This is a genomic window from Caballeronia zhejiangensis, from assembly GCF_022879815.1.
GTDB lineage: Bacteria > Pseudomonadota > Gammaproteobacteria > Burkholderiales > Burkholderiaceae > Caballeronia > Caballeronia zhejiangensis.
Genome location: NZ_CP084283.1, coordinates 1 through 57,082, shown reverse-complemented (window position 1 = coordinate 57,082; position 57,082 = coordinate 1). Strand labels below are relative to the sequence as shown.

The following is a 57,082-nucleotide window of genomic DNA, read 5'->3' as shown; positions in this document are numbered from 1 at the left end:
CTCGCCTGCTCGTGCAGCGCGGAAAGAATCGACTCGACGTTCGCCGGCTTCGCGAGATAGTTGTCCGCGCCGTCCTTCACCGCCTGCACGGCCGTCGCGATGCTCGCATAGCCGGTCAGCACGAGAATGCGCGCGTCCGGTTGCAGGTCGCGCAGCGGCGCGACGAGGCGCAGGCCGGAATCGTTGCCCAAGTGAAGATCGACGGTGATCATGCCGAATTTGTGCTGGTTGGCGAGCTTCAGCGCTTCGTCCGCATTGTGTGCCTGATGCGGCGTGAAACCGCGCCGTGTCAGGCCGCGGGCGAGAATGCCGGCAAAGACTTCATCGTCGTCGATGATCAGGAAGTTGGTATCGCTCATGTGTTTCTTCTCCAAAATGCCGCTCGCGTGCGCCTGAGTTCGAGTTCAGGCCGCGCCGCTTCGTTCAGTTCTTGCCGTCTGCGCGGGCGCCGCCACCGCGCCGCGATTCGGCAGGCGCAACACGGCGCACGTGCCGCGCGGCTTGCCGTCGATCAGTTCGATCGAACCTGCGAGCCGCGCCGCCGCCGCGAACGCCAGATATAACCCGACGCCGTGTCCGCCCTGCGTGCTGTCCACCGGTCCGGCGCCCAGCGTGCCGCGCAGCGCGGCAGGAATGCCCGGACCGCGGTCGCACACGTCGAAGCGCACGTAATCCAGTTCGTCGACGGTTTCCGCCGACGCCTGCAGCGTCACCGATTCGCTGCTCGCGCGCGCGGCGTTGTCGAGCAGGATCGTCAAAATCTGTCCGACGGCGACGGCATCGTCGATCGATGCATCCGCGGGCGTCCGGTCGATTTGCGCGAATTTCACCTGCGGATGCCGCAGACGCCATTGCTCGATGAAACTCGACAGCCACTCGTCGAGCGCCTGGCGGCTCGACGGCCCGGTCGCGCGGCTGCGCAGGCGCGCGAGCGCGGACGTGCACAAAGCCATCTGCTGTTCGAGCAATTCGAAATCGGCCGCGTAGGGCGCGAGGTTCTTGTCGTGTGCGGCGGAATCGCGCAATTCCTCCGACAGCATCGCGATGGTCGAAAGCGGCGTGCCCATTTCGTGCGCGACGGTCGCCGCCTGCACGCCGAGCGCGACGGCCCGTTCATCGCGAAGATGACGCTGCTGCGCGTCGGCGAGCGCGGCGTCGCGCACGCGCAGCGCCCGCGACATGCGCGCGACGAACCAGCCGATCAGCACAACGCTCACCATGAAGTTGACCCACAGGCCCGTGCGGAAATAATCAAACAGATTGGCCGGATTCTCGATGTTGAGCGGCACATAGTTGTAACTAAGCAGCGCGTAACAGGTGACGGCGAAGAGCGCGAGGCAGGTCATCATCGTCCACGGCAGGACGGCGGCGGCGATCGCGAGCGACGGCAGATAAAGCGTGACGAACGGATTGGTCGCGCCGCCGGACAGGAATAGCAGCGCCGACAGCGCGCCGAGGTCGACGAGCATCTGCCCGAACAGTTCGAGATTGGTTTCCGGACGCGCCCGCGCGACGCGCATCCAAGTGAGGCCGTTGAAGACCATTTCGAGCGCGATGACGAGCAGCATCGCGGGCAGCGGAAGCTTCGCGCCGAAGAATATCTGGACGACGGCGATGGTCGTCAGCTGGCCGATGATCGCGAGCGAGCGAAGCCAGAAAAGATGACCGAGATTGACCCGTCCGGTGTTGGTTATGCGATGCATCTGATTGAGTGCGTGTTAGCGCGTGCGCGCTCCGTGCGACATTATCCCGTTTGCATCCCGCCTGCTGCGACATCTGGCGCGATTTGTCGCACCTCGGCACGCGCTCTGCTAACTGGAAGTCGTGCCGCGCCCGGCTTCCGTTGTGAGACACGCGGGACACAGACAACGAATGCCGGGCCGCAATCGATCCAGCGGCAACGCGGGCAGCGACGCGCACCAGCACGACGCATCGCCCGCGAGCGCGCCGCAGCGAAACGTCGCGCCGCAGCGTTCGCAAACCTGCGCGCCCGGCGCTTCGCGTTCGTTCGTTTCCGTGGATGGGTTCATCATCTTGTCATCAATGCCGAAACGATGATCGCACGCCGGAACGCCCGCCGGAAAACGTGGCGCGACCGCGGCAATTCGTCCTGCCGCGGAGCGTCGGTCCTGTACAATTCGGCGTGTTTAAACGCTCCTCGCCTCATTTGCCGCCATGTCCGAGCTACCCGACCTCACGCAAATCGCGCCGACCCTGAAGGCTGAAATCCTGGCCGAGGCGCTGCCCTACATCCGTCAGTATCACGGCAAGACGGTCGTGATCAAATACGGCGGCAATGCCATGACCGAAGAGCGCCTTAAGCAGGGCTTCGCGCGCGACGTCATTCTGCTGAAGCTCGTCGGCATCAATCCGGTGATCGTGCATGGCGGCGGCCCTCAGATCGATCAGGCGCTGAAGAAGATCGGCAAGCAGGGCACGTTCATTCAAGGCATGCGCGTCACCGACGAAGAGACAATGGAAGTCGTCGAGTGGGTGCTCGGCGGCGAAGTGCAGCAGGATATCGTCACGCTGATCAATCACTTCGGCGGCCACGCGGTCGGTCTGACCGGCAAGGACGGCGGCCTGATCCACGCGCGCAAGCTGATGATGCCGGACCGCGACAATCCGGGCCAGTTCATCGACATCGGTCAGGTCGGCGAGGTCGAGGCGATCAATCCGGCGGTCGTCAAGGCGCTGCAGGACGACGCGTTCATCCCGGTCATTTCACCGATCGGCTTCGGCGAAGACGGCCTCTCGTACAACATCAACGCGGACCTCGTCGCGGGCAAGCTCGCCGTCGTGCTGAACGCGGAGAAGCTCGTCATGATGACGAACATCCCCGGCGTGATGGACAAGGAAGGCAATCTGCTCACCGATCTCTCCGCGCGCGAGATCGACGCCCTCTTCGCCGACGGCACCATCTCCGGCGGCATGCTGCCGAAGATTTCGTCCGCGCTGGATGCCGCGAAGAGCGGCGTGCGCTCGGTGCACATCATCGATGGCCGCATCGAACATTCGGTGCTGCTCGAAATCCTGACCGAGCAGCCGTTCGGCACGATGATCCGCTCGCATTGAGCTTGTTCCCTTGCTAAAGACGCCCGCCTTCGCGCGGGCGTTCTTACGATAACGGCGCACGATGACCGCGCAACGCATTTCCCGCCGACGCCGCGTCAAGACGCGCGGCCCCGTCTGGCTCTTCGATCTCGACAACACGCTGCATCACGCGTCGCACGCGGTGTTTCCGGCGATCAATCGCGGCATGACGCAGTACATCATGGATCGCCTGAACGTCGACGTCGACGAGGCGAACCGGCTGCGCGTCGGCTATACCGTGCGTTACGGCGCGACGCTGCTCGGGCTCGTGCGGCATCACGGCGTCGATGCCGCCGACTTCCTGCACGAGGTGCACACGTTTCCCGATCTTGCGTCGATGCTGCGCGCCGAACGCGGCCTCACGCGCATGCTGCGCGCGCTGCCCGGACGCAAGATCGTGCTCACCAACGCGCCGACGCTCTACGCGCGCACGGTGCTCGCGGAACTGGGCATCGCGAAGCTGTTCGAGCGCGTGATTGCCATCGAAGACATGCGCAGCGGCCACCATTGGCGCGCCAAGCCGGATGCGCCGATGCTCCGCCACGCGATGCGCCGCGCGCACGTGCGTCTCGAGGACGCGATTCTCGTCGAGGACACGCGCGGGCATCTGAAGTCGTATCGGCGGCTCGGGATTCGCACCGTGTGGATCGTCGGACATCTGCCGGTCGCGAAAACGTCGAACGGCGGGCTGTCGATTCGCAAGCCCGGTTCCGGGCGGCCGCACTATGTGGATCGCACGGTGCGCTCGCTGCGCGCGCTGACGCAATCGCGCCGATTGCCGCTACATCCGAAATAAGCGGCGCGCGAGTATGTCTTCGAGGTCCGAGCGTGCATCGACGACGAGATGCACGTAAATCGTGTCGCCATCGACCTTGTAGATGATGCGGTTCGTGCCGCTCGGCACTTCGTAATAGCCCGACATGCGAAAGTCGACGAGCTCGGGCGGCGTCGAGCCGTTGCGCGGCGCGGCTTCGATCTCGGCAATGGTTTCCGCGAACTTGTTGCGCGTAGCGGCCCACGCCGTGCCGCCGAACTTGTTGATGACATAGCGCCGGAAATCCTGCAGATCCCGACGCACCGGATCCAGGAAAACGGTCTTCATTTGAAGCCTTCCTCGCGGTCCATGCGCTCGATCTCGGCGAAGACATCGCCGGCGCTCACGCAGTGGCCGGCTTCGATGGTCTTCTGTCCCATCGCGAGAATCTTCAGCAAGGCAAGCGTCTGATGCAGGTCTTCCTAGGACTGCACATCCTGCACGACAACCCTGCCTTCACCGTTCTGCGTGATGAGCATCGGCTCGCGGCTCTCGACGATATTGCGGATCATCTCGGCCGCGCGGCTCTTCAGGTGACTGAGCGGTCTGACCCGGCTCGGTTTCATGTCCTTTCCTCGGGACGACGAGGCGATTAGACAATATAGACGCTAAAGCGGGCCGCATCCAAGGCGCGGCAGATGGCGGCATTATTGACGGCGTTATGACGTTTTCCGCTATACTTCCCCGCTAACGAGATTTTCTCGAACATGAACAGTGCGCCGATTTGCTGACTCGATTGCGGGCGCGCGAACCTCAGTGATCTTTCGCGGGGTTCACTATAAATGCGGCTAAAGAGGTCGTCAGCCGCGCTCGATTTCTCAGGCAGCGCATCGCCGACACCGTTTAGCCGCCAGGTCAAAGGCGGAATGAATGGAATCGATCGGCATCGTCACTCCCCAAACAATGCGCTTCACCGAGCCGCTGCGGATGCAGAACGGCTCGTCGCTCGGCGACTACGAACTCGTCGTCGAAACCTATGGCGAACTGAACGCCGCGCGCTCGAACGCCGTGCTCGTGTGCCATGCGCTGAACGCGTCGCATCACGTCGCCGGCATTCACGCCGATAACCCGAAGAACGTCGGCTGGTGGGACAACATGGTCGGCCCCGGCAAGCCGCTCGACACGAACCGCTTCTTCGTCATCGGCGTGAACAATCTCGGCTCGTGTTTCGGCTCGACCGGACCGATGAGCATCGACGGCGCGACCGGAAAACCGTATGGCGCGAGCTTTCCCGTCGTCACCGTCGAGGACTGGGTGAACGCGCAGGCGCGTCTCGCGGACCGCTTCGGTATCGAGCGCTTCGCGGCCGTGATGGGCGGCAGCTTGGGCGGCATGCAGGCGCTCGCGTGGAGCATGATGTATCCGGAGCGGCTCGCGCATTGCATCGTGGTGGCGTCGACGCCGAAGCTGTCCGCACAGAACATCGCGTTCAACGAGACGGCGCGCTCCGCGATCCTCTCGGACCCCGACTTCCACGGCGGCGATTACTACGCGCACGGCGTGAAGCCGCGCCGCGGCTTGCGCGTCGCGCGGATGATCGGCCACATCACGTATCTGTCGGACGACGACATGGCCGTGAAATTCGGCCGCGCGCTGCGCCGTGCCGAAGGCGCGCTCGACGCGTACAACTTCAATTTCGATGTCGAATTCGAAGTGGAGTCGTATCTGCGCTATCAGGCCGACAAGTTCGCCGAATACTTCGATGCGAACACGTATCTGCTCATCACGCGCGCGCTCGATTATTTCGATCCCGCGAAAGCCTTCGACGGCGATCTAACGAAAGCGCTTGCCAATACATCGGCGAAATATCTCATCACCAGCTTTACGACCGACTGGCGTTTCGCGCCGGCGCGCTCGCGCGAGATCGTGAAGGCGCTGCTCGACAACAAGCGCACGGTGAGCTACGCGGAAATCGACGCGCCGCACGGCCACGACGCCTTCCTGCTCGACGACGCGCGCTATCACAATCTGATGCGCGCCTACTACGAACGCATTGCCACGGAGATCGGCGCATGAACCAGCACACTCTCGATTCCCTCGCGCTGCGCTCGGACTTTCGCGCGATCGCCCGCTGGGTCGAACCGCGCTCGACGGTGCTCGATCTCGGCTGCGGCGACGGTTCGCTGCTGTCGCTGCTCGGTGAAGAACTGGAAGTGAAGGGCTACGGCATCGAAATCAACGATGCCGGCGTGCTCGCGTGCGCGCAAAAAGGCGTGAACGTGATCCAGCAGAATCTCGAAGACGGCTTGCGTCTCTTCGAAGACGACAGCTTCGACTTCGCGATCCTCTCGCAGACGCTGCAGACGATCCATCAGACCGCCGCGATCCTGCGCGAAACGGTGCGCGTCGGACGCGAATGCATTGTGTCGTTTCCGAATTTCGGTTACTGGCAGCATCGGCTTTCGGTGATTCAGGGACGCATGCCGGTGTCGAAATCGCTGCCTTATCAATGGCACAACACGCCGAACGTGCGCGTGCTCACGATCAAGGACTTCGAGGCGCTCGCGCCGGAAGTGGGCATCGAGATTCTGGATCGCGTGGTGCTGCACGGCGGGCAGTCGGTCCGTTGGGGCGCGAACTGGCGTGGTAGTCTTGCGGTCTATCGCGTGAAGCGCCGGTAACATCGACCGGCGGGTTCCCGCATCGACAACCGCCCGTTATCTGACATGCCCGATACGCCACACGAGGCGCCCGCTCTAACTGCTCACGAAGATCATCCCGGATGGCGCGCGTTCCTCAACAAGCGCATCCTCATTTGCGTCTTTCTCGGCTTTACGTCCGGATTGCCGCTCTTCACGCTTTATAGCCTGTTGCAGGCGTGGCTCACGACCGCGCACATCAACGTCAAGGAGATCGGTCTCTTCGCGCTGATCGGACTTCCGTACACGTGGAAATTCGTCTGGTCGCCGCTGATGGACCGTTTCATTCCGCGCTTTCCCGGCTGGAGTCCGGGCAGGCGGCGCGGCTGGATGTTCGTCACGCAAGTGCTCGTGATGATCGCGATCGGCTCGTTCGGCTTCTTCTCGCCCGAGCAGAATCTCTGGGCCGTCGCCGCGATCGCCGCGCTCGTCGCGTTCTTCAGCGCGAGTCAGGATATCGTCATCGATGCCTATCGCCGCGAGCTCCTCGCCGACACCGAACAAGGGCTCGGCAACGCGGTGCACGTCAACGCATATAAGGTCGCGGGACTCGTGCCCGGTTCGCTGTCGCTGATTCTCGCGACCGTCCTGCCGTGGAAAAGCGTCTTTCTGATCACCGCCGCGTTCATGCTGCCGGGGCTCATCATGACGCTCGTCGTGAAGGAGCCGCAGATTCATGGCGCGCCGCCGAAAAATCTGCGCGAGGCGATCGTCGAGCCGTTTCACGAGTTCGTCACGCGTGACGGCTGGCGCGCGGCGCTGCTCGTGCTCAGTTTCATCTTCCTGTACAAGCTCGGCGATACGATGGCCACCGCGCTCGCGACGAAGTTCTTCATCGACGTCGGATTCTCGCTCGCGCAGATCGGCGTGATCGCGAAAGCGGTCGCGTTCTGGGCGAGCATCGCGGGCGGCTTGCTCGGCGGCATCGCGCTCGTGAAGATCGGCATTGCGCGCGGATTGTGGATCTTCGGCATTCTGCAGATCGTCGCGACGCTCGGCTTCGCATGGCTCGCGAAGATCGGGCCGTCGCCGTTCGCGCTCGGCGTGCTGTACGGCTTCGAAACCTTCGCGACGGGTCTCACGCTCGCGACGTTCACGGCGTATATCGCGAGCACGACCGACCCGCGCTACACCGCGACCCAATTCGCGCTCTTCACGAGCCTCGCGGCCGTGCCGCGCACCTTCGCGGCGGCGGGCAGCGGCTACATCGTGAATGAAACCGGCTGGTTTCCGTACTTCATGATCTGCGTCGCGCTGTCCATTCCGGGCATGTTACTGTTGCCCAAGATCGCGCCCTGGAGAATTCGACGATGACGGTTTCTTTCAAGCTTCGCGCCTTGGTTTGCGCATGGACATGGGCGTCGCTCGCCCCTTCGTCCGCGTATGCCCAGGACGAACAAAAGACGCCGCCGCCGTACTCCGCACCGAACAACCAGATCCGTTTCGGCAATACGGCGCTGTTTCGCAACCTGATTGCGCCCGCGACGCTCGAAGCGCAGGCCGCCGACGAATACGCGCAGGTCATCCACGATGCCGAGCGCAACAAGACGCTGCTCCCCGATACCAACCCGCTCGTCAAACGCGTGCGCGATATCGCGAATCACGAGATTCCGTTCGCGCTCAAGTGGAACGATCGCGCGAAGAGCTGGAAGTGGGAGATCAACGTCATCAAGTCGGCCGACGAGCGCATGGTCTGCCTGCCGGGCGGGAAGATCGTCGTGTACAGCGGGCTGATCGACAAGCTGCATCTGAACGACAACGAGATCGGCATGATGATCGGCCATGAAATCGCGCACGCGTTGCGCGAGCATGCGCGCGAGCGGCTCGGGCGGCAGCAGGCGGCGCAGCTCTCGTCGAACGGCATGCCGCAGCTTTTCGGCTTTTCGAATTACGCGTCGCAGCAGCCCGATATCGGCGATGAACTGCTGACGATGCGCTATTCCCCCGCCGACGAAACCGAAGCCGACGTGATCGGCAGCGAGATCGCGTCGCGCGCGGGCTACGATCCGCGCGCGGCCGTCACGTTGTGGAACAAGATCGATTCGGGCACGCGCCGCGCGGACGATGGCTTCATCTGGCTGCATCCGTACGGGCCAGATCGCCGGCAGGATCTGCTCAAACGCATGCCGGACATGATGCCGCTCTATGCGAAGGCGGTCGGCAAGACCATCGATCAGTTGCCGAATTACGCCGGGATGGGGCGGTTCAAGAAGAGCGGGCGCTAGCTCACTTCTTCTTCGCGATCTTCCAGTCGTAATCGATCGTCAGCGGCGCGTGGTCGCTGAACTTGATATCCCGGAAAATCGACGTCTTCTTCGCGGTCGCGGCGACTTCCTTCGTCGCGATCTGATAATCGATACGCCACCCGACGTTCTTCGCATACGCCTGGCCGCGATTGCTCCACCACGTATATTGCTCGGGACGCTGATCGAGCGTGCGGAATACATCGACATAACCGACGTCGTCGAAAAGCTTCGTGAGCCACGCGCGTTCTTCGGGCAAACAACCGGAATTCTTCTGGTTGCTCTTCCAGTTCTTGATGTCGATTTCCTTGTGCACGATATTTACATCGCCGCACAGGATGACTTCGCGCTCCTTCGAAAGCGCGTCCAGATGCGGCATGAACTCGTCCATGAAGCGATACTTCGCCTGCTGACGCTCGTCGCCGCTCGAACCCGACGGCACATACACCGACACGACCGACAACTTGCCGAAACGCGCTTCGACATAGCGCCCTTCCGGATCGAACTCTTCCGAACCGAAGCCGATGATCACGTCATCCGGTTCGTGGCGCGTGTACAGACCGGCGCCGCTGTAGCCCTTCTTCACCGCGTGCTGGAAATAGCCCTGGAAACCGTGCGGCGCGAGAAATTCCGGCGTCAGATCGTCCTGCGAGCATTTGATTTCCTGAACGCACACGACGTCGGATTTCTGCTCTCCGAACCAGTCGAAGAAACCTTTCTTGGCGGCCGAACGGATGCCGTTGAGATTGGCGGTTATCACGCGAAACATGTTCTTCCTTTTTGATCTTGATTATTCGACCTTCACGCCCTTCAGCGATTCTTTCGCCGGCGGGAATTCGAGCTTCATGTCCTGCATCGTGCGCAACAGCAGCTCTGCGACCATCACGTTGCGATGCGTCTTCGAATTGCCCGGAATGATGTACCAAGGCGCGTAATCCGTCGATGTCGCCGCGAGCGCGTCGGCGTATGCGCCCTGATAGTCGTCCCATTGCTTGCGCGCTTCGAGGTCGGAGACGTCGAACTTCCAGTGTTTCGTCGGATCGTCGATGCGCGCCTGCAGTCGCTCGCGCTGCTCGTCCTTCGAAATGTGCAGGAAGCATTTGACGATGGTCGTGCCGCTGTCAGCGAGCAGCGCCTCGAATTCGCGAATATGCCGATAACGCCGTTCGCATTCGTCGGCATCGATCGACCTCAACACGCGCGGCACGAGCACGTCTTCGTAGTGACTGCGGTTGAAGATCGCGAATTCGCCGGCCATCGGCGCCTGCGCGTGCACGCGCCACAGAAAATCGTGCGCGGCCTCGCGCTCGGACGGCGCGCGAAACGGCACGATGCGCAAGCCGAGCGGATCGACATCGTGAAACACCGCGCGCACCGTGCCGTCCTTGCCGCTCGTGTCCATGCCCTGCAGCACGAGCAGCACGCGCCGGCGGCGCTGCGCGTGCAGTTTCTCCTGAAGATCGTCGAGCTGCACGCCGATCGCCGTGAGACGCTCGCGGTCGATGTCCTTCGTGCCGCTGGAAAACGGCTTCGCGGACGGATCGATCGCGCTCAGGTCGAATGGCTTGCGCTTCTTGCCGGCGTCGAAGAAAGGCACACGGAAGTCGTCGAGTTCGGGTTTTTTTGCCATATTTTTGTGATCACCAAAAAGAAAGGCCGTCGCCTAGCTTAACCGGCAACGGCCCTGTCTTTCACGCACCGAAACAATCAGCCGAGTTTCTTCTTCAAAAGCTCGTTCACCTGCTGCGGATTCGCCTTGCCCTTGGTCGCCTTCATCGCCTGACCGATCAGCGCGTTGAACGCCTTCTCCTTGCCCGCGCGGAATTCCTCGACCGACTTCTGGTTTGCAGCAAGCACCTCGTCGATGATCGCTTCGAGCGCGCCGGTGTCGGAAATCTGCTTCAAACCCTTCGCGTCGATGATGCGATCCGCGGCGGCATCGTCGGTCGCCTTCTCTTCCCAGATCGTCTGGAAAATGTCCTTCGCGATCTTGTTGGAGATGGTGCCATCGGCGATGCGCTGAATGATGAGCGCGAGCTGCGCAGCCGATACCGGCGATTCGCTGATATCGAGCGATTCGCGATTCAGTTGCGCGGAGACGTCGCCCATCATCCAGTTCGCGGCGATCTTCGCCTGGGCCGCGCCCGCCTTCTGCACGAGCGCTTCGAAGTAGGACGCCATCGCCTTCGACGAAGTCAGCACGCCCGCGTCATACGGCGTCAAACCGTACGTGTCGACGAAACGCTTCTGCATGTCCGCCGGCAGCTCGGGCATCTCGCCCTTCACGCGATCGATCCACGATGCATCGATCACGAGCGGCATCAGATCGGGATCGGGAAAATAGCGGTAATCGTGCGCGTCTTCCTTGCTGCGCATCGAACGCGTTTCGCGCTTGTCCGGGTCATAAAGACGCGTTTCCTGAACCACCGTGCCGCCGTCTTCGATCAGCTCGATCTGACGGCGCACTTCGTACTGGATCGCTTCTTCGAGAAAGCGGAACGAGTTCAAGTTCTTGATCTCGGCGCGCGTGCCGAATTCCTTCTGGCCGACCGGGCGCACCGAGACGTTCGCGTCGCAACGGAACGAGCCTTCCTGCATGTTGCCGTCGCAGATGCCGAGCCACACGACGAGACCGTGCAGTGCCTTCGCATACGCGACCGCTTCCGCGGCGCTGCGCATTTCCGGCTCAGTGACGATTTCGAGCAGCGGCGTGCCCGCGCGGTTCAGGTCGATGCCCGTCATGCCCGCGAAGTCTTCGTGCAGCGACTTGCCTGCGTCCTCTTCGAGGTGCGCGCGCGTCAGGTTGATGGTCTTCTCGTACGCTTCCTTGCCCGCCTTCTCGTTGGCCGGCACCTGAATCGTGATCTGCCCGCCCTGCACGACCGGAATCTCGTACTGGCTGATCTGATAGCCCTTCGGAAGATCCGGATAGAAGTAGTTCTTGCGCGCGAAGATGCTGCGCGGCGCGATGTGCGAACCGATCGCGAGACCGAAGCGGATCGCGCGCTCGACGGCGCCGCGGTTCATCACAGGCAACACGCCGGGCAACGCGAGATCGACGGGACTCGCCTGCGAATTCGGGCTCGCGCCGAACTGCGTGGGCGCGCCGGAAAAAATCTTGGAGACGGTGGAAAGCTGCGCGTGCGTTTCCAGACCGATGACGACTTCCCACTGCATGTTCACACTCCCGATGCCAATGTCGATGCAGGTGCCTTGCGGTGCCAGTCGGTCGCGCGCTGATAAGCGTCGGCGACCTGGAGCATCCGGGCTTCGTTGAAATAGTTGCCGATGATCTGCAGACCGACCGGCCGATTCGCATTCGCGCCCGCGCCGAAACCGCACGGCACGCTCATGCCGGGCAGGCCCGCGAGGCTCACGGAAAGCGTGTAGATATCGGCGAGATACATCTGCACGGGATCGTCGGCCTTCTCGCCGAGATTCCACGCGACCGACGGCGCGACCGGTCCCATGATGACGTCGCACTGCTTGAACGCTTCCTGGAAATCGCGCGCGATGATGCGGCGAATCTTCTGCGCCTGCAGGTAGTACGCGTCGTAATAACCGTGCGACAACACGTACGTGCCGACGAGAATCCGCCGCTTCACTTCCGGCCCGAAGCCTTCCGCGCGCGACTTCTTGTACATGTCGAGCAGATCGCGGTACTCGGCCGCGCGATGCCCGTAGCGCACGCCATCGAAGCGCGACAGATTCGACGATGCCTCCGCCGGCGCGATGATGTAGTACACGGGAATCGAAAGCTCGGTCTTCGGCAGCGACACTTCGACGAGCGTCGCGCCGAGCGCTTCGTATTGCTTCAATGCGGCGTCGATGGACGCGCGCACGTCGTCGGCGAGACCCGTGCCGAAATACTCCTTCGGCATGCCGATGCGCAGGCCCTTCAGCGGCTTGCCGGCATCATCGCTGCCGTTCCACGTCTTGCCGAGATAGCGCGTGTAGTCTTCGTTCTCGCGTTGAAGGCTCGTGGAATCGCGCTCGTCGAAGCCGCCCATCGCGTTCAGCAGCAGCGCGCAGTCGTGCGCCGTTTGCGCCATCGGGCCGCCCTGATCCAGCGACGACGCGAACGCGATCATTCCATAACGCGAAACGCGGCCATACGTCGGTTTGATGCCGGTGATGCCGGTGAACGAAGCGGGCTGGCGGATGGAGCCGCCGGTGTCCGTGCCGGTCGCGGCGGGCGCGAGACGCGCGGCCACGGCAGCAGCCGAACCGCCCGACGAACCGCCCGGCACGGCCTTCATATCCCACGGATTCTTCACCGCGCCGAAGTACGAATTCTCGTTGGACGAGCCCATCGCGAACTCGTCCATGTTGGTCTTGCCGAGCGTGACCATACCGGCTTTCGCGAGGCGATCGACGACGGTCGCATCGAACGGACTCGAATAGTTTTCGAGCATGTGCGAGCCGGCGGTCGATGTCCAGCCGCGCGTGACGAAGACGTCCTTGTGCGCGATCGGCAAGCCGGTGAGCGCGCCCGCGCGGCCTTCGCCGATGAGCGCGTCGGCGGCTTTCGCCTGTTCGAGCGTGAGCGCGGCGTCGACGCCGATGAACGCGTTCAGTTCCTTCGCGCCCTCGATGCGCCGCAGATACGACTGCGCCAGTTCGACCGCGGATACTTCCTTCGAGTCAAGCGCGGCGCGCAGTTCGGTCAAGCTTTTCTGATGCATTGCAGTTTCCTGATGAGCGCGGTGTGAATCACGCGCTGACGCTGAATGTTTGATGCTTATTCGATGACTTTGGGCACGAGATAGAGCCCGTCTTGCACGGCGGGCGCGCAACGCTGGAACTCTTCGCGTTCGACACGCTCTGAGACAGCGTCGTCACGCAGACGCAGCGCGACTTCCTCGATCTGCTCGATCGGGTGCGCGAGCGGTTCGATGCCGGTCGTGTCGACGGCCTGCATCTGCTCGACGAGACCGAAAAAATCGTTGAGCCGCGTGAGCGTGGGCTCGGCTTCGTGGTCGGGCAATTCGAGCCGCGCGAGGTGCGCGATGCGTTTTACGTCGGTCAGGGTCAAAGACATGGATTCACCGGAGAAAGCGTGGACAGCCTCAATCTCGAAAACTTTCGCTGCAGCAGCCAGTTGCGATCTTGAAAGGAGCCCTCGGAAACAGGTCTGGCGATGGCAAAAACTGCCATCCTTTTCCTATAGATACCCACAAATTATAAGGTATCATTACACGTTCGACTCACCTCTGGAACGGCTTGTCGGCGGCTTTCTCCCGCATTTGATGGATTCCGAGAAACGTTTGCGTCCAGCGTTCCGTTCTGCAGTAGATTTCTTCCCGGATTTGCCCTTCCCGGCGAGCGTTCGCCGCCCCGGCAAACCGTTATTTTTTCCGCTGCCGTCCCCGGCGCTCCTCGCGACGAACGGCCACCCAGCGAGACAGGATTTTTGAATGTTCGGTTTTTTGCGCAGCTATTTCTCCAACGACCTGGCGATTGACCTCGGCACCGCCAACACGCTGATCTACATGCGCGGCAAGGGCATCGTCCTCGACGAACCCTCGGTCGTTTCGATTCGCCAGGAAGGCGGCCCCAACGGCAAGAAGACCATTCAGGCGGTCGGCAAGGAAGCCAAGCAGATGCTCGGTAAAGTGCCGGGCAACATCGAGGCCATTCGCCCGATGAAGGACGGCGTGATCGCCGACTTCACCGTCACCGAGCAGATGATCAAGCAGTTCATCAAGACCGCTCACGAATCCCGCATGTTCTCGCCGTCGCCGCGCATCATCATCTGCGTGCCGTGCGGCTCCACTCAAGTCGAGCGCCGCGCGATCAAGGAAGCGGCACACGGCGCGGGCGCCTCGCAGGTCTATCTGATCGAAGAGCCGATGGCCGCGGCAATCGGCGCGGGCCTGCCGGTTTCGGAAGCAACGGGCTCGATGGTCGTCGACATCGGCGGCGGCACGACGGAAGTCGGCGTCATCTCGCTGGGCGGCATCGTGTACAAGGGCTCGGTGCGCGTCGGCGGCGACAAGTTCGACGAGGCCATCGTCAACTACATCCGCCGCAACTACGGCATGCTGATCGGCGAGCAAACAGCCGAAGCCATCAAGAAGGAAATCGGCTCGGCGTTCCCCGGCTCCGAAGTGAAGGAAATGGAAGTCAAGGGCCGCAATCTGTCGGAAGGCATTCCGCGCAGCTTCACCATTTCGAGCAATGAAATTCTCGAAGCGCTGACCGACCCGCTGAACCAGATCGTGTCGTCGGTGAAGATCGCGCTCGAACAGACGCCGCCGGAACTCGGCGCGGACATCGCGGAGCGCGGCATGATGCTGACGGGCGGCGGCGCGCTCCTGCGCGACCTCGACCGCCTGCTCGCGGAAGAAACCGGCCTGCCGGTGCTCGTCGCCGAAGATCCGCTGACTTGCGTGGTGCGTGGCTCGGGCATGGCGCTCGAGCGCATGGACAAGCTCGGCAGCATCTTCTCGTACGAGTGATCTGCTGCTTCGGGCGTCCGGATATCGACGCAACGCCGAAGCACGCTTGCAAGCACCCGCGTAACGCGACGCGCGCATGGCCCGGCCTCTGTCCGGGCCGTTGTCGGAACAGCGTAGGGCAGGTTTCGCCGCCGGCGAAGTGACCTGCAGCATCGATCCATCCGTTCACGCCCTCGGCGCCGACCATGGAATACAGTCCGCCGCCCCTTTTCAAGCAAGGCCCTTCCGCGCTCGCGCGCCTGATTTTCTTCGTGGTGCTCGCCATCGCGCTGCTCATCTCGGACGCTCGCTTCAGCACGCTGGAAATCGTTCGCGGGATGCTCGGCGCCGGGCTGTATCCGTTGCAGCGCGCGGCGCTGGTGCCGCGCGACATCTTCATGGGCGCCGCCGATCTCGCCGTGACCAGCGCGACGCTGCGCAGCGAAAACCGCAAGCTCAGCGACAAGAATCTGGAGCTTTCCGTCAAGGCGGGCGACGCGGCCCAGCTCGCCATCGAGAACGCGCATCTGCGCGCGCTGCTGAATCTGCAATCGCGCGCAACGACCGAAGAAACGCCCGCCGAAATTCAATACGACACACGCGATCCGTTCACGCAGAAAGTCGTGATCGGCAAGGGTTCGCAGCAGAATATCCAGGACGGCGCGCCCGTCGTCACCGAAGACGGCGTGATCGGTCAGGTGACGCGCGTGTTTCCGCTGCAATCCGAAGTCACGCTGCTCACCGATAAAGACCAGGCCGTGCCCGTCCAGATCTCGCGCACCGGCTTGCGCAGCGTGATTTACGGCACGCCGAAGGGCGACACGCTCGATCTTCGCTTCGTGCCGATCAGCGCCGACGTCCAAGCCGGCGACGAACTCGTGACGAGCGGCCTCGACGGCATCTATCCGCCGGGACTGCCGGTCGCGAAGGTGCTGCGCGTCGACAAGCAGGCAGATACGGCGTTCGCGCGCGTCGTCTGCGTGCCGATCGCGGCCGTGCGCGGCGCGCGCCAGTTGCTCGTGCTGCACTACAACTTGAATCAGCCGCCGAATCCGGTCGAAGTCGAAGCAGCCGCGGCCGCCAAGGAAGCGAAGGAAAACAAGGGCAAGAAGAAGCCCGCGCCGAAGGCTGCCGCCGCAGCGGGCGCGAGCGGCGCTTCCGCTCCGGTGCCGGGTTCTGCGCCAGCGGCTGCAACACCGGCAGCGCCCGCGCCCGCGAAGCCGTCGGAGAAGGCGGCCGACCCGAAAGCTGCATCGGGCGCGGCGGCGAAACCGTCGAAGAAGGCGCATGCGCCGAAACCCGCATCATCGGGAGCCGCGCGATGAACCGTCCGCAATACATCCTGCAGCCGGTCAATCCGTACTTCATCACGTTCAGCCTGGCCGCCGCGTTCCTGCTGAACCTCATGCCGTGGGGACGGCTCATCGGCGTGCCGGATTTCGTCGCGCTCGTGCTGCTGTTCTGGAACGTGCATCAACCGCGCAAGGTCGGCATGGGCATCGCGTTCATGCTCGGCATCCTGATGGACGTGCACAACGCGAATCTCCTTGGCGAACACGCGCTGGCCTACACGCTGCTTTCGTACGGCGCGATCACGATTCATCGCCGCGTGCTGTGGATGACACTGCCCGTGCAGATGTTCGTCGTCGCGCCGCTGCTGGTGGGCGCGCATCTCGTGCCTTTCATCATCCGCCTCATGACGGGCGCCGCGTTCCCCGGCTGGAGCTATCTCATCAACGGATTCGTCGAAGCGCTGCTCTGGCCGATCGCGAGCTTCCTCCTGCTGATGCCGCAACGCCGCGCCGCCGACCCGGACGATACGCGTCCAATCTGAGTCTTGCCGCGCGGCGCCGGGTCGGCGAAAAAACCGCCGCGCGCGAACTACACTTGAATCGCGAGCACACCGCGAAAGCTGCATGACCGAAATCAAGAACACCGAGCAACAGTTGTCGAAGTTCCGCCTGCGCGTCGCGGCGGCGGGACTGTTCGTGTTCATCTGCTTCGGGCTGATCGGGCTGCGCTTCCTCTATCTGCAGGTCTGGCATTTCAGCAAATACTCGTTGCAGGCAAACGAGAACCGCATTTCGGTCGCGCCGATCGTGCCGAATCGCGGCATCATCACCGACCGCAACGGGGTCGTGCTGGCGAAGAACTATTCGGCGTACACGCTCGAAATCACGCGCTCCAAGATCAACGGCACGCTCGACGAAACCATCGACGAGCTGTCGCAAGTCATTCCGATCGACGCGCGCGACCGCCGCCGTTTTAAGAAGCTTCTCGAGGACTCGAAGAATTTCGAAAGCCTGCCGATTCGCACGCGTCTCACCGACGAGGAGGTCGCCAAGTTCACGGCGCAGCGTTTCCGCTTTCCCGGCGTCGAAGTGCGCGCGCGCCTGTTCCGCCAATATCCGCTCGGCACGACCGCAGCGCATGTGATCGGCTATATCGGGCGCATTTCGCAGCGCGATCAGGAGCGCATCGACGACGCGAGCGACGCCAACGACGAAAGCTCGGATCACTACGATCCGCGCCTCGACGCCAACAATTACAAGGGCACGGATTACGTCGGCAAGATCGGCGTCGAGCAGAGCTACGAAACGGAGCTGCACGGCCTGACCGGTTTCGAGGAAGTGGAAGTGACCGCGGGCGGCCGTCCGGTACGCACGATGTCGCGCACGCAGGCGACGCCGGGCAACAATTTGCAGTTGTCGCTGGATATCGGCTTGCAGCAGGTCGCGGAGCAGGCATTCGCGGGCAAGCGCGGCGCGCTCGTCGCGATCGAGCCATCGACCGGCGACGTGCTCGCATTCGTCTCCGCGCCGAGTTTCGATCCGAATTCGTTCGTCGACGGCATCGATCAGCAAACCTGGGACGCGCTCAACAATTCGCCGGATCATCCGCTCTTGAATCGTCCGCTGCACGGCACGTATCCGCCGGGCTCGACTTACAAGCCGTTCATGGCGCTCGCCGCGTTGTCGCTGCACAAGCGCACGCCGGGCTGGGGCTTCCAGGATCCGGGCTACTTCACGTTCGGCGGCCACACGTTCCGCAACGACGTGCGCTCGGGTCAGGGCTGGGTGGACATGAACCGCGCGATCGTCGTGTCGAACGACACGTACTTCTACATGCTCGCGCGCGATCTCGGCGTCAATGCGATGGCCGGCTTCATGAAGCCGTGGGGCTTCGGCCAGATCACCGGCATCGATATCGCGGGCGAGGCGAAGGGCATTCTTCCGTCGACGGAATGGAAGCGCAAGGCGTACCGCAAGCCCGAGCAGCAGAAATGGTACGAAGGCGAGACGATCAGTCTCGGCATCGGGCAGGGCTACAACTCGTTCACGATCCTGCAACTCGCGCACGCGACGGCGACGCTCGCGAATAACGGCGTCGTGATGAAGCCGCACCTCGTGCGCAACATCGAGAATCCGATCAACAAGGACCTGCGCGCGGTCGTGCGCGATCCGAGCAACAAGATTCCGGTGCAGCAGAAGGACATCGACGTCATCAAGCACGCAATGGAAGGCGTCGTGACGAACGGCACGGCAGCGAAGGTTTTCGCGGGTGCGCCCTATCTCGCGGCGGGCAAGACGGGCACGGCACAGGTCTATTCGCTGCAGGGCGCGAACTATCGGGGCCACGGCGGAACGGCCGAGCATCTGCGGGACCATGCGTTGTTCATCGCGTTCGCGCCGGCGGAGCAGCCGAAGATCGCGATCGCGCTGATCGTCGAAAACGGCGGCTGGGGCGCGGAGTCCGCCGGTCCGATCGCGCGCAAGGTGCTCGACTATTACCTCGTCGACCGTCTCAAGCCGGGCGCGGAAGCGGCGGCGGTCGCAGCGGCGGCTTCGGCCACGACCGAAGCGACCGTGCCGGTCATCGGCGGCACGCAACCGCCCGCCGCCGTCGCGCTGCCCGCGTCGGTCGCGAATTCGTCGCCGGCGTTTTCGCCGCAAGCGGCGTCGAATCCGGATGTCGCGAAGGCGGCGTCGGCGCCTGCGGCATCCGCTCCGAAAGTCTCGAAACCGCGCGCTGCGTCGGCGCCGCCCGCTGCGCCTGCGGCTGCGGTGCCTGCATCGACGCCCGGCCGATCGCCCGCGCCGAAGAAGCGCCCGAGCGAGCCGACGCCCACCATGGTGCGCAGCAACGAAAACGACGGGGTGCGCGTTCTCGCGCCGTCCGGCGGCATCGACGAGTAAAGGAAACCGCCATGCAACTGCACGTCCAATTCGACAAGCGCGAGCTGCTGGACCGCGCCAAGCGCATGTTCGCGGGCTTCGACAAGCCGCTCGCGCTGATCGTGTTCCTGCTGCTCGGCGTCGGAATCGTGACGCTCTATAGCGCCAGCCTCGACATGCCGGGCCGCGTCGAAGACCAGTTGCGCAACATCATGCTGACCTTCGGCCTGATGTGGATACTCGCCAACATTCCGCCGCAAACGCTGATGCGCTTCGCCGTGCCGCTCTATACGGTCGGCGTCGCGTTGCTGATCGCGGTCGCCGCGTTCGGCCTGACGCGCAAGGGCGCGAAGCGCTGGCTCAATGTCGGCGTGGTGATCCAGCCATCGGAAATCATGAAGATCGCGATGCCGCTGATGCTCGCGTGGTACTACCAGAAGCGCGAAAGCAACATTCGCTGGTGGGATTACATCGTCGGCTTTCTCATTCTGATGCTGCCCGTCGGCCTGATCGCGAAGCAGCCGGACCTCGGCACCGCCGTGCTCGTGTTCGCGGCGGGCATGTTCGTCATCTATTTCGCGGGGCTGAGTTTCAAGCTGATCCTGCCGGTGCTGATCGCGGGCGTCATCGCGGTGGCGGGCGTCGCGACGTTCCAGGAAAAGATTTGTCAGCCCGAAGTCGTCTGGCCGATGATGCACGACTACCAGAAGCATCGCATCTGCACGCTGCTCGATCCGACTTCCGATCCGCTCGGCAAAGGCTTCCACACGATTCAGGCGGTGATTGCGATCGGCTCCGGCGGCACGCTCGGCAAGGGCTGGCTGAAGGGCACGCAGGCGCACCTCGAGTTCATCCCCGAGAAACACACCGACTTCATTTTCGCCGTGTTCTCCGAAGAGTTCGGGCTCGCGGGCGGGCTCGTGCTGCTCTTTCTTTATATGGCGCTCATCGCGCGCGGACTGTTCATCGCGGCGAACGGAGCGACCTTCTTCGGGCGATTATTGGCGGGATCGCTCACGCTCGCGTTCTTTACTTACGCGTTCGTCAACATCGGCATGGTGAGCGGGATCCTGCCGGTGGTCGGCGTGCCGCTGCCCTTCATGAGTTACGGCGGAACCGCGCTGACGACGCTCGGCGTCGCGGCCGGGCTCATCATGAGCGTCGCGCGGCAAAAGCGGTTGATGCAGAGTTAGCGGGCTATCTTCCGCCACATGAGCCGCGGCTTCGACCGCGGTTTTTTTTATCGACGCGCGCCGTCACTGGGCTTCTGCTGCTCGAGTTCGGTGCTGAGCTGCAGATACTTGAGCTTCGCCGCCGGATCGCCCTGCGCGGCCGCTGCCGCGTAATAAGCCCGCGCGACATTCAGATTGCGTTCGACGCCATCGCCGCCGCGCTCGTAGAACGATCCCGCGACGTATTGCGCCGTCATGTCGCCGCCTTCCGCAGCCTTCTTGTACCAGGTGAACGCCTGCGTGTTGTCGCGCGCGGTGCCGCGTCCGTCGAGGAACTGGTTGGCGAGCGCGAGTTCGGCCTGTACGTGACCCTGATTCGCCGCGCGCAGGAACCAGCGATGCGCCTCCGCCGGATCTTTCTCGACGAACTGGCCGTCGTCGTACATCTTGCCGTACACGTATTGCGCGTGCGTCATGTTGGCGTCGGCGGCGCGGCGCAGCCATTTCTTGCCTTCGGGCACATCCGCCGGGCCGCCCTCGCCGTTGAGCAGCATCATCGCGTAGTTGAATTCGGCGAGGCGGCTGCCTCTTTGCGCCGCACGCCGAAACTCCGAGCGCGCCGCGACGAAATTGCCCGCGTTGTAATCGGCGACGGCGTTTTGCGTCGCGATGTCGGTCGGCTTCGGCGCGTTGTCGGCGCGTGCCGCACCGGCGAGCGCCAGCGCGATGATCGCAGCGGCGGCGGCTTTCATGATCTCGCCTCCTGCAACGCCTGACGCGTCGCCTTCAACAGCCACATTACATCCGCGCCGATCGCGACGAGCTTGATGCCCGCCTGCGCGTACTGCTTCGCGCTCGCGGCATCGAGTGCGAAGATGCCGCTCGCGATGCCCGCGCGATTCGCCGCGTCGACGATCTTCGTGATCGCCGCCTGCACATCCGGATGCTTGCCGTCGCCGAGATGACCGAGGCTCGCGGCCAGATCCGCCGGCCCGATGAACAGGCAATCGACGCCCGGCGTCGCGGCAATTTCATCGACGGCTTCGAGCGCCGCGACCGATTCGATCTGCACGATCGTCGCAATCTGCGCATTCGCGCTCGCCATGTAATCGCGACGCATACCGTATGCCGCCGCGCGCACCGCGCCCGCCACGCCGCGCAGGCCGTGCAGCGCCGCTTCGGTCGGATATTGCGTCAGCCTCACGATGCGCGCCGCCTCTTCCGCCGATTGCACGTTCGGGAACATCAGCGTGCGCGCGCCTGCGTCGAGCGCGCGCTTGACGAGCCAGCCTTCGTTCGCCGGCACGCGCACGATCGGCTCGCTCGGCAGATGCGCGGCGGCGATCGCGCGCAACTGGGCGACGACGTCGGCGCTATCGTTCGGCGAGTGCTCCATGTCGATGCAGAGCCAGTCGAAGCCCGCGTGCGCGAGCGCTTCGGCGGCATCGGCGCTGCCTAGCGACAGCCACAGGCCGAACAACGTGCCCGGTTCGGAGAAGCGCTGCTTGAGGGGATTGGTGAAGGTGCTCATCGCGCGTCTCCTTCGAGCGTTTGAAGGACGGCCACGCGCGGCCACTGGAAAAACGGATGAAGTGACGGCATGCGTGCGCTCCGTGTCTCGCCGCCTCGGAGGATGGGCGACTCATCGGACGATCATACCGTGACAAAAGCACGCGCGCCGGAGGTGCTTCCGGCCGCGCGCACGCCTGAAATCAGCCGCGCGCGACGTCGGCCCAGCAGTTCGGCGTTTCGTACAGACGCACGCGCTTCAGCTTGAGATTGACGCCGTAGTGCGCGTCATAGACTTCCGCGAGAATGTTGAACGCGACGGCCGCGAGGTTCTCGACGGTCGGAATGCGATCGAGCACGACGGTCTTGTGATCCGACAGCGTCTGCAGAAATTCGCGCACCTTGACATCGCCCTCGTAGACGATGAACGCGTGATCCCATTTGTTGACGAGATGCTCCATCGCGAGCGCTTTCACGTCGGCGAAGTCCATCACCATGCCGCGATCGGGCGCGCCTTCCACATCGACGAGATCGCCTTGTAGCGTGATTTCGAGCACGTAGCGATGCCCGTGCAGATTGCGGCACTGGCTGCGGTGATCGGGAATGCGGTGGCCCGCATCGAATTCGAGTTTTCGGGTAATCGTCTGCACGGCGTTCAGGGGATATTCAGGTATTTGTGCGTCTGCATCGACAGGCGCCACTTCGGATGCCGCTTGCACCAGTCGATCGCGAGCTTCGTGTTGATGTCGCGCGATGCGTTGTCCATCGGTTGCACGAGAAAGTATTCGAAGTCGAGCTTTTCGTACTCGGCAAGACGCTGGTTGTCCTGCGGCACCACGACTTTCAGCTCGTTGCCTTTCGTCACGACAAGCGGCGCGTCGGCTTTCGGACTCACGCAAATCCAGTCGATGCTCTCGAGCACCGGCAGCGAACCGTTCGTTTCGATCGCCATTTCGAAGCCGGCTTCGTGCAGCGCATCGACGAACGGCTGGTCGATCTGCAGCATCGGCTCGCCGCCCGTGCACACGACGAATTTGTGCGCCTCGCCTTCCGGCCACAGCGATGCGATCTTCGCGACGAGTTCCGCCGGCGTTTTGTACTTGCCACCGTTTTCGCCATCGGTGCCGACGAAATCGGTGTCGCAAAACTGGCAGACGGCGTCCGCGCGATCTTCCTCGCGCCCCGACCACAGATTGCAGCCCGCGAAACGGCAGAACACGGCCGGACGCCCGGCATTGGCGCCTTCGCCCTGCAACGTGTAGAAAATTTCCTTTACCGCGTACGTCATGACTGCTCTGTGAACCTCTAAAAAAAATCAGACCGGCGCGGTATCGACCTGCTCGCCCGCGCGATACGCCTCATAACCACGTTTGCGCAGTTTGCATGCCGGGCATTGGCCGCAGCCGAAGCCCCAGTCGTGCAATTCCGCGCGCTCGCCGACATAGCAAGTGTGCGTCTCGACGCGCACCAGTTCGACGAGCGCCTCGCCGCCGAGCGTTTCCGCGAGCCGCCAGGTATCGGCCTTGTCGAGCCACATCAGCGGCGTTTCGAGCGCGTAGCGCGTTTCCATGCCGAGATTGAGCGCGACTTGCAGCGCTTTCATCGTGTCGTCGCGGCAATCCGGATAGCCGGAGAAGTCCGTCTCGCACATGCCGCCGACCAGCACCTTCAGCCCGCGCCGATACGCCACTGCTGCAGCAATCGTCATGAACAGCAGATTGCGGCCCGGCACGAACGTGTTGGGCAGGCCGTTCGCGGTCGCCTGAATCTCGATCTCGCGCGTCATCGCGGTATCGCTGATCGCGCCGAGCACGGACAGATCGATCATGTGATCTTCGCCCAGCCGTTCGGCCCATTGCGGAAACTCGCGCACGATCGCGGCGCGAAAGCCTTCGCGGCACTCGAGTTCCACGCGATGGCGCTGTCCGTAATCGAAACCGAGCGTCTCTACCGTCTTGTAACGTTCGAGCGCCCAGGCGAGGCACGTGGCCGAGTCCTGGCCGCCGGAGAACAGCACGAGCGCGCTGTCTTTAGCGTCTATCCGAGTCACCGTGAAAACTCCGTACTCCGTGAATTTGATGGCGTCGCACGCCGCACAGGCAGTCGGAGTGACCGGACTTCGCGACGAGCGGCGCGGGCAAGACGCCCGCGAGTCCAGTATAGGCCGGCGGCCTTCGCCCGGAAGCGCACGCCCTTTATGCCGCCGATAGCGGAATGCGAGACGGATGACCAGCGCCGGACGAATGTTCCGGCGCGTCGCACGAGCAATTCGGAGCGCCGAAAAGAAAAGGACTTGCGGGGTCCGAGGACGAGGCAAGTCCTTAATTCGGCGCGAATTTTAACACGGAGGGCGGTTGTTCGCCGAGCTCGGCGCGCTGGCGCGCGGGGAAGCGGTAATTCGTGCCATCATCGGAAGAAATAAGTCGGCAATTCCGACGAATTCTCTAAACCCGCCAACACGCGCGCCGTTATACATGTAACAAAATGGCGCGGCCTCGTTACAGTTTCAGGTATTTTTTTCGTTTCGTTGCAGGACACTGGCGCGCCATCAAAGCCCCGTCGACTGACGGCCGCCGTTAATTCGCACTTCGAAATTACTCGGCTTGAAACCCTCCCGCAGGGTTAAGCGGGACCGCAGGTCCGTTTCCGATCCGCCCTTTCGGCTCACGGCGCTCCTGAAGACGTACCTACTTCACCGATACACAACATCTCCATCAGTAGTACATACAATGAAAAAATACATTCAGACCAGCTTGCGCGTCATTGACGCATTACGGGCACCCAAGGCGAGCCTTATCACCGCTGCCGTGGCAACCAGCGTGTTGCTGGCAGCGTGCGGAGGCGGCGGCAACGACGCGCTCGACACCGCATCGACCACAGCCGCGGCGAGCCGCAAGGCGGCGGCCGCGACAACCACGAGCACGATCTTCTACGGCGCCAACGGTCACAACAACGAAGGCGGCGCGTACGACATCTCCAGCCCGGCAGTGCAGCTCTCGCAGTTGCAGGATCTCGGCGTGAAGCTGTATCGGAACGAGGTGTACAACCAGTCATCGGCGAACAAGCTGGCAGGCATCGCGAAGACGATGGCAGCGGGCGGCGTGACCGTGTATCCCGTCATGCTGATGAGCATCGACTTCAACACCGAGACCGACGCGTATAACGCCGGCTATCAGTTGGGCGTCTGGACGGCCACCGCCTACAAGTACCCGTACTACGAAGTGTCGAACGAACTCGACGCGATGACGATTTACAACAACGTCGACGGCGTCTATCCGCAGCAGTTCGACAACGCGAAATTCCAGATCGCGCGCGGCGTCATTCGCGGCATGATCGCCGGCGTGAAGTCGGTCGATACGAACGGCAAGATCATCATGGGCGGCGGTACGTGGATGCATTACGCCGTGGATCAGATGCTCGCGGCCGGCACGCAGCCGGACGGCACGACGGGGCACCCGGTCGTGAACTGGGACATCACCGCGTGGCACTGGTATTCGGATATGGGCGACATCACCAACGCGTGCGGCGGCACGGGTTGCCATGACGTACTCGGAACACTGCAGCAGTTCGGCAAGCCGATCTGGCTCAACGAATACGGCGTGCGTCCGTGGTATGGCTCGGATCAGCAGATCGCGTCGTATCTCGTCGGCAACAAGATGATGGCGCAGTTCGTCGCGCTGGCGTCGAAGTACAACATCCAGGCGATTCAGACGTACCAGTTGTATGACGATCCCGCAGGCGGCGAAGGCGCGTACGGCCTGCTGAAGAACGACGGCAAAACGCAGAAGGCGTCTTACACCGCGTTCAAGAATTTCGTCGCGGCCAATCCGAAGTAAGCGCCGGATCGCTGAAAAAAGAACGCGCAGTCGGCTTACACGGACTGCGCGTTCTTCACATGCGGAAAATGAAAAAGCCCGAGAGCGATAACACTCTCGGGCTTCTTGCATTCTGGTGGCCTGGGACGGAATCGAACCATCGACACGCGGATTTTCAATCCGCTGCTCTACCAACTGAGCTACCGGGCCAACGAAGAGGTGAAACTATAGCAGAGACTATCCCGCGCCTCAAGCCCCTTTGCGCATTTTTCTGAAAATGTCCGGGGCCGCGCTCACACCTCGTTCTTGTTCTTCCCAAGATCGACGCCGAGCTGCTTCAACTTGCGATACAGGTGCGTGCGCTCCAGCCCCGTCTTTTCGGCGACGCGCGTCATGCTGCCGTTCTCGCGCGCAAGGTGATATTCGAAGTACGCGCGTTCGAACGCATCGCGGGCGTCGCGCAACGGAATATCGAACGAGATCGACGCCGTCTGCCCGGACTGATTCTGCGCCGCGCCGCTCGCCGCCGCATCGTTCGATGCATTCAGCGCCGATGCCGTCGGCAGCGCAGCCGCGACGGGCACGCCCGATGCGTTCACGCTCGACGGAGGCTTCGCCGCCGTCGCCGCGGGCGCCGCCGCAGTGCCGTGCGCGAGTCCCTGCTCGACGGCCTTCAGCAGTTTCTGCAGCGCGATCGGCTTTTCGAGGAAGTTGAGCGCGCCGATCTTCGTCGCCTCGACGGCCGTGTCGATAGTCGCATGCCCCGACATCATGATGACCGGCATCGTGAGCTTGCCCTGCGCGGCCCATTCCTTGAGGAGCGTTACGCCGTCGGTATCGGGCATCCAGATGTCGAGCAAAACGAGATCGGGCGTTTGCTGTAGACGGTAGTCGCGCGCGTGCTGCGCGTTTTCCGCCACTTCCACAACATGGCCTTCGTCGCTCAGGATCTCGGAGAGCAGTTCCCGGATCCCCATTTCATCGTCTACCACCAGGATGGTTGCCATTTACGCTGCCCTTGTCTGCACTGTTGCTTTTGTCGTTCCATGATTCGCCGGCGCACCGGAGCCAGGCGTCGCGCCGGGCGCCGCGGTATCGTCCGCGAGTTGTAGAAACAGAATCGATATCTGCGCGCCTTCGATCACATCCGCGCTCTTCGAGCGGTTGCGTATGTCGATGCGCGCGCCGTGCTCGTCGACGATCTTCTTCACGGTCGCAAGTCCCAGGCCCGTGCCTTTCGCTTTCGTCGTCACGTAAGGCTCGAAAGCACGCGAAAGAATACGCGCCGGAAAGCCCGAGCCGTTGTCCGACACAGTCAGGCGAACCGCGACGCGCGCATGACCCGATGCATCGGGCTCGCCATATTCTACTGTCCTCGTTTCGAGCAGCACGCGCGGCTCCGCGACTTCGGCCACCGCATCCTGCGCGTTCTGCAACAAGTTGTGGATGACCTGGCGGATCTGCGTCGCATCGCCGCGTATCACCGGCAGCTTCGCGAGATCGACTTTGATCGGCGTCTTGCCGTCCTCGATGCCGTACAACGTCAGCACTTCCGCGACGAGATCGTTCAGTTGCAGATTGCCGAGCACCGCGGGCGGCGTGCGCGCGTATTCGCGGAAGTCGTCGACCATCTGCTTCATCGCCTGCACCTGATTGACGATGGTCGTCGACGCGCGCTTCAGCACGTCCGCATCCGGCGGCGCGAGCTTGTCGGCGAGCTTCATCTGCAGACGTTCGGCTGAAAGCTGAATAGGCGTGAGCGGATTCTTGATCTCGTGCGCGAGACGCCGCGCGACTTCGCCCCACGCGACGGAACGCTGCGCGGAGATGACATCCGATATGTCATCGAACACGACGACGTAGCCCGTGGTTTCCGCGTCGTCGGTGTCGCTCTCGGTCACGCTCAACAACTGCGTGCCGCGCACGAGCAACGTGAGCGGATCGCTCTCGCCCGGCACCGTCACCGCAACCTGCTGCTGCCAGTGACCGCGATCGCCGACAGGATGATCGCTGCCGACCGCCGCCGCGTTGCGCTCGGCGAACGCCTTTTTGACCATCGCGCCGAACTCGGCGAGCACCTCGATCTGATCGAGCGGCTGATTGAGCAACGCGGCGAACGGTTGGCGGAAGATGCGCTCCGCGCCGCGATTCGCGGTGGAGAGACGGAACTGCCGGTCGAACACGAACACGCCCGCGGTGAGGTTCGCGAGAATGCTCTCCAGATACGCCTTCGAATGCTCCAGTGCGATGCGATTGTTCTCGACCGCCGCGCGCGCCTCGGAAAGCTGGCGCGTCATCGCGTTGAAGGACTGCGTGAGAAAGCCGAGTTCGTCGCGTGAATTGATCTCGCGTTTGGGCGTGTAGTCGCCTTCGGCCACTTCCTTCGTGCCCTGCGCCAGCAGGAACAACGGCCGCGCGAGCTGATTGCCGAGCGCGAGCGCGAGCATCATCGCGATGAAGGTCGCGAGAAAAAGCGCGAGCGTCAGCGTGCCGATATACATCTTGCGCAAGCCGGTGCGCCCGAGCCGCTTCTCCTGATATTCGCGATACGCGCGCTGCACGGCGTCGGCGTTGCGCGCGAGCTCCTGGCTCACGGGCTGCTCGATCTGCAGGAAACGGTCGACGTGCTGAAATTCGGTGGTCGTCGTCGGATCGGGAATCTTCGTGAGCACGCGCAATCGCAATGCGCCCTTCGGCCCGTTCGATTTCGGATCGCCGTCGATCTCGCCTTCGATCGCGCCGTACGGATGATCCTGCGCCTCCCGCAGCATCGTGCCGGTCGGCTCATTGGCCGGCAGGAGCGCGTAGTAATTGCCCGATGCCTGCGCGACCGTGCGCAATCCGGGCACGCGTTGCGAACTGTTGTTCGCCGCGAGATCCTCGCGGTTGTACTGATCGCGCGGCCGCTCGAACACGACGGCGTCCTGCACGCCGTACTGATCGCGCAGCCGCAAAAGCGACAGCGTGAGACTCGATGGATCGGCGCTCGCGAGCTGATCGCTCATCTGCCGGCCGCGGTTCTTGAAATCGGCGAGCGATGTCTGGAGCATGCCGCGCCCGAGCGTCAGACCGGAGGTGAGCGCGGTTTCGACATTCACGTCGAACCACGACTCGATGCTGCGCGACACGAACTGATACGAAACCACATAGATGATCGCGCCCGGCACCACGCCGACGAGCGCGAAGATGAACGCGAGCTTGGCGAGCAGGCGCGTGCCGAAGCGCCCTTGCCTCACCCTCGACACGATGATGATGAACAGGCTGATGACGATCAGCATGAAGACCATCGCCACCGCGACATTCGCCGCGTAGAGCCAGCCGTAGTAGCGGTCGAAGAACTCGGTGTTCGCGCTCGCGAGCGCGAGCATCACGAGCAGCAGGACTGCCGTGAGCGCCACCGTGGAGACCAGCAAGCGGACGACGAAACTCTTCATGTCCGTGCGGCCGCGTCGAAATCTATTTCGCACGTTCTGCCGCCGTAAAAGTAAAACGCTTCCAGTCCGAGGAAAGGTTCCAGTCGCGATTGTTCACCGCGTCGATCTGGAACGGCTTGGGCATCAATGCGATGTCGAGCTGCATACGCACCGATGCGGTATAGGTTTCGCCGCCATGCACCTGATTACGGTCGATGACATGCCACGAAGTCACATGCTTGATGACCGCGAGCGCTTCGTTCAACGATGCGAAGCGCAACTGCAGGCCGCCCGTCGACACGCGATATTCGTTCGTGAGCGGTTGAAATGACAGACGGATGCTCTGCGACACGTTGACCGGCTCTTCATCGAACCAGTACCAGCGCGGTCTCGACAGGTTGAAGTCGATCGTGAAATAGAGCGGCACGCTGCGGTTCACGGCATCTTCGAGGCTGTTGTTCAGGTCGAAGTCGAAATGCGCGTCCAAGCTCCAGCCGGCATTGTCCGCTTGCAGCGACGCGCGCTGCACGGCGATCGTCTCGGCGAACGCGGAATCGGCCGCGGCGAACGTCAGCCAGAGCGTCAGCGCAGTCCAGATGACGGCCGCGAGCCGAAGCGGAAAAAAGCGTTTGATCGTCACCGTTTCTGAAAGCGCGCGTAGAAGAATCCGTCGTGGTCCGCGAGAGTCTCCGCGTCCCGATGCGGGCTCGCGAGATTTGTACTGTCCGGTGAACCTTGCGCCGCGACCGCGCTTGCGCGCGCCGCTGTCGGCAACAATTGGCCCGGCGCGTCCAATCGTACCGCATCTTCATGTGCGGTTCCAAACCAGCGGGCCTGCTCTTCGCCCTCCTCGGGAAAGATGGAGCACGTCACGTAGAGCAGCTCGCCGCCCTTCGCGACGAGCGGCCACAGCGCGCTCACGATGCGCCTTTGCTCGGCGACGAGCGCATCGATATCCGATGCGCGCCGCAGCCAGCGGATATCCGGATGACGCCGCACGATGCCCGACGCCGAGCACGGCACGTCCGCGAGAATGCGGTCGAAGGTCGCGCCGTCGAACCATTGCGCGGGATCGCCCGCGTCGCCGATCTTGATTTGCGCGTCGAGTTTCAGACGCTGCAAGTTTTGTCCGATGCGGCCAGAACGCTCGGCGTCGCTTTCGAGCGCGATCAGATCGACGTTCGCGAGTTCGAGAATGTGGCCCGTCTTGCCGCCCGGCGCGGCGCAGGCATCGAGCACGCGCATGCCGTCCTTCACGCCGAGCAGTTGCGCGGCGAGCTGCGCGCCGGCGTCCTGCACCGACACGACGCCTTCGTCGAACCCGGGAATGCGATCGACGGGCATCGGCGTTCTCAGGCGCACCGCGTGCAGGCCGGCGGCGTCGGCTTCGATACGCGCGTCGCGGAGGCGCGCGAGACAGTCGTCGACGCTCGCGTGCCGCGCGTTCACGCGAAGCGTGAGCGGACCTTGCGCGTTGCCCGCTTCGAGGATGCGCTCCCAGGCATCCGGCTGGCCGCGCTTCACCGCGTCGATCCACCATTGCGGATAATTCCAGCGCGCGACTTCGCTTGTGCGCGCTTCGTCGATCAGCATGTCGCGCTCACGCAGAAAATTGCGCAGCACCGCGTTCACCAGGCCCTTCGCAAACGCGAATTCGCGGCGCGCGGCGATCGCGCTCACCGCCTGATCGACCACGGTGAAGGGCGAGTAAGCGGCATGCGCTTCGTCGTCGGTCAGCAGCGCGAACGCGCAGACGAGCACGTTCGCCACATGCGGCGGCGGCGCCTTCTTCACGAGCCTGTGCAGCAGCGCATCGGCGAGCGCGAGACGGCGCATCGTCCGATACGCGATGTCCTGCACCGCCCCGCGCGCGCTCGCGTGCTTCGCCGACGCGACGACCGTCTGCAACGCCGCCGGCAGCGCCGAGCCCGCGCGCACCGCGCCGACGGCCTGCGCCGCGCTGTCGAGCGCGAACGCGAGCGAATCGGGCGCGAGACGCAACGCGCTCAGACGGAAATGCGCGGCGGCGGGCCGGCGGGAAGGCTTGTCGGTCATGGCGAAACGGGGACGGTCAACGGCGACGCGCAGAGTTCGCGCGAACGGGGAATTGTAACGTGCGGGAATTGCGCGCCCGGACGGCGGCGGCCGAACAGGAAAAAGGCCGCTCCGGCGTAACCGGAACGGCCTTGCTTTACGACGTTGCAGGTTTTAGAAGCGGCCGGTGCGCGCCATTTCCATCAGGCGGGCGACGCGCTCTTCGGTCGCCGGGTGCGTCGAGAACAGATTCGCGATGCCGCCGCCCGACAGCGGATTCATGATCATCATCTGCGCAGTCGCCGGATGCTGCTCGGCGGTCGGGAACGGCACGCCGGTCGCGTATGCGTGAATCTTCTCGAGCGCACTCGCGAGCGCTTGCGGATCGCCCGAAATTTCCGCGCCGCCGCGATCGGCTTCGAATTCGCGCGCGCGGGAAATCGCCATCTGGATCAGCGCACCCGCGATCGGGGCGAGAATCGCCACCAGAATGCTCGCGATGGGATTCGCCGGACGACCTTCGTCGTCGCGACCGCCGAAGAACATCGCGAAGTTCGCGAGCGCGGAGATCGCGCCGGCCATCGTCGCGGAGATGGTCGAGATGAGGATGTCGCGGTGCTTCACGTGCGCCAGTTCGTGGGCCATCACGCCGCGCATTTCACGCTCGGACAGCACGCGCAAAATGCCCGTGGTCGCCGCGACCGCCGCGTGCTCGGGATTGCGGCCCGTGGCAAACGCGTTCGGCGCGTCTTCGTTGATCAGATAGACGCGCGGCATCGGCAATTGAGCGCGCGTCGCGAGCTCGCGCACCATGCGATAAAACTGCGGCGCGGTGGTTTCGTCGACTTCCTGCGCGTTGTACATGCGCAGGACCATCTTGTCCGAGAACCAGTACGAAAAGAAATTCATGCCGAGCGCGACGATCAGCGCGAGCATCATGCCCTTCGATCCGCCGATCATTCCGCCGATCACGACAAAGAGGGCCGTGATCGCAGCCATCAGCATCGCGGTTTTGACCCAGTTGAACATGTCCGGAGCTCCTCTCCCTGTATGCAGTGCGCGAAGTGCGCGGTTGCCCCGGCCAACATGACCGGGACGACAATTGTAAGCAAAATGTTAGATAGTGGCAGCCGGCAATAATTCAATCCGAGATTGCGCGATTTATCGATGCGTCGTCGCGAGTTTGATACCGAGTCCGACGAACGCGCTGCCGACCCCGCGATCCAGCCACTTCTTCACGCCCGATTTGCCCGCGAAGCGCTCGGTGACGCTGCCCGCGATCCACGCGACGAAGCTGTTCCAGACCGTGCTCATCGCGATGAACACGACCCCGAGCGCGAGAAACGCGAGCGTCTTGTGCTGGCTGTCGGCGGCGACGAACTGCGGAAAGAACGACACGAAGAACAACACGACCTTCGGATTCAGCACGTTCGTGACGAAGCCTTGCGCGAAAAGCTGGCCGAGCGATTTCGGCGTGGCTTTTTCGTTTTGCGTCTCGCGCGCGGTTTCGGTGTCGTCGTGCTTCGCGAAAATGAGGCGCACGCCGAGATAAATCAGATAAATCGCGCCGGCAATCTTGATGACCGTGAACGCCGTCGCCGATGCAGCGAGAATCGCCGTCAACCCGAAGGCGCACGCGAGCGTATGGACGATGCAGCCAGCGGAAATCCCGAGCGCCGAAACGATGCCCGCGCCGCGTCCTTGAGCGACGCTGCGTCCGACGATGTAAGCCGTATCGGGGCCGGGCGTGACGTTGAGAAGAAAGACGGCGACGAGAAAGAAGGTGAAACCGGTAATGCCGAGCATCGAAAAACTCCAGACAGACAGGCGCGCGTTGACAACGATTTATTTTAGCGCTGCGTCTGTCCTGCCGTCCTTCACTGCAGCGTGAAACGCTGGCCCTTCGCGAGCGGCGCGCCCGCGAGAAATTCCCGCGCGGGCAAGCGCTTGCCGCCCGGTTTCTGAAGTTGCGTGAGTTTCAGCGCGCCGCTGCCGCACATAACGACGATACCGTCCGGGGAAACATCGGCGATGGCGCCCGGTTCGCCCGCACCGTCGACCGGTTGCGCCGCCCAGATCTTGATCGGCGCACTGTCGAGCGTGCCGAACGCGCCGGGAAACGGATCGAACGCGCGAATCTGGCGCGCGAGCTCTTCCGCCGGACGACGCCAGTCGAGCGCGGCTTCGTTCTTCGCGATCTTTTCCGCGTAGGTCGTGCCTTCGTCCGGCTGCGGCGTGGACAGCAATGCGCCATCGCGTTCGAGATCGCGCAGCGCGGCGACGATCAACTCCGCGCCCATCTGCGCGAGCCTGTCGTGCAGCGTGGCGGTCGTGTCGTCGGCGAGAATCGGCGTGCGCGCCTCACGGATCATCGCGCCGGTGTCGAGGCCGGCGTCCATCTGCATCAGCGTGATGCCGGTTTCTGCGTCGCCCGCTTCGATCGCGCGATGGATCGGCGCCGCGCCACGCCAGCGCGGCAACAGCGAAGCGTGAATGTTGATCGCGCCGCGCGGCGGAATATCGAGCACCTCCTGCGGCAGGATGAGCCCGTACGCGGCGACGACCATCACGTCGTGCGGCGTGGCCTTCAGCGAATCGATGGCTTCCGCCGCTTCCTGCGGATACTTGCCCGCGCGACGCAGCGACGTTGGCTGCGCGACCTTCAGACCATGCTCGACGGCGAAGCGCTTGACCGCACTGGCGGTCAGCTTCATGCCGCGTCCGGCGGGCCGGTCGGGCTGCGTCAAAACCAGCGGCACGGAAAAACCGGCTGCGTGAATGGCCGCGAGCGCGGCGGCAGCGAATTCCGGCGTACCGGCGAAAACCACGCGCAGCGATTGAGTCATCGGTTACAGCGCCTTTTCCAGCTTTTTCATCTTGCCGCGAATGCGCGTCTGCTTAAGCGTCGACAGATATTCCACGAAAACGTGGCCAGCCAGATGATCCATCTCGTGCTGGATGCACACCGCGAGCAAGCCGTCGCAATCGAGCTCGAAGGTTTCGCCCTTCTCGTTCAGCGCCTTCACGCGCACCTTGTCAGGGCGCTCGACGAAGTCGTAAATGCCCGGCACCGAAAGACAGCCCTCTTCCCATTCCTTCTTCTGCTCGCTCGTCCAGACGAGCTCAGGGTTGATGAAGACCATCAGCTGGTCGTGCGCGTCCGAGACGTCGATCACGATCACGCGCTCGTGCACATCCACCTGCGTCGCGGCGAGGCCGACGCCGGGCGCGGCGTACATCGTCTCGGCCATGTCGGCGACGAGCTTGCGGATGCGGTCGTCGACCACGGCGACAGGTTTCGCCACCTTGTTCAGACGCTTGTCCGGGTAGTTGAGTATCTTGAGCAGAGCCATGATTCGGATTGTCTACGCGCGCCGCGACGCGTGTAAATCGGCCATTCGGCCAGGTTGCGGGTAATGGGGCGGCATGCCGAAGATATGCGGGTGAATCCAGTGGATTCAACGCCGCCGGCAAGCGGCCGATGGGCGTCGCTGCGGGCTTTCAAACGTGCCTGAGCGACCTTTCTTTATCTATTCCGGATCAAAAATCTTAACATGACGACCGCCGACCTGCCGACCGAGGAAGCCGCCTCCACACTCGATGCCGACGAACTGCGCGCCTGGCTGCGGCTCGCGCACGCCAAAGAGCTGCGCCCGCTCGCGCTGCGCACGTTGCTCGGTACTTTCGGCGGTCCGCGCGAGGTTTTGTCGGAGAGTTTTGCGACGCTCGCGGAAACCACCGACGCCCGCACAGCCGAAGCCGTGCTCGCGCCACCCGCGGACATCGAAGGCGTTTCGTTCGACCACTATATTGAAGCGGCTTCGGCGTGGGCATCCGAACCGGGCAACCACGTCCTGACGCTCGCCGACGCCGCCTATCCGCAAGCGCTGCTGACGATGCCCGATCCGCCGCCGTTGCTCTATGCGAAGGGCCGGCTCGATCTGCTGCAGGCGCGCGCGGTGGCGATCGTCGGCAGCCGGCATGCGACGCCGCAAGGTCTGGAGGACGCGCGCCGCTTCGCCCGCGTGCTGTCGGATGCGGGACTTGCGGTCGTGTCGGGGCTCGCGCTCGGCATCGATGCGTCCGCGCATCGCGGAGCGCTGGAGGGTGCGACCGGCACGGTGTCGGTCATCGGCACGGGCGCCGATCTCGTGTATCCCGCCGCGCATCACACGCTCGCGCACGAAATCGCCCGCGACGGCGCGATGCTCTCCGAATGGCCGCTCGGCACGCCCGCGCGCTCCGCCAACTTCCCACAGCGCAACCGGCTGATCGCGGGATTGTCGGGCGGCGTGCTGATCGTCGAAGCCGCGATGCGCTCCGGCTCGCTCATCACCGCGCGGCTCGCCAACGAAATGGGGCGCGATGTTTTTGCGATGCCTGGCTCCGTCCACGCGCCGCTTTCGCAGGGTTGTCATCGGCTGATAAAGGAGGGCGCGAAGCTCGTCGAAACGCCGGAAGAAGTGCTCGAAGAGTTCGGTTTCTCGTCGGCGCAGGCAAGCGCGGCGGGGTCGGCGGCAAAGCGCGGGAGGCTGCGGCCGGTGAGCGCATCGTGGGCATCGGCGGCGTTGCACGACACGCGGATGAACGCCGATGCCGCGCGCGTGCTCGGCGCGCTCGGCCATGCGCCCGCGACGCTTGAAATCCTCGCGACGCGCACCGATCTGGACGGGGCGGCGTTGCAAGGCGCGCTGCTGCAGCTCGAATTGTCGGGCCAGGTGGCCGCGCTCGCGGGCGGTCGCTACGCGGCGGTGCAGCGCTCGTGATTCCTCGTCGTGCTACATTCGCGGAAAAATGAGCCGTCCCCGCAGCCGATACCAATAAGGATCTCGCACCCGTCATGTCCGCGCTGAATCTCGATACCGACGCCGATCTCATCGCGGAACGCATCGCCGTGCCCGGCACGCTGTTCGTCGCCTGCCTGTGCGCGGAGTGGTGCGGAACGTGCCGCGAGTATCGCGAAGGGTTCGACAAGCTGGCGGACGCGCATCCGGACGTCTGCTTCGCGTGGATTGACATCGAGAATCACGCCGACCGTTTCGACGATCTCGACGTGGAAAATTTTCCTACCATCCTGATCGAGGACTCGGTCACGACGCGATTCTTCGGCACGGTTCTGCCGCAGGCTTCCATCGTCGAACGGATGCTCACCGATCTGACCGCGCTGCCGGGCATGGTCGGTGCGCCGAAACTGCGCCCGGCGCTTGCTACGGCCTGATTGCGACGCCCGCGAAACGCATCTTTCGCGTCTCTCGCAACGCGCTTCGCGGGCCGGATATCGAAACGCCCGGATTCGCGGTTCGGCGCCCGCCGCGCAAAGCGTGTGCTATAAAGCGGTCGTTAAAGCAGTCCAAACCGGGCCGCTGCCAGTTACCAACCCTTTTGAGTCATGTCCAAAGCCCTGATCATCGCTGAGAAGCCTTCCGTCGCGAACGACATCGCGCGTGCGCTGGGCGGCTTCACCAAGCATGACGAGTACTACGAGAGCGACGACTACGTGCTCTCGTCCGCGGTCGGCCATCTGCTCGAGATCGCGGCGCCCGAGGAGTACGACGTCAAGCGCGGCAAATGGAGCTTCGCCAATCTGCCGGTCATTCCGCCGCATTTCGACCTGAATCCCATCGCGAAAAGCGAGTCGCGCCTCAAGGTGCTGACGAAGCTGATGAAGCGAAAAGATATCGACCGCCTCATCAACGCATGCGACGCGGGGCGCGAGGGCGAGCTGATTTTCCGTCTGATCGCGCAGCATGCGAAGGCGAAGCAGCCGGTCCAGCGCCTGTGGCTGCAGTCGATGACGCCCGCCGCGATCCGCGAAGGCTTCGCGAACCTGCGCAGCGATGCCGACATGCAGCCGCTCGCCGACGCCGCACGCTGCCGCTCGGAAGCGGACTGGCTCGTCGGCATCAACGGCACGCGCGCGATGACCGCGTTCAACAGCAAGGGCGGCGGTTTCTTCCTGACGACCGTCGGCCGCGTTCAGACGCCAACGTTGTCGATCGTCGTCGAACGCGAAGAGAAGATTCGGCGATTCGTGCCGCGCGATTACTGGGAAGTGCGCGCCGAGTTCATCGCCGCGAAGGGCCTGTACGAAGGCCGCTGGTTCGATCCGAAGTTCAAGCGCGTCGAAAACGATCCGGAGCAGCGCGATTCGCGCCTGTGGAGCCTGCCGGCGGCGGAATCCATCGTCGCGGCGTGCCGCGGCAAGACCGGCACCGTGACCGAGGAATCGAAGCCGTCGACGCAAATGTCGCCGCTGCTGTTCGATCTGACCAGCTTGCAGCGCGAAGCCAACAGCCGCTTCGGCTTTTCGGCAAAGAACACGCTCGGCCTCGCGCAAGCGCTGTACGAAAAGCACAAGGTTCTCACCTATCCGCGTACCGACGCGCGCGCGCTGCCCGAGGACTACCTGAACACGGTCAAAGACACGATGACCATGCTCAAGGAGAGCAACAACTATCTGCCGTTCGCGAAGCAGGTGCTCGACAAGGGCTGGGTGAAGCCGAACAAGCGCATCTTCGACAATTCGAAGATCAGCGACCACTTCGCCATCATCCCGACGCTGCAGGCGCCCAAAGCGCTGTCCGAGCCCGAGCAGAAGCTGTATGACCTCGTCGTCAAGCGCTTCCTGTCGGTGTTTTTCCCGGCGGCCGAATATCTCGTGACGACGCGCATCACCGAAGTTTCCGGGCATCACTTCAAGACGGAAGGCAAGGTGCTGGTCGAGCCCGGCTGGCTGCAGGTCTACGGCCGCGAAGCCGCGGGCGAGGAAGGCAATCTCGTGCCGGTGCAGAAGGACGAAAAGGTCGATGTCGAAAAGGTCGAGGCGCACGGTCTCGTGACCAAGCCGCCCGCGCGCTACAACGAGGCGTCGCTGCTTTCGGCAATGGAAGGCGCGGGCAAGCTCGTCGAAGACGAGGAACTGCGCGACGCGATGGCCGCGAAAGGTCTCGGCACGCCGGCGACGCGCGCGGCGATCATCGAAGGTCTGCTCGGCGAGAAGTACATGGTGCGCGAAGGCCGCGAGCTGATCCCGACGGCCAAGGCATTCCAGTTGATGACCTTGCTGCGCGGTCTCGGCGTCGAGGAGCTCACCGCGCCCGAATTGACGGGCCAGTGGGAGCACAAGCTTTCGCAGATGGAGCGCGGCAACCTGCATCGCGATGCGTTCATGCAGGAAATCGCGCGCATGACGCAAACCATCGTCAAACGCGCGAAAGAGTACGACTCCGACACGATCCCCGGCGATTACGCGACGCTCGAAACGCCCTGCCCGAATTGCGGCGCGCAGGTGAAGGAGAACTATCGCCGGTTCGCGTGCACGAAGTGCGAGTTTTCGATTTCGAAGATTCCGGGCGGACGTCAGTTCGAGATTCCTGAAGTCGAGGAATTGCTGCGCGAGAAGACCATCGGGCCGCTGTCGGGCTTTCGCAGCAAGATGGGCCGTCCGTTCTCGGCGATCCTCAAGCTCGCGTTGGACGACGAAATCAAGAACTACAAGCTCGAATTCGACTTCGGTCAGGATTCCGGCGGCGAAGACGGCGAACCGCCCGATTTCTCCGAGCAGACGCCGGTCGGCGCATGTCCGAAATGCCAGTCGCGCGTGTTCGAACACGGCATGAGCTATGTGTGCGAAAACTCGGTGTCGAATCCGAAGACTTGCGACTTCCGCTCCGGCAAGGTGATCCTTCAGCAGGAAATCACCCGCGAACAGATGGAAAAGCTGCTGGGCGCGGGCCGCACCGATCTGCTGACGAACTTCAAGTCGTCGCGCACCGGACGCAACTTCAAGGCATTCCTCGTGAAGCAGCCGGATGGCAAGATCGGCTTCGAATTCGAGAAGAAAGAGGCCAAACCGGGCGCGAAGACGGCGGCGAAGCGCGGCGCGACAGCGGAAGCTCAAGCCGACAGCGGCGACGACAACGGCGACAGCGATGTCGCAGTCGCCGCCAAGACCATGTCCGCGAAGACTGCAGCCAAGAAAGCGCCCGCGAAGAAGGCGGCAGCGAAGAAAGCTCCGGCGAAGAAGACGAGCTGATCGTTCTCGGAATCCGTCAGAAAGAAAAACCCCCGCGAGAAACGTCGCGGGGGTTTTTTATTTGCGCCTGGCGCGAGCCTTTCAGAAAGGCGATGCCGCCGGCACACGCCCTCGCGTACGCGACGGTTTCGATAGCTTCGGCGCGAGCTCGCCGTCGATCGGGCGCGCGCGCGGCGCGGGCGTCGCCGGTTCGTCGGCGTGCTCGTAGTGCGAATGCGCCACCGGCCTGCCGCGGCCATCGCGAATCCACTGCTCGCCGAGTTGATGATTCGGCGTCTGGCTGAAATGCTCGACGAGGTGATCGATGAACGTCCGCACCTTCGCCGGCAAATGACGGCGGCTCGGATACGCGACGTTGATCTCGACCTGCGGCAATTGATAGTCGCCGAGCAGACGCACGAGCTGGCCGCGCGTCGTGTCGTTGCCGATCAAATAGCTCGGCAAAATCGCGATGCCCATGCCGAGCAGCGCGAACTGCCGCAGCATCTCCGTGTTGTTCGCGATGATCACGTTCTGCGGCCGCACACGCACTTCGCCTTCCGGACCTGTGAACACGCGCTCGTCGCCCCAGTATTCCGACGGCAAGCTCAGGCACGGATGCTCAAGCAGATGCTCGGGGCGCGTCGGCGTGCCGTGCGTTTCGAGATACGCGGGCGTCGCACAGACAGTCATGCAGCCCGTCGTCAGACGCCGCGTGACGACGCTTGCGCTTTTCACCTGCCGCGCGATCACGATGCCGACATCGAAGCCTTCCTCGACCAAATCGACCTGACGATCCACCAGCGTCACGTCCGGCACGACTTTCGGATAACGCTGCGCATACGTCTGTAACACGGGCGCGAGATTATGCAGACCGAACACGACGGGCGCGACGATCCTGAGCGAACCGAGCGGTTCGTGATTGCGCGCCACCACCATTTGTTCGACGTCTTCCAGTTCGTCGAGAATTTGCCGCGCCCGCTCCAGATAAACCTGGCCGGACTCGGTGAGCGAGAGGCTGCGCGTCGTGCGGTTGAGCAAGCGCGTGCCGAGGCGTCCTTCCAGGTCCGCGACGTGCCGCGTAGCCACCGCATTGGAGATGTCCATCGCGCTTGCGGCACGGGCGAAACTCCCGAGATCCGCGACGCGGACGAATACTCTCATCGACTGCAAATGATCCATAAGACAACTCCTGCCGCTAGACGGCTCGAATTCTGCTGCAAAGCAATTCAGGATTATCCTAGGACCGGCGTTTTTGTGCAGAAGTTGCCCGGAAGCACAAAAAAATCGAAAAAAATCTTGATGTTAGGCGCGTTACGCGGATGAAAGATCACCGATTGTTGCGATTTCCACAACACCAAGATCAGTGCAATCCGATTGATGTAATTTTGAAAGCACTTGCCGCGTCAATTTCGGCGGTGTACGCGAGGAGCAAATCGGGCCCGTCGCTGCGGGTCCGATAAAAAGGGATTGATTCAGCTTTCGATATAAATCCGGCGCGCGAGCGCGCCGGATGCGACGCTTATGCGGCGAGGCGCTTCTCCATACCGGCCTTGGCGTCCGGCAGAGCTTCCGGCAAACCGTGCTTGAGCTTCGAAAAAAGCTCGTCGTGGAGCGCGAGTTCGTCGCGCCAGGCGGCATCGCTGACGGAGATGACCTGCTCGAACTGCTCGCGCGAGAAGCCGAGCGCGCCCCAGTCGATGTCCTCGTAGCGCGGCGAAATGCCGAACGCGTGCTCCTCGCCCTTCGCGGTGCCCTCGATACGGCCGATCATCCAGTTCAGCACGCGCATGTTTTCGCCGAAGCCCGGCCACACGAACTTGCCGTCGTCGCCCTTGCGGAACCAGTTGACGCAGAAGAACTTCGGCGCTTTCGCGTTCGTCGCTTCGAGGCGCTCGCCCATTTTCAGCCAGTGGTCGAAATAATCGGCCATGTTGTAGCCGCAGAACGGCAGCATCGCGAACGGATCTCGGCGCACGACGCCTTGTTGCCCCGCGGCGGCGGCGGTGGTTTCGGAGCCCATCGTCGCGGCCATGTAGACGCCTTCCTTCCAGTCGCGCGCTTCAGTGACGAGCGGCACGGTGTTGGAGCGGCGTCCGCCGAAGATGAACGCATCGATCGGTACGCCGGCCGGATTTTCCCAATCGGCATCGATCGACGGACACTGCGACGCCGGCGCGGTGAAGCGCGCGTTCGGATGCGCGGCTTTCGCGCCGGTTTCCTTCGCGATTGCCGGCGTCCAGTCGCGGCCCTGCCAGTCGATCAGATGCGCGGGCGGCGTGTCGGTCATGCCTTCCCACCAGACATCGCCGTCGTCGGTCAGCGCGACGTTCGTGAAGATCACGTTTTCCGTCAACGTGGCCATCGCGTTGAAGTTGGTCTTCTCGCTCGTGCCGGGCGCGACGCCGAAATAGCCCGCTTCCGGATTGATCGCGTAGAGACGCCCGTCGCGGCCCGGCTTGATCCACGCGATGTCGTCGCCAATGGTCGTGACCTTCCAGCCGTTCAGGTCGCTCGGCGGAATCAGCATCGCGAAGTTGGTCTTGCCGCACGCCGACGGAAACGCCGCCGCGACGTGATACTTGCGCCCCTGCGGCGAGGTCACGCCGAGAATCAGCATGTGCTCGGCGAGCCAGCCTTCGTCGCGGCCCATCGTCGAGGCGATGCGCAGCGCGAAGCATTTCTTGCCGAGCAGCGCGTTGCCGCCGTATCCCGAGCCGAAACTCCAGATTTCGCGCTTTTCGGGAAAATGGACAATGTACTTCGTGTCGTTGCACGGCCAAGGCACGTCCTTGCGCCCATCGACGAGCGGCGCACCGACGGAATGCACGCACGGCACGAACTCGCCGTTCTCGCCCAACACGTCGTACACGGCGCGTCCCATGCGCGTCATGATGCGCATGTTCGTCACGACATACGGGCTGTCCGACAATTCCACGCCGATATGCGCGATCGGCGAGCCGAGCGGGCCCATCGAGAACGGCACGACATACATCGTTCGGCCGCGCATGGACCCGTCGAACAGGCCGTCGAGCGTGACGCGCATTTCCTGCGGATCGATCCAGTTATTCGTGGGGCCGGCGTCTTCGCGCCGCTGCGAGCAGATGAACGTGCGATCTTCGACGCGCGCCACGTCCGAGGGATCCGAGCAGGCGAGGAAGGAATTCGGGCGCTTCTCGGGATTGAGCTTCTTCATCGTGCCGGCTTCGACCATCTGCTGGCAGAGCCGATCGTATTCTTCCTGCGACCCGTCGCACCATTCGATGCGATCCGGCTTGGTCAGGGCCGCGATTTGCTGGACCCATTCGATGAGTCTTCGGTGCCGGACATAGGCCGGCGCTTCGATTTCGACGGCGTTTTTATGGTTGTCTTCGACTACTGCGGGCTGGTTCATCGAGCTGTCTCCGTTCTTCTGCAATGAAAACCAATGGCCCCACTGACGCTGCATGCGAGAGGCGTGTGCGACTCGAACCGCCGGGCGCTTTCATGAATTTTGCAGCGCTCCTTTACGCGCTTTCATCGCATGAAATGCGGTTCGCGAGCCAATGCGGCGTCACGGGCATGAATCCTTACGCAGCAAACCGTACCTTTTCGCGGCTTGCGTCGCAAAGGAACAAACTGTTAAAAAGAGATACTAAGTGGCCTGTCTCCTCGCGGATCATCGTGTTTTCCGCTACTTGTGCCGAATTTCTTTATTTTGGCGCGGCCTGACGAGGCTCCTGAAAAATGGGAATCAAGCATAACACTGCATTGCATGGACTCGTTGATGCAGCGCAATAACGACGAATAGAGCGCAATTTATCGGTATTTACCCGAATTTAACGCTACATTCTCGCCTTCGATTAAAAAGCAGCACGTTTGATGCCTAACAAAAGCCACCCAATGCCCATGAAAATCGCCATTCTCGACGACTACCAGGATGCCGTCCGGAAGCTCGATTGCTTCCATCTGCTCGATGACCATGAGGTGAAGGTCTTCAATAACACGGTGCGTGGTCTCGGACAGTTGGCCAGCAGACTTTCGGAAGTCGACGCGCTCGTGCTGATTCGCGAACGCACGCGCATCAGCTCGCAACTGCTTGACAAATGTCCGAAACTGCGCATGATCAGCCAGACGGGACGCGCGGGCGGCGGGCATATCGATATCGATGCGTGCACGGAACGCGGCATCGCAGTGCTGGAAGGCACAGGTTCGCCGATCGCACCCGCCGAACTGACGTGGGCGCTCATCATGTCGGCGCAGCGGCGCATTCCGCAGTACGTCGCAAACCTGAAGCAAGGCGCGTGGCAGCAGTCGGGGTTGAAGACATCGGCGCTGCCGCCGAATTTCGGCTTGGGCCAAGTGCTGCGCGGACAGACGCTCGGCATCTGGGGCTACGGCAAGATCGGCAAGCTCGTCGCGGGCTACGGCAAAGCGTTCGGCATGAACGTGCTCGTCTACGGACGGGAGCATTCGGCAAGCGCCGCGCGCGAAGATGGATTCGCGGTCGCCGAAAGCCGCGAGGCGCTTTTCGAACAGAGCGACGTGCTCACGCTGCATCTGCGTCTGACGGACGAGACGACTGGCATCGTCAAGCAGGACGATCTGATGCGTATGAAGCCGACCGCGCTGTTCGTCAACACGAGCCGCGCCGAACTGCTCGAAGAGAACGCGCTGCTCAACTCGCTGCACCACAACCGGCCGGGCATGGTCGCCGTCGATGTGTTCGAAAGCGAGCCGATTCTGCAAGGCTACGGCCTGCTGCGTCTGGAGAACGTGATCTGCACGCCGCACATCGGCTATGTGGAGCGCGAGAGTTACGAGCTGTATTTCGGCGCGGCGTTCAGGAACATCCTCGCGTTCGATGCGGGCGATACCTCGAGCGTTTTCAACAAGGAAGCGCTTCACCACGCGCGCCGCCGTTGAGTTTCGTCGCGGCGAAGATCAGAGCGTCGACATTTCGATCGACGGCTCGCAGCGCACCGGAAAATTCACCGAGTTCGCGATGAAGCAAAAGCGGTGCGCCTCTTCGTGCAGGCGCGCCGCGAGACCGGCGTCGCTGCCCGCGCCGATCGTCACCTTCGGACGCAGCAGCACATCGACGAAACGTCCGTCGCCCTTCGATTCCTCCTGCATCGTGCCGATGGCTGCATCGACATAACCGGTCACCGCGATCTTGTTCGTCGCGCACAAGTGCAGATACCAGAGCATGTGGCACGACGAGAGCGACGCCACGAACAACTCTTCGGGATTGTGACGCGCGGGATCGCCGCGAAACGCCGGATCGCTCGACGCCTCGATCGCCGTCTTCGTGCCGACGCGCACGAGGTGATCGCGCGAATACGCGTCGTAAGCCGATGTGCCGGAACCGAGATTGCCGGTCCAGTCGACGGTCAGTTCGTACGTGTGTTTCTTCGCCACGGTCTGCTCCTCAAGCGAGATGCGAAGCGGTTTCCATCAGGCGCGGAAGACGTTCCAGGAAGTCTTCGCCGTCCGCGCGACCCAGATCATAAGCATGTTGCATTTGCGCCGGACTCGTATAGTCCCAGCTCGAAATCGGCACTTTGCGCGACGGCTGGATGTAAAGGCGCTTCTGCTCGCCGTTCGGCACGACGAACATGCGCTCGCGCGGATAGAGGCGCGTGACCATCACGAGGACGAGTCCCGGCGATGGATCGAGCGCGGAGACGGGCACGTTGTCGACCATGCCGCCATCGAGAACCGGGCGGCCGTTGCGCCGGAGGATCGGCGTGAACGGCGGCGTGCTCGACGATTGCAGGATGAGATCGGCGAGATCTTCGATCGTCGCGCATTCCTGCGCCTTCACGAATTCCGGATGAAAGCCGAGCGCCTGGCCGAGCGTCGGATGCAGCGTCTTGCGCACGTATTTTTCGATGTTGTACGCGATGAGGCCCGCCGCGACCGCGCTGCGCGCGCCGAGCCAGCGCGGCAGATGCGACACGCCGATGCGGATCTCAGGCGCCGACGCGAGTTCGTGGAAGCGGTTCGCGAAGATGTCGAGCAGCGCCTGGCGATAGATGCGGTAGTGCGGAAACACCGATCGGCCGCGCAGCAGGTTGCCCCAGTAGGCGTTGCGCGTGTTGTCGCGCAGGGCGTGGGCGTAGTAGTCCATCACCCAGCGCGACTGGTTCGTGTAGAGCATGCACGCCGTGGCCGCGCCCGCCGATATGCCCGCGATGATGCGCGGCCTGAGATCCAGTTCCGGCTGGATGACGTCCCAGAAGCCGGCTTGCCACCAGCAGCGGTTTCCGCCGCCGGCGAATACGACTTGGTCGAACATTTATTTGTCGTTCACTTGTTGATGAGCGCGTAGGTAGTCGTGGCGTGCGCGGCGAGTTCGCCTTGTTCGTCGTGCATCTCGATTTCGCCGAAGACGAGATTGCGTCCGCGGCGCTGGATGTGCGCGGTGATCAGCACGTCGCTGGTTTTGACCGGGCGCATGAATGTGGTGTTGAGGGAGACGGTGGTCATCGGCTGGAACCCGCCGAGAACGTGCGAGACGGCGATGACCATCGCGGTGTCGGCGGCGGCCATGAAAACTTGCCCACAGATGACGCCGCCCGCGTGACGCAGATGATCCGAATACGGCAAGCGCAGCGTGACGGCGTTTTCGGCGATGGATTCGGGCGCGAGGCGCAGTTCCTTGACCCACGGCGCGAGGATGTCGTCGAGCAAGGCGCGGATGGCGGTTTCGTCCATGGTTCTTCTTTCGCGATGCGGTGGCTGAAGATGCGTCATGATACCGGGGCGTCGCGCGCTCGCAGACGCCCTTCAGGGACGGTTTCGTCAGAAAGTTAAGAATTTTCGCTTCGAGGGCTTGCGCTTCTGCAAAAGCTCCCGCTATAATTTCCCTTCTGTTGGGGCGTTAGCTCAGTTGGTAGAGCAGCGGACTCTTAATCCGTAGGTCGAGTGTTCGAGTCACTCACGCCCCACCAAAGAATTCCGAAGCCCGGTTAGCGAAAGCTGACCGGGCTTTTTGCTTTTCGTGCGCGTCGGATCAGCACGGCGTCTTTCTCATGCAACGACCGTCGCGCGCGCAGTGCATCGCAAACCCGGCCGAACGTAGCGACCTCCAACCGGGTTGATTTCGTTTGTCAGTTGTCGCATACACCTCGCCGACAACCTACGCGTCGACAATTCTCAAAGCACTTCGAACCAGGCCTTGATCTTGAGGGCCATCAACTTTCGACGCTCCTCCAGAAAGACGTCATATTCGTCGACATTTCCATACAGCATGGAGACCGGAACGCAGTTGGCTTCAAGATTTGCGATGAGATCCTCTCGCTTGTCGATGCACTACTAACTACTTGCCCCATCGCGACATCCGTTCCGGTTGAATTCAGACCACGACGGCCCGTCCAGCGCGCTCGCGGCCTTTGCGGCTGCGGCTCGTATGGGTGGGATATGTCGGCGACGGTTGATGAGCAAAAAATCCGAATCAGATTGCCGACGCGCCCGCCCAGCCGCGGGCGCTCACTTGAAGCCGAATTATAGACTCCGGCTCTGGAGTTATCGGACTCTCAAACCACCTCCGCCCCGCGCGCCTGCAACAACTCCCGCAACACCGAGCGATGACACCGCGCCTCATCCTCGCAATAACACCCGACCGAAAAGTTTGCGGTATGCGACAACGCCGCCAGCAAATCGAGCGTCTTGCTCGCATCCGACTCAGCCATCTCCGCTTTGAACTTCTTCACGAACGCGCGCCAATCCTCGTCGTTCTCGGCATGAAGCGCCTGCGTCACCAGTTCCGGCGTCGGCGCTAGCACCGGATACCACACGTCATAAAAATCGCGCTTCGCGAACTCGGCCTTCGGCACGCCGCGCGGCGGCCGCCGCACCGTGCCGATCCGCAATCCCTCGTTCTCCGCGCGCGGCGTTCCCAGTCTCACGATCCGTATCGTCATCATCGGTCTCCTTCGATGAACCAAAGCCGTAAAAGCATAACCGCTGACATCGCTTTGAAAGCTCCCGGGCACCCATCCAGCGAAACCGCGAATCTTCCCGTATCGTTTCGGATTATTCTCCGTCCGCTTACATCCGGAATGCCCGTCGTGCCCACCGAAGAACGCTCGCAAGACCTGCCTCACGACCCCGACGCCCCGATGACCCCGCTCGAGCGCCGCGGCATGGCCGCGATCCTGCTCTCGGTCGCGCTGGCGACGCTTGACACCGCCATCGCCAATACCGCGCTGCCCGCGATCGCCGCCGATCTGCACACGACGCCCGCGGCCTCCGTCTGGATCATCAACGCCTATCAGCTCGCGATGGTCGCGACGCTGCTCCCGTTCGCCGCGCTCGGCGGCATTCTCGGGCATCGGCGCGTCTATCTCGGCGGGCTGATCGTGTTTCTGATCGCGTCGGCGGTATGCGCGTTTTCGTGGTCGCTGCCGACGCTCGTCGCCGCGCGCCTGCTGCAAGGCCTCGGCGCCAGCGCGATCATGAGCGTCAATGCGGCGCTCATCAGCGCGATCTTTCCGCCGCACCGGCTCGGACGCGGCGTCGGGCTGAATGCGCTCGTCGTCGGGATCGCGTTCGCGATCGGGCCGACGGTCGCGTCGATCGTCCTCTCGCTCGGCACCTGGCCGTGGCTCTTCGCGGTCAACTTGCCGGTCGGCGTGTTCGCGTTGATAATCGCGTGGCCGTCGCTGCCGCAGACGAAGCGCGCAGCGCACGGCTTCGATCGTTTCGCGGCGCTGCTCAACGTCGTCACGTTCGCGTCGCTGATCTTCGCGCTCGGCGAAGCGGCCCAGCGCGCGCCGGCGCACACCGTGCTCGCGTCCTTCGGCGTCGCGCTCGTCGCGGGCTTCCTGCTGCTGCGACGCGAGCGCGGCCATCCCGCGCCGATGCTGCCCGTCGATCTCTTCCGCCGCCCGATGTTCGCCCTTTCGACGATGACCGCCATCTGCTCGTTCGCCGCGCAAGGGCTCGCGTTCGTGTCGCTGCCGTTCTTCTTCGAAAGCGTGCTGGGGCGCAGTCAGGTCGAAACAGGATTTCTGATGACGCCGTGGTCCGCGCTCGTCGCGCTCATGGCGCCGATCGCCGGACGTCTTTCCGATCGTCACGCGCCGGGTCTGCTCGGCGGCGTCGGGCTGGCGATTCTATGCGTGGGAATGGTTTCGCTCGCGATGCTGCCCGCAGAGCCGCATGCGCTGGAGATCTGCATTCGCATGGCGATTTGCGGCGCGGGCTTCGGTTTCTTTCAGTCGCCGAATCTGAAGGCGTTCATGTCGAGCGCGCCGCGCGAACGCAGCGGCGGCGCGAGCGGCATGATCGCGACGTCGCGTCTGATCGGACAGGCGACGGGCGCGGCGCTCGTCGCGTTGTGTTTCAGCATCGCCGGAAAGCATGGCCCGGCGCTCGCGTTGTCGCTGGGCGCGGCGTTCGCGGGCGCGGGAAGCATCGCGAGCGGATTGCGGCTCGTCACGCGCAAACAGTCGTCCGAGCGCATCGTGGGAGACGCGTCGCGCGAGGCGTGAGCGCGATCACATCCGGCGCACTTTCACTTTGCGGCCTTTGAGCTTGCCCGCGCTCAGCTTGCGCACGGCGTCGTCCGCGACCTTTCGCTCGACGGCCACGTAGGTGACCATGTCCATCACGTTGATCTTGCCGATCTGCTTGCCGTTGAAACCCGCTTCGCCGGTGAGCGCGCCGAGCACGTCGCCGGGGCGAATCTTGTCCTTGCGGCCGCCGAGAATTTGCAGCGTCGCCATCGGCGGCTTCAGATGACCCGGTTCCGCCGACGTCAGTTCGTCGAGCGGATGCCATTCCACTTCCGCGCGCTGCGCCTCTTCGATCGCGCCGACGCGCCCCATTTCGTCCATGCTCGCGAGCGACAGCGCCCAGCCTTCCTCATCGCCGCGACCGGTGCGGCCAATGCGATGCACATGCACTTCCGGGTCCGGCGTCACATCGACGTTGATCACCGCTTCCAGTTGCGCGATGTCGAGCCCGCGCGCGGCGACATCGGTGGCGACGAGCACCGAGCAACTGCGATTCGCGAACTGCACGAGCACCTGGTCGCGCTCGCGCTGCTCCAGTTCGCCGTGCAAGGTCAGCGCTTCGAAGCCTTGCGCGGACAGAACGTCGAGCAGATCGCGGCATTGCTGCTTCGTGTTGCAGAACGCGATCGTACTGACCGGGCGATAGTGATCGAGCAGCAAGCCGACGGCATGCAGGCGCTCGTGATCCTCGACCTGATAGAAGCGCTGCTTAATCTTCGCGTTGCTGTGCTGTTCCTTGAGCTTGATTTCGCGCGGATTGCGCAGGAACTGCTGGCTCAGTTTCGCGATGCCTTCCGGATACGTCGCCGAAAAGAGCAGCGTCTGACGATCTTTCGGGCATTGGCGCGCGACCGACGCGATATCGTCGAAGAAGCCCATGTCGAGCATGCGATCGGCTTCGTCGAGAACGAGCGTGCGGACCGCATCGAGCGAAAGCGTCTCGCGCTGCAGGTGATCCATGATGCGTCCCGGCGTGCCGACGATGATATGCGCGCCGTGCTCGAGACTCGCGATCTGCGGGCGCATCGGCGTGCCGCCGCACAGCGTCAGCACTTTCACGTTCTCTTCCGCGCGCGCCAGGCGGCGGATTTCCTGCGTGACCTGATCGGCGAGTTCGCGCGTCGGACAGAGAACGAGCGCTTGCACCGCGAAGCGGGTCGCATCGAGTTTGGCGAGCAGCGGCAGCGTGAAAGCAGCGGTCTTGCCGCTGCCCGTTTTCGCCTGCGCGATGAGATCGTGGCCCGCGAGCGCCAGCGGCAGGCTCGCGACCTGGATCGGCGTCATCGACAGATAGCCGAGCTGCTGCAGATTCGACTGCATCGCCGGCGAGAGCGGCAGGCTGCTGAAAGAGGTGTCGGTGGTCATGTCGGTTATCGCTTGCCGTGCGGCGTGATGTCCTGGACTTGCTCGTAGGTCACGTCGCCGTCGTTGGTCTCGTGGCGCGTGACGTAGTTGCGCGCGCCGCACATCGGGCAGCGGAACAGCAGGCCTTGGCCCTCGTTGTGAATATCGACGTCCGACAGCGCCCAATCGGCGCCGCAGGACTGGTTTCGGCAGGTGAACATGTTCGTATTTCTCGGTTCGTGGCGCGTTCGTGCGCTCAAAGGCGAAAGTGTACGCGTGTCTCGTGGCGGCGCGGTCGGCGCAAGTCCGCAAGAAATGCTAAAGCGGGTCGTGCTACGTTTCCTGACATCGAGTTTTCTTTCCTTTCGGAGCTGGCGATGAGCGAAAAGTCTTATGAGACGCGGCTCGCGCGCGTGGTCGCGTATATCCACGATCATCTCGACGACGCGCTCGATCTCAATCGGCTCGCCGAGGTGGCGTGTTTGTCGCCGTATCACTGGCATCGGATTTATCACGCGTTTTATGGAGAGACGGCGGCGGCGACCGTCCGACGCTTGCGGCTGCATCGCGCGTCGAACGAGCTTTTGCAGGGCGCCTGCCGATCGATTCGATCGCCGAACACGCGGGTTACAGCAGCGTGCAGGCGTTTTCGCGGGCGTTTCAGGCGAGTTATCGGATTCCGCCGGCGCAGTTTCGCAGTGAGGGCGGCGCTTCGAGATTCGTTCCTTTGGATGAAGTTCGATCAGGAGATACGGCGATGCATCAGGTCGATATTCGTAGTCAGCGTGGATTTACGGTCGCGGCGATGGAGCATCGCGGGTCGTACATGAATATCGGGCGGGCGTTCGAGATGCTGTTTCACTGGCTTGCGGTGCGCGGGCTGGTCGATCCGCGGGCGCGCTCGCTCGGGATTTATTTCGATGATCCTTCCGCCGTTGCCGAAGACGATTTGCGCTCGATGGCTTGTTGTGAGCTCTTCTCCCCCGACGATGTGAAGTTCGAAGCGCCGGTTTCGCGGGTGGAAGTCGCGGGTGGGGAGTTTGCGGTGCTCACGCATATCGGGCCGTATGCGCAGCTTTGTTTTGCGTATCAGTGGTTGTATGGGGAATGGTTGCCGCGCTCCGGGCGTGAAACCGGAGAGGCGCCGGTTTTCGAGGTTTATGTGAATGATCCGAGGGAGACCGCGCCGGGGGATCTGGTGACGGAGATTTGGTTGCCGTTGCGGCAAAGCGCGTGATGCGCGAAAAGAAAAACCCGTGCCGCTTGCGCGGACACGGGTTTGGATGATGCAGAGACAATCAGCAATCAAACATCAATATTCCCCGCCCGCAGCGCGTTATTCTCGATAAACGCCCGACGCGGCTCGACATCATCACCCATCAGCGTCGTAAAGATGCCATCCGCCGCGATCGCGTCCTCGATCTGCACGCGCAGCAAACGCCGCACGTTCGGATCCATCGTCGTTTCCCACAGCTGCTCGGGATTCATCTCGCCCAAGCCCTTATAGCGCTGCTTCGAAACGTTGCGCTCGGCATCCGCGATCAGCCACTTCATCGCGCTCTTGAAATCCGTCACCGCCATCGAGCGCTCGCCGCGCTTGATCAACGCGCCTTCGCCGATCAAGCCCTTGAAGGTATCCGCCGTCGAAACAAGCTGCTTGTAATCCGCGGTCAGCTGCAGGTCTTCGTCGAACACCGTGACCTTCACGTTGCCATGATGACGCCGCTTGACATGCAGCGAGCGCAGCTCACGCACCTGATCGTAAGCCGGTTCGACGCTCACTTCCGGCTTCAGCGGGTCGGCACGCAGACGCTCTTCCAGACGCTTCGCCGATGCCTCCGCCGCTTCCTGCGACGACAGATCGATCACCACGCCGTCCATCACGGCCTCCAGCGAAGCCGCGTCGTAAATGCGGCTGAGACGATCGACGACGGCCTGCGCGAGCAAATAAGCACGCGCGAGCTCGCCCAACGCATCGCCGGAGATCGGATCGGCGCCTTCGCTCGGGATGAGTTCGGACCCTTGCAACGCCAGCTTCAACATATGCTGATTGAGCTCGTGCGCGTCCTTCATATAGCGCTCGTCCTTGCCCGCCTTGATCTTGTAAAGCGGCGGCTGCGCGATATAGATGTACCCGCGCTCGACGATCTCCGGCATCTGCCGATAGAAGAACGTGAGCAGCAGCGTGCGGATGTGCGCGCCGTCGACGTCCGCATCGGTCATGATGATGATGCGGTGATAGCGCAGCTTGTCGAGGTTGTAGTCGTCCTTGCCGATGCCGCAGCCGAGCGCCGTCACCAGCGTCACGATCTGCTCGGAAGACAGCAGTTTGTCGAAGCGCGCCTTCTCGACGTTCAGCACCTTGCCGCGCAGCGGCAGGATCGCCTGGAACTTGCGGTCGCGTCCCTGCTTCGCCGATCCACCCGCCGAGTCGCCCTCGACGATATAAATCTCGGACTTCGCCGGATCCTTCTCCTGACAATCCGCGAGCTTGCCCGGCAAACCGATGCCGTCGAGCACGCCCTTGCGACGCGTCATCTCACGCGCCTTGCGCGCGGCATCGCGAGCACGCGCGGCATCGACGATCTTGCCCGTGATGATCTTCGCGTCGTTAGGCGTTTCCTGCAGATAATCTTCCAGCGCCTTCGCGACGATTTCCTCGACCGGCGCGCGCACTTCCGACGACACGAGCTTGTCCTTCGTCTGCGAGCTGAACTTCGGCTCCGGCACCTTCACCGACAGCACGCACGACAAACCTTCGCGCATGTCGTCGCCGGTGGTCTCGACCTTCGCCTTCTTCGCGATGTCGTTATCGGTGATGTACTTGTTGATGACGCGCGTCATCGCCGCGCGCAGGCCCGTCAAGTGCGTGCCGCCGTCGCGCTGCGGAATGTTGTTAGTGAAGCACAGCACGCTTTCGTTGAAGCTGTCGTTCCACTGCATCGCCACTTCGACGGTCACGTTCTCGCGCTCGCCGACCGCGTGGAATACGGTCGGATGCAGCACCTGCTTCGCCTTGTTGATGTACTCGACGAAACCCTTTACGCCGCCCGCGAACGCGAAATCGTCTTCCTTGCCGGTGCGCTGATCCGTCAAGCGAATCCGCACGCCGTTGTTCAGGAACGAAAGCTCGCGCATGCGCTTGGCGAGAATGTCGTAGTGGAATTCGACATTGCCGAAGATAGTCGCGTCCGCCAGAAAGTGCACTTCGGTGCCGCGATTTTCCGTTTCGCCGACGACCGGCATCGGCGAATACTGCACGCCGTCTTCCTCGACGAGCTCGCGGTTCTGCACGACGCCGCGCGCGAACTCCATGAAGTGCTTCTTGCCGTCGCGGCGCACGGTCAAGCGCAGCCATTCCGACAGCGCGTTCACGCACGACACGCCCACGCCGTGCAAGCCGCCCGACACCTTGTAGCTGTTCTGGTCGAACTTACCGCCCGCGTGCAACTCGGTCATCACGATTTCGGCGGCGCTACGCTTCGGATCGTGCTTGTCGTCGCGCTTCAGACCCGTGGGCACGCCGCGGCCGTTGTCGGTGACGGAAATCGAGTTGTCCGCGTGAATGACGACGTGAATGTCGTCGCAATATCCGGCGAGCGCTTCGTCGATGGAGTTGTCCAGCACTTCGAAAACGAGGTGATGCAGACCGGTGCCATCCGACGTATCGCCGATATACATGCCCGGCCGCTTGCGCACGGCCTCCAGACCCTCGAGGATCTGGATCGACGATGCGCCGTAGCTGTTGTCAGGCTTGTTGTCGGGTTGCGAATTTGTGTTTTCAGTCATGGATTTTTTCCGGTTCTGCGTCACTGCTTCGACACTGCTTCGATAACGCTGCGATTACTGCTCGAACTTTTCAAAACACCTTAAAAACGCCAAAGGGGCGCGCCGCCCCTTGGAGTGTTCTCGGTATTGCGTGCGTCAGATACGCATCGGCATCACCACATACTTGAATTCCTCGTTCTCGGGAATCGTGATGAGCGCGCTGGAATTGGCGTCGCCAAGGCTCACCTTGAGCGTGTCGACCTTCAGATTCGCGAGCACGTCGAGCAGATACGTGACGTTAAATCCGATATCGACGGAATCGCCCTGATAAGCGATTTCCAGTTCTTCCTGCGCCTCTTCCTGGTCCGCGTTCGTGGACATGATCTTGAGCTGGCCCGGCTCGACGAGGCAGCGCACGCCCTTGAACTTGTCGGACGTGAGAATCGCCGCGCGCTGCAGCGAGCGCTGCAACTCTTCGCGGCCGATCTCGAACGTGTTCTTGTGCGACTTCGGAATCACGCGCTGGAAGTCGGGGAACTTGCCCTCGACGAGCTTCGACACCAGTTCCACCTGACCGAAGCTGAACTTCACCTGCGTCGCGGCGATGTCGATCTTCAACGAGTCGTCGATGTCTTCGAGCAGGCGCTGCAACTCGAGAATCGTCTTGCGCGGAATGATGACTTCCTGACGCGGGAACGAACCTTCGATCTTCATCGACGAGAACGCGAGACGGTGGCCGTCGGTCGCGACCGCCATCAGCTGGTCGCCATCCACCACGAGCAGCATGCCGTTCAGGTAGTAGCGGATGTCCTGCTGGGCCATCGCGAAATAAACCATGCCGAGCAACTGGCGGAACGTCTTCTGCGGAACCGAAAGGCTCGCGCCGAAGTCAGTAGCCTGGTTGACCGTGGGAAATTCGTCGGCGGCGAGCGTCTGGAGCGCGAAGCGGCTCTTGCCCGAACGCACCGTGAGACGCTTGTCGGAGAGGTCGAGCACGACTTCGCCCGAAGGCATCGCGCGCAGAATGTCGAGCAGCTTGCGCGCTGCGACCGTCGTGGCGACCTGATCGCTGCCGACGCCGAAATCGGCGCGCGTCGTGATCTGGAGTTCGAGGTCGGTCGAGAGGAACGACACATCGGCGCCGTTCTTGGTGATGAGCAAATTCGCGAGGATCGGCAACGTATGGCGGCGTTCTACGATACCGCTCACGGTTTGCAGCGGCCTTAGAAGATTATCTCGTTCGGTCTTGACCAGTTGCATAGAGTTCCTTCGTTGATGTGACGGCCTGTCCGCCGGTTTCGCCACCAGATTTGCCCGACGGACAACCTCGTAACACGCGTTGCCGGCCCCCCGCCGGTCACTCGCGAAAACTGCGCTCGAATGCCGCCCAGGCCACGGACGGCTAAACCTATATTGTGCCTCAAAACGGAACCGCTCCCTAAAAATGGGGACGTTTTCGTTAAAAAACAGGCCGCCGGGCGCAATAAATGACGCGTGCGTTCCTGGCAAAGCGTCGATCGGTCGCTTAGCCCTTCAGCGTCTGTTCGAGCACGTGCAGTTCGTGGTTCAACTGCGCATCGGTGCCGCGCTCGGCCGCGATCTTGCGCACCGCGTGGAGCACGGTCGTGTGATCGCGTCCGCCGAACAGTTCGCCGATCTCGGGCAGGCTCTTCTGCGTCAGTTCCTTCGCCAGATACATCGCGATCTGGCGCGGGCGCGCAATGTTAGCCGGCCTCTTTTTCGAATACATGTCGGCGACCTTGATGTTGTAGAAATCGGCCACCGTCTTCTGGATGTTCTCCACCGAGATCTGCCGGTTCTGCACCGTCAGCAGGTCTTTGAGCGCTTCCTTGGTCAGTTCGATCGTGATGTCGCGGCCATGGAACTTCGAATACGCGAGGATCTTGCGCAGCGCGCCTTCGAGCTCGCGCACGTTCGAGCGCAGATGCTTCGCGACGAAGAACGCGACGTCCTCCGACAGGCTCACGCCTTCCGACAGCGCCTTCCTCATCAGAATCGCGACGCGCATTTCCAGTTCGGGCGGCTCGATCGCGACCGTGAGACCGGAGTCGAAGCGCGAGATCAGGCGATCGTCGATGCCGGAGATTTCCTTCGGATACGTGTCGCTCGTGATGATGACCTGCGCCTTGTTCGCGACGAGCGCCTCGAACGCGTAGAAGAACTCTTCCTGCGTGCGCGACTTGCCGGAGAAGAACTGAATATCGTCGATGAGCAGCAGATCGAGCGAGTGGTAATAGCGCTTGAAGTCGTCGAACGCCTTGCGCTGGTACGCCTTCACGACATCGGACACGTATTGTTCAGCGTGGATGTAGCGGATGCGCGCGCCCGCCTTGTCCATCAGCAACTGATTGCCGATGGCGTGAATCAGGTGCGTCTTGCCGAGACCCACGCCGCCATACAGAAAGAGCGGGTTGTACGAAATGCCGGGGTTGTCCGCGACCTGAATGGCCGCCGCGCGCGCGAGCTGGTTCGCCTTACCGGTGACGAAGTTGTCGAACGTCAGCACCGGATTCAGCTTCGAGCGCTCGTATGCGGAATCGTTTTCACCCGCGGCCGAAGGCGCGCCGCCCGGACGCCACGTGCGTCGGCCGGCAGCGGCTTCGTTGGCGTCGAGGCTCGGCAGGTCGAGATCGGCCTGATCTTCCTGCGTGGCTTGCGCCTGCTGTGCCGCTTCTGCGGCGAGCGCGTTGATGTGCGCGGTGGCGTTCGCATGCGCAACGACCGTCGGCGCCTGAGGCGCGGCCGCAGCCGGCGCCGGGGCGCGCGGCGCGACGGGCGCGCTCGCGGTCGGACGTGGCGCGGCATTCGGTCCGCCGCCGATGGCGTTGCGCGCGGTCGCTTTCGGATCGAGGACGAATTGCACGTCGATGGGCGCGCTGAAGAAGTCGCGCGCCACATCGGCGATGCGGCCCGAGAACTGGCTCTTCACCCAGTCGAGCTTGAAGCGATTGGGAGCGGCGATGCGCAAGGTGTTCGCGCCGGCATCGAAGTCGACCGGGGTCAGCGGCTTGATCCACGTGACGTACTGCTGCGGCGTGAGTTCGCGCGCAAGCAGTGCGGAACAGTGTTCCCAGAAATCGTTCAT

The 57,082-nt window shown here is 62.9% G+C and carries 51 protein-coding genes, 2 tRNA genes and 1 pseudogene (1 of these 54 cut by a window edge); 19 read left to right on the top strand and 35 right to left on the bottom strand.

Annotated features, from left to right (window positions below; all coding sequences use genetic code 11):
• The 3 genes from LDZ23_RS00270 to LDZ23_RS00260 form a co-directional block, all read right to left on the bottom strand.
• Positions 1-359: the 5' portion of a response regulator transcription factor gene (locus tag LDZ23_RS00270; RefSeq protein WP_008351997.1), read on the bottom strand. 184 nt of this gene lie to the left of the window's left edge; 359 of the gene's 543 nt are visible here — the first part of the coding sequence; its start codon is at positions 357-359; its stop codon lies off the left edge, out of view.
• A 45-nt stretch (positions 360-404) separates the two neighbouring features.
• Positions 405-1,703 carry an ATP-binding protein gene (locus LDZ23_RS00265; RefSeq protein ID WP_008351999.1) on the bottom strand — a complete coding sequence of 433 codons (1,299 nt, stop codon included), beginning with the start codon at positions 1,701-1,703 and terminating at the stop codon, positions 405-407.
• 108 nt (positions 1,704-1,811) lie between these two features.
• Positions 1,812-2,033, bottom strand: a complete 222-nt coding sequence (locus LDZ23_RS00260; protein ID WP_008352000.1) for a cysteine-rich CWC family protein — start codon at positions 2,031-2,033, stop codon at positions 1,812-1,814.
• A gap of 142 nt (positions 2,034-2,175) precedes the next feature.
• Here LDZ23_RS00260 and argB point away from each other — a divergent pair, with 142 nt between their 5' ends.
• Positions 2,176-3,075, top strand: coding sequence for an acetylglutamate kinase (gene argB / locus LDZ23_RS00255; protein WP_008352001.1), 900 nt, complete (start codon positions 2,176-2,178; stop codon positions 3,073-3,075).
• A gap of 61 nt (positions 3,076-3,136) precedes the next feature.
• On the top strand, positions 3,137-3,889 hold the full coding sequence (locus LDZ23_RS00250) for a pyrimidine 5'-nucleotidase (RefSeq protein ID WP_008352002.1): 753 nt from the start codon (positions 3,137-3,139) through the stop codon (positions 3,887-3,889).
• Here LDZ23_RS00250 and LDZ23_RS00245 read toward each other — a convergent pair.
• Both LDZ23_RS00245 and LDZ23_RS34915 read right to left on the bottom strand, forming a co-directional pair.
• Positions 3,875-4,195, bottom strand: a complete 321-nt coding sequence (locus LDZ23_RS00245; protein WP_008352003.1) for a type II toxin-antitoxin system RelE/ParE family toxin — start codon at positions 4,193-4,195, stop codon at positions 3,875-3,877. The two genes, LDZ23_RS00250 and LDZ23_RS00245, sit on opposite strands and share 15 nt — an antisense overlap.
• A gap of 134 nt (positions 4,196-4,329) precedes the next feature.
• Complete coding sequence (locus LDZ23_RS34915; protein WP_326929447.1) at positions 4,330-4,473, bottom strand: type II toxin-antitoxin system prevent-host-death family antitoxin; 144 nt, start codon at positions 4,471-4,473, stop codon at positions 4,330-4,332.
• 304 nt (positions 4,474-4,777) lie between these two features.
• On the opposite strand from LDZ23_RS34915, the gene metX reads away from it, so the two are divergent.
• Genes metX through LDZ23_RS00220 form a run of 4 tightly spaced genes read left to right on the top strand, consistent with a single transcriptional unit; the run spans position 4,778 to position 8,771 of the window.
• A complete protein-coding gene (metX, locus tag LDZ23_RS00235) occupies positions 4,778-5,923 on the top strand; it encodes a homoserine O-succinyltransferase MetX (protein ID WP_008352005.1) in 1,146 nt (381 codons plus the stop codon).
• Positions 5,920-6,528: a methionine biosynthesis protein MetW gene (gene metW, locus LDZ23_RS00230; protein ID WP_008352006.1), complete on the top strand. Its 609-nt coding sequence runs from the start codon at positions 5,920-5,922 to the stop codon at positions 6,526-6,528. The genes metX and metW overlap by 4 nt, the downstream gene beginning before the upstream one ends.
• Before the next feature lie 45 nt (positions 6,529-6,573).
• On the top strand, positions 6,574-7,860 hold the full coding sequence (locus LDZ23_RS00225; RefSeq protein ID WP_008352007.1) for an AmpG family muropeptide MFS transporter: 1,287 nt from the start codon (positions 6,574-6,576) through the stop codon (positions 7,858-7,860).
• Positions 7,857-8,771, top strand: coding sequence for a M48 family metallopeptidase (locus LDZ23_RS00220; RefSeq protein WP_008352010.1), 915 nt, complete (start codon positions 7,857-7,859; stop codon positions 8,769-8,771). The genes LDZ23_RS00225 and LDZ23_RS00220 overlap by 4 nt, the downstream gene beginning before the upstream one ends.
• Before the next feature lies 1 nt (position 8,772).
• Here LDZ23_RS00220 and LDZ23_RS00215 read toward each other — a convergent pair whose 3' ends face one another.
• The 5 genes from LDZ23_RS00215 to gatC all read right to left on the bottom strand — a co-directional run bounded on the left by LDZ23_RS00215 (position 8,773) and on the right by gatC (position 13,830).
• Complete coding sequence (locus LDZ23_RS00215) at positions 8,773-9,558, bottom strand: exodeoxyribonuclease III (protein ID WP_008352012.1); 786 nt, start codon at positions 9,556-9,558, stop codon at positions 8,773-8,775.
• Between the two features lie 21 nt (positions 9,559-9,579).
• Positions 9,580-10,419 (bottom strand): PPK2 family polyphosphate kinase, encoded by an 840-nt coding sequence (locus tag LDZ23_RS00210; protein ID WP_008352014.1) that lies wholly within the window; start codon positions 10,417-10,419, stop codon positions 9,580-9,582.
• Between the two features lie 77 nt (positions 10,420-10,496).
• Positions 10,497-11,966, bottom strand: coding sequence for an Asp-tRNA(Asn)/Glu-tRNA(Gln) amidotransferase subunit GatB (gatB, locus tag LDZ23_RS00205; RefSeq protein ID WP_008352016.1), 1,470 nt, complete (start codon positions 11,964-11,966; stop codon positions 10,497-10,499).
• A 2-nt stretch (positions 11,967-11,968) separates the two neighbouring features.
• Complete coding sequence (gatA, locus tag LDZ23_RS00200) at positions 11,969-13,474, bottom strand: Asp-tRNA(Asn)/Glu-tRNA(Gln) amidotransferase subunit GatA (RefSeq protein WP_008352018.1); 1,506 nt, start codon at positions 13,472-13,474, stop codon at positions 11,969-11,971.
• Positions 13,475-13,530: 56 nt separating this feature from the next.
• Positions 13,531-13,830 carry an Asp-tRNA(Asn)/Glu-tRNA(Gln) amidotransferase subunit GatC gene (gene gatC / locus LDZ23_RS00195; RefSeq protein WP_008352020.1) on the bottom strand — a complete coding sequence of 100 codons (300 nt, stop codon included), beginning with the start codon at positions 13,828-13,830 and terminating at the stop codon, positions 13,531-13,533.
• Between the two features lie 376 nt (positions 13,831-14,206).
• Here gatC and LDZ23_RS00190 point away from each other — a divergent pair, with 376 nt between their 5' ends.
• From LDZ23_RS00190 to rodA, 5 genes are all read left to right on the top strand, one after another.
• Complete coding sequence (locus tag LDZ23_RS00190) at positions 14,207-15,250, top strand: rod shape-determining protein (protein WP_004189550.1); 1,044 nt, start codon at positions 14,207-14,209, stop codon at positions 15,248-15,250.
• A 185-nt stretch (positions 15,251-15,435) separates the two neighbouring features.
• Positions 15,436-16,554, top strand: a complete 1,119-nt coding sequence (mreC, locus tag LDZ23_RS00185; protein WP_008352164.1) for a rod shape-determining protein MreC — start codon at positions 15,436-15,438, stop codon at positions 16,552-16,554.
• Positions 16,551-17,063 (top strand): rod shape-determining protein MreD, encoded by a 513-nt coding sequence (gene mreD / locus LDZ23_RS00180; RefSeq protein ID WP_008352165.1) that lies wholly within the window; start codon positions 16,551-16,553, stop codon positions 17,061-17,063. Before mreC ends, mreD begins: the two co-directional genes overlap by 4 nt.
• A gap of 82 nt (positions 17,064-17,145) precedes the next feature.
• Complete coding sequence (mrdA, locus tag LDZ23_RS00175; protein WP_008352166.1) at positions 17,146-19,425, top strand: penicillin-binding protein 2; 2,280 nt, start codon at positions 17,146-17,148, stop codon at positions 19,423-19,425.
• Positions 19,426-19,436: 11 nt separating this feature from the next.
• Positions 19,437-20,597, top strand: coding sequence for a rod shape-determining protein RodA (rodA, locus tag LDZ23_RS00170; protein ID WP_008352167.1), 1,161 nt, complete (start codon positions 19,437-19,439; stop codon positions 20,595-20,597).
• A gap of 47 nt (positions 20,598-20,644) precedes the next feature.
• On the opposite strand, the gene LDZ23_RS00165 is transcribed toward rodA, so the two are convergent.
• The 5 genes from LDZ23_RS00165 to queC form a co-directional block, all read right to left on the bottom strand.
• Positions 20,645-21,328 (bottom strand): tetratricopeptide repeat protein, encoded by a 684-nt coding sequence (locus LDZ23_RS00165; protein ID WP_008352169.1) that lies wholly within the window; start codon positions 21,326-21,328, stop codon positions 20,645-20,647.
• Positions 21,325-22,107, bottom strand: a complete 783-nt coding sequence (locus LDZ23_RS00160) for an HpcH/HpaI aldolase family protein (RefSeq protein ID WP_008352171.1) — start codon at positions 22,105-22,107, stop codon at positions 21,325-21,327. The genes LDZ23_RS00165 and LDZ23_RS00160 overlap by 4 nt, the downstream gene beginning before the upstream one ends.
• 181 nt (positions 22,108-22,288) lie before the next feature.
• Positions 22,289-22,735: a 6-carboxytetrahydropterin synthase QueD gene (gene queD, locus LDZ23_RS00155; protein ID WP_008352173.1), complete on the bottom strand. Its 447-nt coding sequence runs from the start codon at positions 22,733-22,735 to the stop codon at positions 22,289-22,291.
• A 5-nt stretch (positions 22,736-22,740) separates the two neighbouring features.
• Positions 22,741-23,373, bottom strand: a complete 633-nt coding sequence (gene queE, locus LDZ23_RS00150) for a 7-carboxy-7-deazaguanine synthase (protein ID WP_008352174.1) — start codon at positions 23,371-23,373, stop codon at positions 22,741-22,743.
• Between the two features lie 27 nt (positions 23,374-23,400).
• Positions 23,401-24,135, bottom strand: a complete 735-nt coding sequence (queC, locus tag LDZ23_RS00145) for a 7-cyano-7-deazaguanine synthase QueC (protein ID WP_008352176.1) — start codon at positions 24,133-24,135, stop codon at positions 23,401-23,403.
• A gap of 679 nt (positions 24,136-24,814) precedes the next feature.
• Between queC and LDZ23_RS00140 the strand changes: the two genes are divergently transcribed.
• Positions 24,815-25,921, top strand: coding sequence for a glycoside hydrolase family protein (locus LDZ23_RS00140; protein ID WP_144403735.1), 1,107 nt, complete (start codon positions 24,815-24,817; stop codon positions 25,919-25,921).
• Between the two features lie 113 nt (positions 25,922-26,034).
• Here the strand turns inward: LDZ23_RS00140 and LDZ23_RS00135 are convergent.
• The 9 genes from LDZ23_RS00135 to def all read right to left on the bottom strand — a co-directional run bounded on the left by LDZ23_RS00135 (position 26,035) and on the right by def (position 34,700).
• Positions 26,035-26,110, bottom strand: a tRNA-Phe gene (locus tag LDZ23_RS00135).
• Between the two features lie 83 nt (positions 26,111-26,193).
• Positions 26,194-26,907, bottom strand: coding sequence for a response regulator transcription factor EsaR (gene esaR / locus LDZ23_RS00130; RefSeq protein WP_008352180.1), 714 nt, complete (start codon positions 26,905-26,907; stop codon positions 26,194-26,196).
• A complete protein-coding gene (locus LDZ23_RS00125; RefSeq protein WP_008352182.1) occupies positions 26,908-29,334 on the bottom strand; it encodes a sensor histidine kinase in 2,427 nt (808 codons plus the stop codon). It abuts the gene before it with no gap.
• A 22-nt stretch (positions 29,335-29,356) separates the two neighbouring features.
• Entirely contained in the window at positions 29,357-29,953 is a 597-nt protein-coding gene (locus LDZ23_RS00120; RefSeq protein WP_008352184.1) for a DUF4390 domain-containing protein, read from the bottom strand.
• A complete protein-coding gene (gene rsmB / locus LDZ23_RS00115; RefSeq protein WP_008352186.1) occupies positions 29,950-31,368 on the bottom strand; it encodes a 16S rRNA (cytosine(967)-C(5))-methyltransferase RsmB in 1,419 nt (472 codons plus the stop codon). The genes LDZ23_RS00120 and rsmB overlap by 4 nt, the downstream gene beginning before the upstream one ends.
• A gap of 153 nt (positions 31,369-31,521) precedes the next feature.
• A complete protein-coding gene (gene htpX, locus LDZ23_RS00110; protein ID WP_008352188.1) occupies positions 31,522-32,376 on the bottom strand; it encodes a zinc metalloprotease HtpX in 855 nt (284 codons plus the stop codon).
• 132 nt (positions 32,377-32,508) lie between these two features.
• Positions 32,509-33,153, bottom strand: a complete 645-nt coding sequence (locus LDZ23_RS00105; RefSeq protein WP_008352189.1) for a LysE family translocator — start codon at positions 33,151-33,153, stop codon at positions 32,509-32,511.
• Positions 33,154-33,224: 71 nt separating this feature from the next.
• The gene (gene fmt, locus LDZ23_RS00100) at positions 33,225-34,193 is read right to left on the bottom strand and encodes a methionyl-tRNA formyltransferase (protein ID WP_008352191.1); all 969 of its coding nucleotides are present in this window, start codon (positions 34,191-34,193) and stop codon (positions 33,225-33,227) included.
• A 3-nt stretch (positions 34,194-34,196) separates the two neighbouring features.
• The gene (gene def, locus LDZ23_RS00095) at positions 34,197-34,700 is read right to left on the bottom strand and encodes a peptide deformylase (RefSeq protein WP_008352192.1); all 504 of its coding nucleotides are present in this window, start codon (positions 34,698-34,700) and stop codon (positions 34,197-34,199) included.
• 201 nt (positions 34,701-34,901) lie between these two features.
• Between def and dprA the strand changes: the two genes are divergently transcribed.
• The 3 genes from dprA to LDZ23_RS00080 all read left to right on the top strand — a co-directional run bounded on the left by dprA (position 34,902) and on the right by LDZ23_RS00080 (position 39,382).
• Positions 34,902-36,113, top strand: a complete 1,212-nt coding sequence (gene dprA, locus LDZ23_RS00090; protein ID WP_008352193.1) for a DNA-processing protein DprA — start codon at positions 34,902-34,904, stop codon at positions 36,111-36,113.
• 74 nt (positions 36,114-36,187) lie between these two features.
• Positions 36,188-36,565 (top strand): thioredoxin family protein, encoded by a 378-nt coding sequence (locus tag LDZ23_RS00085; RefSeq protein WP_008352194.1) that lies wholly within the window; start codon positions 36,188-36,190, stop codon positions 36,563-36,565.
• Between the two features lie 171 nt (positions 36,566-36,736).
• Positions 36,737-39,382: a DNA topoisomerase III gene (locus LDZ23_RS00080; protein ID WP_008352195.1), complete on the top strand. Its 2,646-nt coding sequence runs from the start codon at positions 36,737-36,739 to the stop codon at positions 39,380-39,382.
• Positions 39,383-39,463: 81 nt separating this feature from the next.
• On the opposite strand, the gene LDZ23_RS00075 is transcribed toward LDZ23_RS00080, so the two are convergent.
• On the bottom strand, positions 39,464-40,543 hold the full coding sequence (locus LDZ23_RS00075) for a transcriptional regulator GvmR (RefSeq protein WP_008352196.1): 1,080 nt from the start codon (positions 40,541-40,543) through the stop codon (positions 39,464-39,466).
• Positions 40,544-40,883: 340 nt separating this feature from the next.
• A complete protein-coding gene (locus LDZ23_RS00070) occupies positions 40,884-42,755 on the bottom strand; it encodes a phosphoenolpyruvate carboxykinase (GTP) (RefSeq protein WP_008352197.1) in 1,872 nt (623 codons plus the stop codon).
• 494 nt (positions 42,756-43,249) lie between these two features.
• On the opposite strand from LDZ23_RS00070, the gene LDZ23_RS00065 reads away from it, so the two are divergent.
• Entirely contained in the window at positions 43,250-44,266 is a 1,017-nt protein-coding gene (locus LDZ23_RS00065; RefSeq protein ID WP_008352199.1) for a D-2-hydroxyacid dehydrogenase family protein, read from the top strand.
• A gap of 18 nt (positions 44,267-44,284) precedes the next feature.
• On the opposite strand, the gene LDZ23_RS00060 is transcribed toward LDZ23_RS00065, so the two are convergent.
• Genes LDZ23_RS00060 through LDZ23_RS00050 form a run of 3 tightly spaced genes read right to left on the bottom strand, consistent with a single transcriptional unit; the run spans position 44,285 to position 46,060 of the window.
• Positions 44,285-44,761, bottom strand: a complete 477-nt coding sequence (locus LDZ23_RS00060; protein ID WP_008352201.1) for an OsmC family protein — start codon at positions 44,759-44,761, stop codon at positions 44,285-44,287.
• Positions 44,762-44,771: 10 nt separating this feature from the next.
• Positions 44,772-45,641, bottom strand: a complete 870-nt coding sequence (locus LDZ23_RS00055) for a patatin-like phospholipase family protein (RefSeq protein ID WP_008352203.1) — start codon at positions 45,639-45,641, stop codon at positions 44,772-44,774.
• Between the two features lie 11 nt (positions 45,642-45,652).
• Positions 45,653-46,060: a PaaI family thioesterase gene (locus LDZ23_RS00050; RefSeq protein WP_008352205.1), complete on the bottom strand. Its 408-nt coding sequence runs from the start codon at positions 46,058-46,060 to the stop codon at positions 45,653-45,655.
• Between the two features lie 160 nt (positions 46,061-46,220).
• On the opposite strand from LDZ23_RS00050, the gene LDZ23_RS00045 reads away from it, so the two are divergent.
• Positions 46,221-46,296, top strand: a tRNA-Lys gene (locus LDZ23_RS00045).
• A gap of 585 nt (positions 46,297-46,881) precedes the next feature.
• Here the strand turns inward: LDZ23_RS00045 and LDZ23_RS00040 are convergent.
• Positions 46,882-47,268, bottom strand: coding sequence for a DUF488 domain-containing protein (locus LDZ23_RS00040; RefSeq protein WP_008352210.1), 387 nt, complete (start codon positions 47,266-47,268; stop codon positions 46,882-46,884).
• Positions 47,269-47,466: 198 nt separating this feature from the next.
• Here LDZ23_RS00040 and LDZ23_RS00035 point away from each other — a divergent pair, with 198 nt between their 5' ends.
• Positions 47,467-48,840, top strand: coding sequence for an MFS transporter (locus LDZ23_RS00035; protein WP_008352211.1), 1,374 nt, complete (start codon positions 47,467-47,469; stop codon positions 48,838-48,840).
• Between the two features lie 6 nt (positions 48,841-48,846).
• Here LDZ23_RS00035 and dbpA read toward each other — a convergent pair whose 3' ends face one another.
• The gene (gene dbpA, locus LDZ23_RS00030) at positions 48,847-50,229 is read right to left on the bottom strand and encodes an ATP-dependent RNA helicase DbpA (RefSeq protein WP_008352213.1); all 1,383 of its coding nucleotides are present in this window, start codon (positions 50,227-50,229) and stop codon (positions 48,847-48,849) included.
• Positions 50,230-50,234: 5 nt separating this feature from the next.
• On the bottom strand, positions 50,235-50,429 hold the full coding sequence (locus LDZ23_RS00025) for a hypothetical protein (protein ID WP_008352215.1): 195 nt from the start codon (positions 50,427-50,429) through the stop codon (positions 50,235-50,237).
• Between the two features lie 156 nt (positions 50,430-50,585).
• Here LDZ23_RS00025 and LDZ23_RS00020 point away from each other — a divergent pair.
• Positions 50,586-51,445 (top strand): annotated as a pseudogene (locus LDZ23_RS00020) (AraC family transcriptional regulator).
• Between the two features lie 68 nt (positions 51,446-51,513).
• Here LDZ23_RS00020 and gyrB read toward each other — a convergent pair.
• The 3 genes from gyrB to dnaA form a co-directional block, all read right to left on the bottom strand.
• Positions 51,514-53,997, bottom strand: coding sequence for a DNA topoisomerase (ATP-hydrolyzing) subunit B (gene gyrB, locus LDZ23_RS00015; protein ID WP_008352217.1), 2,484 nt, complete (start codon positions 53,995-53,997; stop codon positions 51,514-51,516).
• Between the two features lie 135 nt (positions 53,998-54,132).
• Entirely contained in the window at positions 54,133-55,236 is a 1,104-nt protein-coding gene (dnaN, locus tag LDZ23_RS00010) for a DNA polymerase III subunit beta (protein ID WP_008352220.1), read from the bottom strand.
• 265 nt (positions 55,237-55,501) lie between these two features.
• Complete coding sequence (gene dnaA, locus LDZ23_RS00005; protein WP_008352222.1) at positions 55,502-57,082, bottom strand: chromosomal replication initiator protein DnaA; 1,581 nt, start codon at positions 57,080-57,082, stop codon at positions 55,502-55,504.

Coding starts and splice junctions, on each gene's coding strand:
- LDZ23_RS00105 (WP_008352189.1), bottom strand. CDS start 33,153: ATGCTCGGCATTACCGGTTTCACCTTCTTTCTCGTCGCCGTCTTTCTT.
- LDZ23_RS00215 (WP_008352012.1), bottom strand. CDS start 9,558: ATGTTTCGCGTGATAACCGCCAATCTCAACGGCATCCGTTCGGCCGCC.
- dbpA (WP_008352213.1), bottom strand. CDS start 50,229: ATGACCACCGACACCTCTTTCAGCAGCCTGCCGCTCTCGCCGGCGATG.
- argB (WP_008352001.1), top strand. CDS start 2,176: ATGTCCGAGCTACCCGACCTCACGCAAATCGCGCCGACCCTGAAGGCT.
- dnaA (WP_008352222.1), bottom strand. CDS start 57,082: ATGAACGATTTCTGGGAACACTGTTCCGCACTGCTTGCGCGCGAACTC.
- LDZ23_RS00260 (WP_008352000.1), bottom strand. CDS start 2,033: ATGATGAACCCATCCACGGAAACGAACGAACGCGAAGCGCCGGGCGCG.
- LDZ23_RS00025 (WP_008352215.1), bottom strand. CDS start 50,429: ATGTTCACCTGCCGAAACCAGTCCTGCGGCGCCGATTGGGCGCTGTCG.
- gyrB (WP_008352217.1), bottom strand. CDS start 53,997: ATGACTGAAAACACAAATTCGCAACCCGACAACAAGCCTGACAACAGC.
- LDZ23_RS00140 (WP_144403735.1), top strand. CDS start 24,815: ATGAAAAAATACATTCAGACCAGCTTGCGCGTCATTGACGCATTACGG.
- LDZ23_RS00160 (WP_008352171.1), bottom strand. CDS start 22,107: ATGAGCACCTTCACCAATCCCCTCAAGCAGCGCTTCTCCGAACCGGGC.
- LDZ23_RS00040 (WP_008352210.1), bottom strand. CDS start 47,268: ATGACGATACGGATCGTGAGACTGGGAACGCCGCGCGCGGAGAACGAG.
- gatA (WP_008352018.1), bottom strand. CDS start 13,474: ATGCATCAGAAAAGCTTGACCGAACTGCGCGCCGCGCTTGACTCGAAG.
- LDZ23_RS00075 (WP_008352196.1), bottom strand. CDS start 40,543: ATGGATCATTTGCAGTCGATGAGAGTATTCGTCCGCGTCGCGGATCTC.
- LDZ23_RS00085 (WP_008352194.1), top strand. CDS start 36,188: ATGTCCGCGCTGAATCTCGATACCGACGCCGATCTCATCGCGGAACGC.
- LDZ23_RS00035 (WP_008352211.1), top strand. CDS start 47,467: ATGACCCCGCTCGAGCGCCGCGGCATGGCCGCGATCCTGCTCTCGGTC.
- metW (WP_008352006.1), top strand. CDS start 5,920: ATGAACCAGCACACTCTCGATTCCCTCGCGCTGCGCTCGGACTTTCGC.
- def (WP_008352192.1), bottom strand. CDS start 34,700: ATGGCTCTGCTCAAGATACTCAACTACCCGGACAAGCGTCTGAACAAG.
- LDZ23_RS00225 (WP_008352007.1), top strand. CDS start 6,574: ATGCCCGATACGCCACACGAGGCGCCCGCTCTAACTGCTCACGAAGAT.
- LDZ23_RS00080 (WP_008352195.1), top strand. CDS start 36,737: ATGTCCAAAGCCCTGATCATCGCTGAGAAGCCTTCCGTCGCGAACGAC.
- queE (WP_008352174.1), bottom strand. CDS start 23,373: ATGACGTACGCGGTAAAGGAAATTTTCTACACGTTGCAGGGCGAAGGC.
- metX (WP_008352005.1), top strand. CDS start 4,778: ATGGAATCGATCGGCATCGTCACTCCCCAAACAATGCGCTTCACCGAG.
- rsmB (WP_008352186.1), bottom strand. CDS start 31,368: ATGACCGACAAGCCTTCCCGCCGGCCCGCCGCCGCGCATTTCCGTCTG.
- fmt (WP_008352191.1), bottom strand. CDS start 34,193: ATGACTCAATCGCTGCGCGTGGTTTTCGCCGGTACGCCGGAATTCGCT.
- LDZ23_RS00250 (WP_008352002.1), top strand. CDS start 3,137: ATGACCGCGCAACGCATTTCCCGCCGACGCCGCGTCAAGACGCGCGGC.
- LDZ23_RS00125 (WP_008352182.1), bottom strand. CDS start 29,334: ATGAAGAGTTTCGTCGTCCGCTTGCTGGTCTCCACGGTGGCGCTCACG.
- LDZ23_RS00210 (WP_008352014.1), bottom strand. CDS start 10,419: ATGGCAAAAAAACCCGAACTCGACGACTTCCGTGTGCCTTTCTTCGAC.
- dnaN (WP_008352220.1), bottom strand. CDS start 55,236: ATGCAACTGGTCAAGACCGAACGAGATAATCTTCTAAGGCCGCTGCAA.
- LDZ23_RS00190 (WP_004189550.1), top strand. CDS start 14,207: ATGTTCGGTTTTTTGCGCAGCTATTTCTCCAACGACCTGGCGATTGAC.
- mreC (WP_008352164.1), top strand. CDS start 15,436: ATGGAATACAGTCCGCCGCCCCTTTTCAAGCAAGGCCCTTCCGCGCTC.
- rodA (WP_008352167.1), top strand. CDS start 19,437: ATGCAACTGCACGTCCAATTCGACAAGCGCGAGCTGCTGGACCGCGCC.
- gatC (WP_008352020.1), bottom strand. CDS start 13,830: ATGTCTTTGACCCTGACCGACGTAAAACGCATCGCGCACCTCGCGCGG.
- LDZ23_RS34915 (WP_326929447.1), bottom strand. CDS start 4,473: ATGAAACCGAGCCGGGTCAGACCGCTCAGTCACCTGAAGAGCCGCGCG.
- dprA (WP_008352193.1), top strand. CDS start 34,902: ATGACGACCGCCGACCTGCCGACCGAGGAAGCCGCCTCCACACTCGAT.
- LDZ23_RS00245 (WP_008352003.1), bottom strand. CDS start 4,195: ATGAAGACCGTTTTCCTGGATCCGGTGCGTCGGGATCTGCAGGATTTC.
- mreD (WP_008352165.1), top strand. CDS start 16,551: ATGAACCGTCCGCAATACATCCTGCAGCCGGTCAATCCGTACTTCATC.
- LDZ23_RS00265 (WP_008351999.1), bottom strand. CDS start 1,703: ATGCATCGCATAACCAACACCGGACGGGTCAATCTCGGTCATCTTTTC.
- mrdA (WP_008352166.1), top strand. CDS start 17,146: ATGACCGAAATCAAGAACACCGAGCAACAGTTGTCGAAGTTCCGCCTG.
- esaR (WP_008352180.1), bottom strand. CDS start 26,907: ATGGCAACCATCCTGGTGGTAGACGATGAAATGGGGATCCGGGAACTG.
- gatB (WP_008352016.1), bottom strand. CDS start 11,966: ATGCAGTGGGAAGTCGTCATCGGTCTGGAAACGCACGCGCAGCTTTCC.
- LDZ23_RS00050 (WP_008352205.1), bottom strand. CDS start 46,060: ATGGACGAAACCGCCATCCGCGCCTTGCTCGACGACATCCTCGCGCCG.
- LDZ23_RS00070 (WP_008352197.1), bottom strand. CDS start 42,755: ATGAACCAGCCCGCAGTAGTCGAAGACAACCATAAAAACGCCGTCGAA.
- htpX (WP_008352188.1), bottom strand. CDS start 32,376: ATGTTCAACTGGGTCAAAACCGCGATGCTGATGGCTGCGATCACGGCC.
- LDZ23_RS00055 (WP_008352203.1), bottom strand. CDS start 45,641: ATGTTCGACCAAGTCGTATTCGCCGGCGGCGGAAACCGCTGCTGGTGG.
- LDZ23_RS00065 (WP_008352199.1), top strand. CDS start 43,250: ATGAAAATCGCCATTCTCGACGACTACCAGGATGCCGTCCGGAAGCTC.
- LDZ23_RS00165 (WP_008352169.1), bottom strand. CDS start 21,328: ATGAAAGCCGCCGCCGCTGCGATCATCGCGCTGGCGCTCGCCGGTGCG.
- LDZ23_RS00220 (WP_008352010.1), top strand. CDS start 7,857: ATGACGGTTTCTTTCAAGCTTCGCGCCTTGGTTTGCGCATGGACATGG.